Origin of the sequence: Cutibacterium avidum ATCC 25577 (assembly GCF_000227295.1) — a bacterium.
Lineage (GTDB): Bacteria > Actinomycetota > Actinomycetes > Propionibacteriales > Propionibacteriaceae > Cutibacterium > Cutibacterium avidum.
The window spans coordinates 152,231-209,106 of record NZ_JH165054.1 but is presented as its reverse complement, the minus strand read 5'-3'; the positions used below and the strand labels follow the sequence as shown (position 1 = coordinate 209,106).

54 protein-coding genes and 2 pseudogenes (2 of these 56 running past the window's edge) are annotated in these 56,876 nt (G+C 63.8%); 30 read left to right on the top strand and 26 right to left on the bottom strand.

All coding sequences use genetic code 11. The features are described from left to right. Window positions 1–1,822: the 3' portion of a S41 family peptidase gene (locus HMPREF9153_RS00945; RefSeq protein ID WP_004808762.1), read on the top strand. It extends 1,439 nt beyond the left edge of the window; only the last 1,822 of its 3,261 coding nucleotides appear in the window; its start codon lies beyond the left edge, outside the window; it ends in the stop codon at window positions 1,820–1,822. A gap of 468 nt (window positions 1,823–2,290) precedes the next feature. Here HMPREF9153_RS00945 and valS read toward each other — a convergent pair whose 3' ends face one another. The 7 genes from valS to zwf form a co-directional block, all read right to left on the bottom strand. After that, window positions 2,291–4,906 (bottom strand): valine--tRNA ligase, encoded by a 2,616-nt coding sequence (valS, locus tag HMPREF9153_RS00940; protein WP_004808761.1) that lies wholly within the window; start codon window positions 4,904–4,906, stop codon window positions 2,291–2,293. 110 nt (window positions 4,907–5,016) lie between these two features. Then, window positions 5,017–5,811, bottom strand: a complete 795-nt coding sequence (locus tag HMPREF9153_RS00935; RefSeq protein ID WP_004808760.1) for a DsbA family protein — start codon at window positions 5,809–5,811, stop codon at window positions 5,017–5,019. 85 nt (window positions 5,812–5,896) lie between these two features. Next, a complete protein-coding gene (locus tag HMPREF9153_RS00930) occupies window positions 5,897–6,400 on the bottom strand; it encodes a DoxX family protein (RefSeq protein WP_004808759.1) in 504 nt (167 codons plus the stop codon). A 100-nt stretch (window positions 6,401–6,500) separates the two neighbouring features. After that, a complete protein-coding gene (locus tag HMPREF9153_RS00925) occupies window positions 6,501–7,292 on the bottom strand; it encodes a DsbA family protein (protein ID WP_036901346.1) in 792 nt (263 codons plus the stop codon). Between the two features lie 111 nt (window positions 7,293–7,403). Beyond that, window positions 7,404–8,138: a 6-phosphogluconolactonase gene (pgl, locus tag HMPREF9153_RS00920; protein WP_021107629.1), complete on the bottom strand. Its 735-nt coding sequence runs from the start codon at window positions 8,136–8,138 to the stop codon at window positions 7,404–7,406. After that, window positions 8,138–9,067, bottom strand: a complete 930-nt coding sequence (locus HMPREF9153_RS00915; protein ID WP_004808756.1) for a glucose-6-phosphate dehydrogenase assembly protein OpcA — start codon at window positions 9,065–9,067, stop codon at window positions 8,138–8,140. The genes pgl and HMPREF9153_RS00915 overlap by 1 nt, the downstream gene beginning before the upstream one ends. Window positions 9,068–9,076: 9 nt before the next feature. Then, entirely contained in the window at window positions 9,077–10,651 is a 1,575-nt protein-coding gene (gene zwf, locus HMPREF9153_RS00910) for a glucose-6-phosphate dehydrogenase (RefSeq protein WP_004808755.1), read from the bottom strand. Window positions 10,652–10,912: 261 nt separating this feature from the next. Here zwf and HMPREF9153_RS00905 point away from each other — a divergent pair, with 261 nt between their 5' ends. From HMPREF9153_RS00905 to HMPREF9153_RS00895, 3 genes are all read left to right on the top strand, one after another. Beyond that, window positions 10,913–11,899, top strand: a complete 987-nt coding sequence (locus HMPREF9153_RS00905; protein WP_004808754.1) for a heme o synthase — start codon at window positions 10,913–10,915, stop codon at window positions 11,897–11,899. 42 nt (window positions 11,900–11,941) lie between these two features. Then, window positions 11,942–13,213 (top strand): sialidase family protein, encoded by a 1,272-nt coding sequence (locus tag HMPREF9153_RS00900; protein WP_004808753.1) that lies wholly within the window; start codon window positions 11,942–11,944, stop codon window positions 13,211–13,213. Window positions 13,214–13,373: 160 nt separating this feature from the next. Then, window positions 13,374–14,660: a cytochrome P450 gene (locus HMPREF9153_RS00895; RefSeq protein WP_237726199.1), complete on the top strand. Its 1,287-nt coding sequence runs from the start codon at window positions 13,374–13,376 to the stop codon at window positions 14,658–14,660. Between the two features lie 95 nt (window positions 14,661–14,755). On the opposite strand, the gene HMPREF9153_RS00890 is transcribed toward HMPREF9153_RS00895, so the two are convergent. From HMPREF9153_RS00890 to HMPREF9153_RS00855, 8 genes are all read right to left on the bottom strand, one after another. Further along, a complete protein-coding gene (locus tag HMPREF9153_RS00890) occupies window positions 14,756–15,637 on the bottom strand; it encodes a COX15/CtaA family protein (RefSeq protein WP_023033489.1) in 882 nt (293 codons plus the stop codon). Next, window positions 15,634–16,425: an ABC transporter permease gene (locus HMPREF9153_RS00885; protein WP_174266626.1), complete on the bottom strand. Its 792-nt coding sequence runs from the start codon at window positions 16,423–16,425 to the stop codon at window positions 15,634–15,636. The genes HMPREF9153_RS00890 and HMPREF9153_RS00885 overlap by 4 nt, the downstream gene beginning before the upstream one ends. Further along, entirely contained in the window at window positions 16,400–17,155 is a 756-nt protein-coding gene (locus HMPREF9153_RS00880; RefSeq protein ID WP_174266625.1) for an ABC transporter ATP-binding protein, read from the bottom strand. The genes HMPREF9153_RS00885 and HMPREF9153_RS00880 overlap by 26 nt, the downstream gene beginning before the upstream one ends. Window positions 17,156–17,183: 28 nt before the next feature. Beyond that, window positions 17,184–19,667 carry a sodium-translocating pyrophosphatase gene (locus HMPREF9153_RS00875; protein ID WP_036979890.1) on the bottom strand — a complete coding sequence of 828 codons (2,484 nt, stop codon included), beginning with the start codon at window positions 19,665–19,667 and terminating at the stop codon, window positions 17,184–17,186. Window positions 19,668–20,183: 516 nt separating this feature from the next. Beyond that, window positions 20,184–21,206, bottom strand: a complete 1,023-nt coding sequence (locus HMPREF9153_RS00870; protein ID WP_004808746.1) for a LacI family DNA-binding transcriptional regulator — start codon at window positions 21,204–21,206, stop codon at window positions 20,184–20,186. 27 nt (window positions 21,207–21,233) lie between these two features. Further along, a complete protein-coding gene (locus HMPREF9153_RS00865) occupies window positions 21,234–22,139 on the bottom strand; it encodes a sugar ABC transporter permease (protein ID WP_004808745.1) in 906 nt (301 codons plus the stop codon). Then, complete coding sequence (locus HMPREF9153_RS00860; RefSeq protein ID WP_004808744.1) at window positions 22,139–23,743, bottom strand: ABC transporter permease subunit; 1,605 nt, start codon at window positions 23,741–23,743, stop codon at window positions 22,139–22,141. Before HMPREF9153_RS00860 ends, HMPREF9153_RS00865 begins: the two co-directional genes overlap by 1 nt. Before the next feature lie 102 nt (window positions 23,744–23,845). After that, window positions 23,846–24,952, bottom strand: coding sequence for a sugar ABC transporter substrate-binding protein (locus HMPREF9153_RS00855; protein WP_036901927.1), 1,107 nt, complete (start codon window positions 24,950–24,952; stop codon window positions 23,846–23,848). Between HMPREF9153_RS00855 and HMPREF9153_RS12520 the strand changes: the two are divergent. The 9 genes and pseudogenes from HMPREF9153_RS12520 to HMPREF9153_RS00815 all read left to right on the top strand — a co-directional run. Continuing rightward, window positions 24,936–25,237, top strand: a pseudogene (locus HMPREF9153_RS12520) (hypothetical protein); the annotation flags it as partial. The gene HMPREF9153_RS00855 and the pseudogene HMPREF9153_RS12520 overlap by 17 nt on opposite strands. A 137-nt stretch (window positions 25,238–25,374) precedes the next feature. Beyond that, window positions 25,375–26,139: a helix-turn-helix transcriptional regulator gene (locus tag HMPREF9153_RS00850; protein ID WP_004808742.1), complete on the top strand. Its 765-nt coding sequence runs from the start codon at window positions 25,375–25,377 to the stop codon at window positions 26,137–26,139. Further along, on the top strand, window positions 26,136–27,584 hold the full coding sequence (gene sufB, locus HMPREF9153_RS00845) for a Fe-S cluster assembly protein SufB (RefSeq protein WP_004808741.1): 1,449 nt from the start codon (window positions 26,136–26,138) through the stop codon (window positions 27,582–27,584). The genes HMPREF9153_RS00850 and sufB overlap by 4 nt, the downstream gene beginning before the upstream one ends. A 159-nt stretch (window positions 27,585–27,743) precedes the next feature. Then, window positions 27,744–28,844 (top strand): Fe-S cluster assembly protein SufD, encoded by a 1,101-nt coding sequence (gene sufD, locus HMPREF9153_RS00840; RefSeq protein ID WP_036901925.1) that lies wholly within the window; start codon window positions 27,744–27,746, stop codon window positions 28,842–28,844. Further along, window positions 28,844–29,167, top strand: coding sequence for a non-heme iron oxygenase ferredoxin subunit (locus HMPREF9153_RS00835; protein WP_004808739.1), 324 nt, complete (start codon window positions 28,844–28,846; stop codon window positions 29,165–29,167). Before sufD ends, HMPREF9153_RS00835 begins: the two co-directional genes overlap by 1 nt. Before the next feature lie 6 nt (window positions 29,168–29,173). After that, on the top strand, window positions 29,174–29,941 hold the full coding sequence (sufC, locus tag HMPREF9153_RS00830) for a Fe-S cluster assembly ATPase SufC (RefSeq protein ID WP_004808738.1): 768 nt from the start codon (window positions 29,174–29,176) through the stop codon (window positions 29,939–29,941). Between the two features lie 2 nt (window positions 29,942–29,943). Beyond that, entirely contained in the window at window positions 29,944–31,185 is a 1,242-nt protein-coding gene (locus HMPREF9153_RS00825; RefSeq protein WP_004808737.1) for an aminotransferase class V-fold PLP-dependent enzyme, read from the top strand. Beyond that, the gene (sufU, locus tag HMPREF9153_RS00820) at window positions 31,182–31,673 is read left to right on the top strand and encodes a Fe-S cluster assembly sulfur transfer protein SufU (RefSeq protein ID WP_004808736.1); all 492 of its coding nucleotides are present in this window, start codon (window positions 31,182–31,184) and stop codon (window positions 31,671–31,673) included. Before HMPREF9153_RS00825 ends, sufU begins: the two co-directional genes overlap by 4 nt. Then, complete coding sequence (locus HMPREF9153_RS00815) at window positions 31,673–32,029, top strand: metal-sulfur cluster assembly factor (protein ID WP_004808735.1); 357 nt, start codon at window positions 31,673–31,675, stop codon at window positions 32,027–32,029. The genes sufU and HMPREF9153_RS00815 overlap by 1 nt, the downstream gene beginning before the upstream one ends. A gap of 74 nt (window positions 32,030–32,103) precedes the next feature. Here HMPREF9153_RS00815 and HMPREF9153_RS00810 read toward each other — a convergent pair whose 3' ends face one another. The 3 genes from HMPREF9153_RS00810 to HMPREF9153_RS00800 form a co-directional block, all read right to left on the bottom strand. Beyond that, window positions 32,104–34,116, bottom strand: a complete 2,013-nt coding sequence (locus HMPREF9153_RS00810) for an oxidoreductase (RefSeq protein WP_004808734.1) — start codon at window positions 34,114–34,116, stop codon at window positions 32,104–32,106. 155 nt (window positions 34,117–34,271) lie between these two features. After that, window positions 34,272–35,144, bottom strand: a complete 873-nt coding sequence (gene ypfJ / locus HMPREF9153_RS00805) for a KPN_02809 family neutral zinc metallopeptidase (RefSeq protein WP_004808733.1) — start codon at window positions 35,142–35,144, stop codon at window positions 34,272–34,274. A gap of 11 nt (window positions 35,145–35,155) precedes the next feature. Further along, a complete protein-coding gene (locus HMPREF9153_RS00800; RefSeq protein ID WP_036901342.1) occupies window positions 35,156–35,515 on the bottom strand; it encodes a hypothetical protein in 360 nt (119 codons plus the stop codon). An 18-nt stretch (window positions 35,516–35,533) separates the two neighbouring features. Here HMPREF9153_RS00800 and HMPREF9153_RS00795 point away from each other — a divergent pair, with 18 nt between their 5' ends. From HMPREF9153_RS00795 to HMPREF9153_RS00785, 3 genes are all read left to right on the top strand, one after another. Continuing rightward, window positions 35,534–36,034: a GNAT family N-acetyltransferase gene (locus tag HMPREF9153_RS00795; protein WP_174266624.1), complete on the top strand. Its 501-nt coding sequence runs from the start codon at window positions 35,534–35,536 to the stop codon at window positions 36,032–36,034. 54 nt (window positions 36,035–36,088) lie between these two features. Next, window positions 36,089–37,687, top strand: a complete 1,599-nt coding sequence (locus HMPREF9153_RS00790; protein ID WP_015582407.1) for an ABC-F family ATP-binding cassette domain-containing protein — start codon at window positions 36,089–36,091, stop codon at window positions 37,685–37,687. 68 nt (window positions 37,688–37,755) lie between these two features. Further along, on the top strand, window positions 37,756–38,259 hold the full coding sequence (locus HMPREF9153_RS00785) for a helix-turn-helix domain-containing protein (protein ID WP_004808729.1): 504 nt from the start codon (window positions 37,756–37,758) through the stop codon (window positions 38,257–38,259). 22 nt (window positions 38,260–38,281) lie between these two features. Here the strand turns inward: HMPREF9153_RS00785 and HMPREF9153_RS00780 are convergent, their stop codons facing one another. The 3 genes from HMPREF9153_RS00780 to HMPREF9153_RS11670 all read right to left on the bottom strand — a co-directional run bounded on the left by HMPREF9153_RS00780 (window position 38,282) and on the right by HMPREF9153_RS11670 (window position 40,250). Next, complete coding sequence (locus HMPREF9153_RS00780) at window positions 38,282–38,953, bottom strand: methyltransferase domain-containing protein (protein WP_036901922.1); 672 nt, start codon at window positions 38,951–38,953, stop codon at window positions 38,282–38,284. A gap of 146 nt (window positions 38,954–39,099) precedes the next feature. Further along, window positions 39,100–39,891 carry an SURF1 family cytochrome oxidase biogenesis protein gene (locus tag HMPREF9153_RS00775; RefSeq protein WP_023031699.1) on the bottom strand — a complete coding sequence of 264 codons (792 nt, stop codon included), beginning with the start codon at window positions 39,889–39,891 and terminating at the stop codon, window positions 39,100–39,102. A 71-nt stretch (window positions 39,892–39,962) separates the two neighbouring features. Next, window positions 39,963–40,250, bottom strand: coding sequence for a DUF3099 domain-containing protein (locus HMPREF9153_RS11670; protein ID WP_306425498.1), 288 nt, complete (start codon window positions 40,248–40,250; stop codon window positions 39,963–39,965). A 135-nt stretch (window positions 40,251–40,385) separates the two neighbouring features. Here HMPREF9153_RS11670 and fabG point away from each other — a divergent pair, with 135 nt between their 5' ends. Continuing rightward, the gene (gene fabG, locus HMPREF9153_RS00765; RefSeq protein WP_004808725.1) at window positions 40,386–41,105 is read left to right on the top strand and encodes a 3-oxoacyl-ACP reductase FabG; all 720 of its coding nucleotides are present in this window, start codon (window positions 40,386–40,388) and stop codon (window positions 41,103–41,105) included. A 41-nt stretch (window positions 41,106–41,146) separates the two neighbouring features. Next, entirely contained in the window at window positions 41,147–41,920 is a 774-nt protein-coding gene (fabI, locus tag HMPREF9153_RS00760) for an enoyl-ACP reductase FabI (RefSeq protein WP_004808724.1), read from the top strand. Here fabI and HMPREF9153_RS00755 read toward each other — a convergent pair whose 3' ends face one another. Beyond that, complete coding sequence (locus HMPREF9153_RS00755) at window positions 41,921–42,661, bottom strand: Rv1486c family protein (protein WP_004808723.1); 741 nt, start codon at window positions 42,659–42,661, stop codon at window positions 41,921–41,923. Between the two features lie 113 nt (window positions 42,662–42,774). Here HMPREF9153_RS00755 and HMPREF9153_RS00750 point away from each other — a divergent pair, with 113 nt between their 5' ends. The 5 genes from HMPREF9153_RS00750 to HMPREF9153_RS00730 all read left to right on the top strand — a co-directional run bounded on the left by HMPREF9153_RS00750 (window position 42,775) and on the right by HMPREF9153_RS00730 (window position 47,048). Next, on the top strand, window positions 42,775–43,560 hold the full coding sequence (locus tag HMPREF9153_RS00750) for an ABC transporter ATP-binding protein (protein WP_036979508.1): 786 nt from the start codon (window positions 42,775–42,777) through the stop codon (window positions 43,558–43,560). A 25-nt stretch (window positions 43,561–43,585) separates the two neighbouring features. Further along, entirely contained in the window at window positions 43,586–44,050 is a 465-nt protein-coding gene (locus tag HMPREF9153_RS00745) for an NfeD family protein (protein WP_004808721.1), read from the top strand. Window positions 44,051–44,135: 85 nt separating this feature from the next. Beyond that, a complete protein-coding gene (locus tag HMPREF9153_RS00740) occupies window positions 44,136–45,404 on the top strand; it encodes an SPFH domain-containing protein (RefSeq protein WP_004808720.1) in 1,269 nt (422 codons plus the stop codon). Between the two features lie 169 nt (window positions 45,405–45,573). Then, a complete protein-coding gene (locus HMPREF9153_RS00735) occupies window positions 45,574–45,915 on the top strand; it encodes an ArsR/SmtB family transcription factor (protein WP_004808719.1) in 342 nt (113 codons plus the stop codon). Further along, window positions 45,912–47,048 carry an MFS transporter gene (locus HMPREF9153_RS00730; RefSeq protein ID WP_004808718.1) on the top strand — a complete coding sequence of 379 codons (1,137 nt, stop codon included), beginning with the start codon at window positions 45,912–45,914 and terminating at the stop codon, window positions 47,046–47,048. Before HMPREF9153_RS00735 ends, HMPREF9153_RS00730 begins: the two co-directional genes overlap by 4 nt. Before the next feature lie 4 nt (window positions 47,049–47,052). Here the strand turns inward: HMPREF9153_RS00730 and HMPREF9153_RS00725 are convergent, their stop codons facing one another. After that, entirely contained in the window at window positions 47,053–48,039 is a 987-nt protein-coding gene (locus tag HMPREF9153_RS00725; protein WP_004808717.1) for a bile acid:sodium symporter family protein, read from the bottom strand. A gap of 32 nt (window positions 48,040–48,071) precedes the next feature. Here HMPREF9153_RS00725 and HMPREF9153_RS00720 point away from each other — a divergent pair, with 32 nt between their 5' ends. Beyond that, window positions 48,072–48,911 (top strand): TrmH family RNA methyltransferase, encoded by an 840-nt coding sequence (locus HMPREF9153_RS00720; RefSeq protein ID WP_004808716.1) that lies wholly within the window; start codon window positions 48,072–48,074, stop codon window positions 48,909–48,911. Here HMPREF9153_RS00720 and def read toward each other — a convergent pair. Both def and HMPREF9153_RS00710 read right to left on the bottom strand, forming a co-directional pair. Continuing rightward, window positions 48,895–49,497 (bottom strand): peptide deformylase, encoded by a 603-nt coding sequence (gene def / locus HMPREF9153_RS00715; RefSeq protein WP_004808715.1) that lies wholly within the window; start codon window positions 49,495–49,497, stop codon window positions 48,895–48,897. The two genes, HMPREF9153_RS00720 and def, sit on opposite strands and share 17 nt — an antisense overlap. 66 nt (window positions 49,498–49,563) lie before the next feature. Next, window positions 49,564–50,646, bottom strand: a complete 1,083-nt coding sequence (locus tag HMPREF9153_RS00710) for a lactonase family protein (RefSeq protein WP_036979503.1) — start codon at window positions 50,644–50,646, stop codon at window positions 49,564–49,566. A 151-nt stretch (window positions 50,647–50,797) separates the two neighbouring features. Here HMPREF9153_RS00710 and HMPREF9153_RS00705 point away from each other — a divergent pair. After that, window positions 50,798–51,549: pseudogene (locus tag HMPREF9153_RS00705) on the top strand (peptidoglycan DD-metalloendopeptidase family protein). On the opposite strand, the gene HMPREF9153_RS00700 reads toward HMPREF9153_RS00705, so the two are convergent. Continuing rightward, window positions 51,511–52,446 (bottom strand): tyrosine recombinase XerC, encoded by a 936-nt coding sequence (locus HMPREF9153_RS00700; protein ID WP_036979501.1) that lies wholly within the window; start codon window positions 52,444–52,446, stop codon window positions 51,511–51,513. The pseudogene HMPREF9153_RS00705 and the gene HMPREF9153_RS00700 overlap by 39 nt on opposite strands. A 318-nt stretch (window positions 52,447–52,764) precedes the next feature. Between HMPREF9153_RS00700 and rpsB the strand changes: the two genes are divergently transcribed. From rpsB to HMPREF9153_RS00675, 5 genes are all read left to right on the top strand, one after another. Beyond that, window positions 52,765–53,619: a 30S ribosomal protein S2 gene (gene rpsB, locus HMPREF9153_RS00695; RefSeq protein ID WP_036979499.1), complete on the top strand. Its 855-nt coding sequence runs from the start codon at window positions 52,765–52,767 to the stop codon at window positions 53,617–53,619. Window positions 53,620–53,654: 35 nt separating this feature from the next. Beyond that, window positions 53,655–54,467 (top strand): translation elongation factor Ts, encoded by an 813-nt coding sequence (gene tsf / locus HMPREF9153_RS00690; RefSeq protein ID WP_004808710.1) that lies wholly within the window; start codon window positions 53,655–53,657, stop codon window positions 54,465–54,467. Between the two features lie 232 nt (window positions 54,468–54,699). Further along, window positions 54,700–55,416: a UMP kinase gene (pyrH, locus tag HMPREF9153_RS00685; protein ID WP_004808709.1), complete on the top strand. Its 717-nt coding sequence runs from the start codon at window positions 54,700–54,702 to the stop codon at window positions 55,414–55,416. Between the two features lie 33 nt (window positions 55,417–55,449). Further along, complete coding sequence (frr, locus tag HMPREF9153_RS00680; RefSeq protein WP_004808708.1) at window positions 55,450–56,004, top strand: ribosome recycling factor; 555 nt, start codon at window positions 55,450–55,452, stop codon at window positions 56,002–56,004. 11 nt (window positions 56,005–56,015) lie between these two features. Continuing rightward, a protein-coding gene (locus HMPREF9153_RS00675; RefSeq protein WP_004808707.1) for a phosphatidate cytidylyltransferase crosses the window boundary here: on the top strand, window positions 56,016–56,876 show its 5' portion. Its footprint extends 3 nt past the window's final position; 861 of the gene's 864 nt are visible here — the first part of the coding sequence; its start codon is at window positions 56,016–56,018; its stop codon lies beyond the right edge, outside the window.

The window sequence follows — 56,876 nt, the reverse complement described above, 5'->3', positions numbered from 1 at the left end:
CCCGGTCTTCACCGCCGACGGCAAGTACCTCGTCATGCTCTCGGCGCGCACCTTTGACCCGAACTACGACGGCCAGACCTTCGACCTGTCCTTCGGACACACCCAGCGTCCGTGGTTGGTTCCGCTGAGCGCCACCGAGGTGTCCCCCTTCGGTCCGTCCTCCCAGGGATGGCAGATCAGCGAGGTCCAGGACGCCAAGGCCAAGGCCACCGCTGAGGCTGGCAATGACGACGACAAGACTCCCGAGGTCGTCTGCAACCTCACCGCTGATGGCTTCGAGGAGAGGATGGTGCCCTTCCCGGTGCCCTCGGGCTCCTACCGCGGACTGGCGGCGGTCAAGGATGGCCTGGTCTGGATCGAGATCGCCGATCGCGGTGGCGAACTCGGAGCTACTCGTGCCGGTGTCAGCGGGGAAGTCCCCAGCGACGTGTTGTGGCACTACAACCTCGTCAACCGTCACCTCGACAAACTCTGCGAGCACGTCGACTCCTACTCGGTCTCCGGCGACGGGGAGCGTCTGGTGGTGCATTACAAGGATGACGTCATCGTCGTTCCCTCCTCCCACAAGGTGGACGACGACGACCCGGCGTACATTCGCGTCGACCTGTCCCGGCTGCGTCGAACCATTGATCCGCGTGCCGAGTGGCGTCAGATGTTCGACGAGAATGGCCGCCTGATGGCCAGCCACTACTGGCGTGAGGACATGAACGGCGTCGACTGGGCCGGCGTGCTGAATCGGTACCGTCCGCTCGTTGATCTGTGCCATGCCGTCGACGACCTCCACGACATCCTGTGGGAGACCGTCGCGGAGCTCAACACCTCGCACTCCTACGTCTCTGCAGCGGGGGCTTCCGGTGATCCCGACATGCGTGCGGGTCTGCTGGGCGCGGACGTCAGCAGCGAGGGCGATGGGGCCAGGGTCGTCCGCGTCGTTCCCGGCGAGTCCTCGGACCCGCGCGCCTGGTCCCCGTTGCGGGCAGCTGGGGTCGCAGTGGCCGACGGTGACGTCGTCGTCGCGGTGGATGGCCGCAAGGTTGGCGTTGACGGCACCCTTGGCGAGCTCCTGGAGGGATCCGCCGGACGGGTCGTCGAGCTGATGGTACGCCGGGGTGAGGATCAGCGGCAGGTCGCCGTCGTGCCGATGGCCGACGAGGCCCCGCTGCGCTACCACGACTGGGTGGCGTCTCGTCGCCGCTATGTCGAGGAGCGCTCGGGCGGACGACTCGGCTACCTGCACGTGCCGGACATGGTGTCCGACGGCTGGGCCGAGCTGCACCGTCAGATCAACGAGGCGACCAGCCATGAGGGCGTCATCACCGACGTGAGGTTCAACCACGGTGGTCACACCTCCCAGCTGGTCGTCGAGAGGTTGGCTCGCAAGGTCGTCGGATGGGACTTCAGCCGTTGGTGCGAGAGCCCTACCACTTATCCGCAGAACGCGGTGCGCGGACCGATCGTCATGGTCACCAACCAGTGGGCCGGGTCCGACGGTGACATCGTCTCTGCCGCGACCCAGACCATGGGATACGCCAAGGTCATTGGTGAGAGGTCGTGGGGAGGCGTCATTGGAATCGACGGCCGGTTCGATCTGGTCGACGGTACCGGTGTCACTCAGCCCAGGTACGCCGGCTGGTACGGCAACTACGGCTGGGGAGTGGAGAACCACGGCGTCGACCCCGACATCGTCGTGACCGTCTCCCCGGAGGATTGGGAGTCCGAGAAGGACGTCCAACTCGACGCGGCCATTGCCGAGTGTCTGCGGCAACTCGACGAGAAGCCGGCTTCGACGCCGCCCGAGTTCCCCGGACCGGTCTTCGGCTGATCATCTCAACGCACTTCGGCCCCCGCACTTGAGCAGGTGCGGGGGCCGAGTCGTGCTCCAGGCGTGCGAACAGGCGGTGCGTGCGGCCAGTAAGGGAACTCGCGGCAAACCTCCCGTAGTTACCGCGTTCGGATTCCGACACCCGCGATGACCGGAGGAACAGGTCAGGGGAGGCGGTGGCGGACCGCATGCCAGGATCAGGACAGGTTCGGGTCTGCCGGTCGACGCGGCTCTTGCGCACATTCGCGCCCGAGGAGGCCGTCCGGGTGACGATCGGGGCCAGACCATGCGAGAGCACCACGGCCGTGATGAGGTTCGGCATCGGAAGCCGGGGTGCTGTTCCATGGCGTCGCGGCGCAGGCCATGACGGCGCACCGGCAGATTCTGGGGCCGAGGCGCCAGTGTGGCCCTGAGACGCAAAAACGACGATCGCCGGCGCCAAGATGGCACCGGCGATCGTCCATGGGATCACTTCTTGCGCTTGGCCGGGGGCTCACCCAGCTCAGCGTCGAGACTCAACTCTTCGCCGCCCTCGACGAAGGTGAAGGACTCAGTCTTGGACACCTTGGTCAGATCCGATTTGACGGCTTCGAGGTTGGCGATGACCGACGCCGGGGCGCTGATTCGGGCCGAGAGGATCGGGGTGCGCATCGGCACCTTGTGGGTGGACTTCACACCGCGCAGCTCGATCAAGGCGGCCGAGACGTCAGTCATGAGGTCGACGTCACCGTCAGCCGGCACCTCGTCGGCGGTCGGCCAGGACGAAGTGTGCACCGATCCGTCCTTCCACCAGCTCCAGACCTCCTCGGTGACGAAGGGCAGGAACGGGGCGAACAGACGCAGCATGACGTCGAGTGCCAGACGCAGGGCCGTCCGGGCGCTCAGGGCACCGGCCTCGTCGGTCCCTTCGGAGTCGTAGGCGCGCTCCTTGACCAGCTCGAGGTAGTCGTCGCAGAAGGTCCAGAAGAACTGCTCGGACACCTCAAGGGCGGTGGTGTAGTTGAACTTGTCGAAGGCATCAGTGGCCTCCACGACGAGTTGGCGCAGCCCGGCGAGCATCGCCAGGTCGGCCGGGTTGGTGATGTCGGAGACCTGACCGCCCTCACCGAAGCCCAGGACGAACTTCGAGGCGTTGAGGATCTTCATGGCTAGACGGCGACCGACCTTCATCTGGGCCTTGTCGAAGGGGGAGTCCATACCGGGCCGGGCCATGGCAGCACGCCAGCGCACGGCGTCGGCACCGAACTCCTCGATGATCTCGGTCGGGACGACGGTGTTGCCCTTCGACTTCGACATCTTCTTGCGGTCGGGGTCGGTGACGAAGCCAGAGATGGCGGCGCGCTTCCACGGCAGGACGCCGTTCTCCAGATGCGCCCGCACCACCCGCGAGAACACCCAGGTACGAATGATGTCGTGGGCCTCGGGGGCGAAGTCCATGGGGAAGGTCTTGGCGAACAGGTCGGCGTCGCGCTCCCAGCCAGTGACGATCTGGGGGGTCAGGGAGGAGGTGGCCCAGGTGTCCATGACGTCCGGGTCTCCGATGAAGCCGCCAGCAACGCCACGTTGGGACTCCTCGTAGCCGGCCGGTGCCTGGGAGGCCGGGTCGACTGGCAGGGCCGACTCCTCGGGCAACAACGGGTGGTCGTAATCGGGCTCGCCGTCGGCGTCCAGCGGGTACCAGACCGGGAAAGGAACGCCGAAGAAACGCTGACGGCTGATGAGCCAGTCGCCGTTGAGGCCCTCGACCCAGTTCTCGTACCGGTGACGCATGTGCTCGGGCACCCATTCGAGTTCCCGGCCACGCTCCAGCAGCGCCTCGCGCAGGCCGGCGTCACGTCCGCCGTTGCGGATGTACCACTGACGGGTGCCGATGATCTCCAGCGGCTTGTCGCCCTTCTCGTAGAAGTTCGCCTTGCGCTGGGTGGGCTTGGGCTCACCGTCCATCTCGCCAGACTCCACCAGAGCCTCGACGACGAGCTTGCGGGCGGTGAAGGTGGTCTTGCCGGCAATGGCCTCGTACCTGTCGGCGGAGCCGGCGTCGATGATCCACTGCGGGGTCTCACCGAGGACACGTCCGTCGCGACCAATGATGGTACGAGTCGGCAGCTGCAGCTCACGCCACCACTGGACGTCAGTGAGGTCACCGAAGGTACAGCACATGGCGATACCGGCGCCCTTGTCCATCTCGGCGGCGGTGTGAGCCAGGACCGGGACCTCGACCCCGTACAGCGGAGTGGTGACGGTGGTGCCGAAGAGGTGCTGGTAGCGCTCGTCATCGGGGTGGGCGATGAGGGCACAACAGGCGGCGAGCAGCTCGGGTCGGGTGGTCTCGATGAAGACGTCACCGTGACCGTCGGTGCGGTGGAAGGCCAGCCGGTGGTAGGCGCCGGGGTAGTCGCGGGCCTCGAGCTCGGCCTGGGCGACGGCCGTGGAGAAGGTGACGTCCCACAGGGTCGGGGCGTCGTTCATGTACGCCTCGCCGCGCGACAGATTGCGCAGGAAGGCCAGCTGGGCGATCCGCTGGGACTCCGGGGAAATCGTCGTGTAGAGCTGGTTCCAGTCCACCGACAGACCGACCGAACGCCACAGGTCCTGGAAGGTCTTCTCGTCGACGGCAGTCAGCTCGACGCACAGCTCGACGAAGTTCCGACGGCTGATTGCGACCTGATGCTTGGGGTCGGGCTTGGCCGGCGGAGTGAAGTCCGGGTCATAGGGGAGCGAGGGATCGCAGCGCACACCGTAGTAGTTCTGTACGCGTCGCTCGGTCGGAAGACCGTTGTCGTCCCAACCCATCGGGTAGAAGACCTTCTTGCCGCGCATCCGCTGGTAGCGGGCGACGGTGTCGGTGTGGGTGTAGGAGAAGACGTGACCCGGGTGCAGGTGTCCGGAGACGGTGGGAGGCGGGGTGTCGATCGAGAACACCTGGTCACGGGAGTCCACCGCGGTGGCGTCGAAGGCGTAAAGCTGCTGGTCCTCCCAGACCTGACCCCACTTGTTCTCGAGGCCCTCGAGGACCGGCTTGTCAGGTACGACGCCACGCGTCGGGGACGTAGCGGATGAGGGCGCAGAGGTCTGTGAGGTCATGTTCCAAACTCTAATGTTCGACTCGGACAGGTTGCCAGGCGAGCGGCGTTCGCCACCCGCCTGGATTTGGGCTGGTCAACCGGCCGCCGGGAGCCAGCGGCCGGTCACAATCAGTGGGCCTTCTTGATGGCCTTGAGGAGTTCGTCGGCAGAGGGGACGGCCTGGAAATCTCCCCAGCCCTCCCACGGCTTGCCGTCAACGAGGAAGGTCGGGGTACCAGCGCTGCCGAACTTCTGCAGCTCCTGAAGGCCCTGGTCACTGCCATTCTTGACGAATTGCTCGGTCTGCTTGTTGTCGTAGACCCGCTGGAAGGTCGTCAGATCCTTGCCGGTGATTCCGGCCTCGGAGGCGAACTCCTTGCGCAGCTGCTCGTCGGTGTAGCCGGCGCCCTCCTCCTTGGGCTGATGGGAGTAGACGACGTCGTGGTAGGCCTCGTACTTACCGACGACATCGGCCGCAGCCGCCGCCATCGCGGCGCGGGACGAGGAGTCGTTGCGCAGGTTGCGATCCAGGAAGGTCAGGGTGTGGTACTGCAGCTTGATCTCGCCCTTGGAGGACAGATCATTGAGCGGCTTGCCGAGCAGATCCTCGGCTCCCTTGCAGGCCGGGCACTGGTAGTCCTGGAAGACCGTCACCGTCGGAACGCCGTCCTTCGCCTTGTCCTTGTTCAAGGTGTAGACGCCGTCCTTGGTGGCTGAGGGGGGAGTGATCTGGCCGGTGGTCGGCACGTCGTCGGACTTGTGGTTGAGCCCAAGGACGACAGCGACGACGACGGCCGCCACAATGACGACTCCAGCAATGACGCCGATGATCCGACGACGTTTCTTCGCTGATTCCTGGGCCTCTTGCTGGGCGCGCAGGGCATCCCGCTTCGAGGTGCTGGCGGTTGACTTCTTGTCAGCCATCGGTTGAGGTCCCCTCATGCAATCAATGATGTGTCGCACATGATGGTAGCCGGTCGGCCAACCACCGCCGTATCCCGCTCGCGTATCAGCTGTTGATCCAGCGGTCCACGCACAGGGCGGTGCGGGGGCGCACGACCAGCCAGACGCCGCACAGCGCAAGGCCGAGATCACGCAGGATGTCCAGGGCATAGGTGCGCTGGGTGTGGGCCCAGCTGCGTTCGACGGGCCCACCGTTTCCGAAGCAACCGCAGTCCAGGGAGATGTGGCGAGCCCACACCGACGAGATACCGATGATGAAGACGACCATGGCCAGGGTCCCGAGCAGCCCGGACCACCGCGTCGCAATGCCGAACACGAGCATCAGTCCGACGATGATCTCGAGGACCGGCATCGCCCAGCCCACGACGGGGGCGAAGTCCCACGGAACGATCTGGTACGTGCGAACTGACCAGATGGTCGAGTCGATGTCGGTCGCCTTGATGATCCCTGCGACCAGAAGAGTGCCACCGAGGATGATCCGGGCCAGAAAGCCCACCCAGTCACGGACCTTGGCGGATCGCGACGACGGCTGAGAGTCCATGGCTGCCATCCTAGTTGGGTTCCCTGGCCGCGATCTGTGGGTCATCCGCCCTGCGGACGGCGAATTGCCGTCGGCGTGGGCGATCAGATGTCCGCATTGGTACCGAAGGTCACTTGGCCGCGTCGATGGCCTTGAGGAGCTCGTCGGGAGTGGGGTTGTTGCCGAGCTGCTCCCACCCCTCCCACAGCTTGTCGTTAACCGCGAAGGCTGGAGTTCCAGGAACATCGAGGTCTTGCATCTTGTGAAGGCCCTTGTCATTGGCCTCGTTGACGAATTGTTCGGTCTGACGGGTGTCATAGATGTGCTGGAACCGGGTGAGGTTCGCACCGGTGATTCCGGCCTCGGAGGCGAATTCCTTGCGCAACTGGTCGTCTGTGTAGCCGGCGCCCTCCTCCTTGGGCTGATGGGAGTAGACGGCATCGTGGTAGGCCTCGTACTTACCGACGACGTCTGCTGCGGCGGCTGCCATCGCAGCGCGCTGAGAGTTCTCACCCTCGATTCTCTGGTCGAGGAAGGTCATGGTGTGGTATTGGAGCCTGATCTCTCCCCTGGTGGACAGCTCGTTGAGCTGCTTGCCCAACGCGTCCTCAACGGCCTTGCATTTGGGGCACTGGTAATCTTGGTAGACCGTCACGGTGGGAGCGTCCTTCTTCACCTTGTCCGGGTTGAGGGTGTACACGCCGGTCTTGGTGGCCGAGGGTGGGGTGATCTGTGTTGACGAGGCGCTGCCGTCGGACTTGTGGTTGATGCCGAGGATGACGGCGAGAATGATGGCTGCCACGACGACCCCGACGATGACGGCGATGATCCGTCGACGCTTCTGGGCAGCTGCCTGAGCTTCCTGCTGGGCTCGCAGCGCAGCGCGTCTCGAAGTACTTGTCGGGGTCTTCTTGTTCGTCATCGGTCCGGGGATCCTCTCACACATGGCCAGCTGACACCCTTGATGGTAGCCACCGCTCCCAGCGGCTGTCGGGATCGTCCCCGGGCGGGGCCAGCCAGGTGGGCGTCGGCGTCAGAGCGAGCAGTTGTACCGCGGCAACCCGATCGAGGCGTCGTGGTCGACCATCCAACTCGTCTCGATCGTGCCGTTGGCCCAGGTGGCCGGCAGGGAGTCATCCCCGGCGAAGACCTTCTCGACGGCGTCTGCCTTCTCCGACCCGCTGACGAGGAACCACACCCGCTTCGACCGATTGATGACCGGCATCGTCACCGAGAGACGGTCCGGCGGGGGCTTCGGAGCATCCGTGACGCCGACAGCCAGTGCGGTCGTCGTGGGATTGAAGGAAGGATGGCCCGGGAAGAGTGATGCGACGTGGCCGTCCGGGCCCATTCCGAGCAGACAGATGTCGAAGACCACGTCGCTGAGTTCCTGGGCGTAGGAGTAGGCGGCCTCGTCGGGATCGGCCTTGCCATCGGCGGCCGGCATGACGTGGGTCTTCGAGGGGTCCAGCCGGATGGCGGCCGACAGCAGAGGCAGGGCCTGCAGGGAGTTACGGTCGGGGTGGCCGGTGGGGATGAACCGATCGTCACCCCACCACACGTGCAACTGGTCCGGACGGATCTGGGTGCACTCGGGAACGTCACCCATCGCGGCATAGACGGTATTGGCGATCCGCCCCCCAGTCAGACACAGGTCGATGCGTTCCTGGTCGGCCTGCACCTTGACGATGGTCTGGACGAGACGGTGGGCAACGCCTTCAGCCAGTCCTTGGGCGGATCGGTATCGCATGAGTCGTCGGTTCGTCATCATTCATCCCCATCACTCGTCGACGAGACACGGCCAGCTCCGTCGTGAATCTCGGCCATGACAGCGGTGAAGACCTCATCGGAATCCAGGCGGCGAAGCTCCTCGCCGATGAGCATCTGAACCTCACGGCGGTCCAGGGCCACACCACGAGCAGGTTCACCCGGAATCCGGTAGACGGCATACCGACCGCTGCGGCGTCGAATCTCGATGTCGCCGCCGGATGTCGACATGACGATGGCCGAGATTCCGGGGGCATCCGTGGACACCCTCTCCACCGGAACACCGAGCTGGAGCCCCAACCAGGCTGCCAGCAGCATGGCCGGTGCGTTGCCGGCGGCCGATTCCACCCGGGCAGCCCTGACGGTGGCGGGATGCTGATCCAGAGCAGCGGAAGCCAGCGCTCGCCATCCCGTGGTGCGAGGCCAGCAGAGGTCAGAGTCGCCTGGCGACAGATGGGCGGCACGTCGTGCCAACGTCCTGCAGGGATCCTTGTCAGCGGCCGAATCAGTGATGCGGCGGTCAGCCAGGGCTCCGACGGGATCAGCGGCGAGATCGTCGGGACCCGAGAAGGGCCACCAAGCGATGACGGGGGAGTCCGGTAGTAGCAGCGGAAGGATGACCGAGGCCGGTCGCTTGGCCATGGCTCCGGAGAACCGCAGCACGATGACCTCTCCGGGAGTTCCCTCGCCAGCGTGTACCTCGGCGTCGAGCTTGTCCTTGCGGGAACGGGTCGTGACCACCATGAGAAGACGCGACGGGTGCTGACGAGCAGCGTCTCGGGCAGCATCGAAAGCGGCGTCGAAGTCGGAGGAATCGCAGACACAGATGAGGGTGTGAACCAATCCGGAACCGGACCCGACGGTGCGACGGGCCTCCACGATGGCGGCGCCGATCTTCGACGCGGTGGTGTCGTTGAGTGTGACGATCATGTCTCCTCCTCAGGGTCTGCGCCAGGCGAAGCCGCCCCGGGCGATCATCTCGTCAGCCTCGGACGGACCCCAGCTGCCGGACGGATAGTCGCACGGGGGAGTGTCGGACTCTGTCCAGAAGTCGAGCACCGGATCGAGGATCTTCCACGCCAATTCGACCTCCTCGTGCTGGGGGAACAGCGGCGGATCGCCCAGCAGGACGTCGAGGATGAGCCGTTCGTAAGCCTCTGGGCTTGCCTCCGTGAAGGAAGATCCGTAGGCGAAGTCCATCGTGACGTCGCGGATCTCCATCTGGGTGCTCGGCACCTTGGCGCCGAAGCGCAGGGTGACTCCTTCATCGGGCTGAATTCGCAGGACGACGGCGTTGGTGCCCAGGGCCGCAGTGTCGGAGAACGGCAGGTGTGGGGCTCGTTGCAGGTTGAGGGCCACCTCGGTGACCCGTCTCGGCATCCGCTTGGCGGTGCGCAGGTAGAACGGCACTCCTGCCCACCGACGGTTGTCGATGGTCAGCCGGACGGCTGCGTAGGTCTCGGTACGGGAGTGCGGATCGACGCCGTCCTCCTCGAGGTATCCGCGTACCCGTTCTCCTCCCTGACTACCGGCAACGTACTGCCCGCGGCAGGTCTGGGTGGCCATGTCCTCAGGGGGTTGGATGGCGGCCAGAACCTTGGTCTTCTCGGCACACAGCTGCTCGGCGTCGAAGCTCGTCGGCTCCTCCATGGCGGTCAGGGCCATGAGCTGTAGCAGGTGGTTCTGGATGACGTCACGGGCAGCCCCGATGCCGTCGTAGTACCCCGCTCGCCCCGCAATGCCGATGTCCTCAGCCATGGTGATCTGGACATGGGAGACGTAATGGTTGTTCCAGATGGGCTCGAAAATCTGGTTGGCGAACCGGAACGCCATGATGTTCTGGACGGTTTCCTTGCCCAAATAATGGTCGATGCGGAAGATCGACTCCGGGCTGAACGCGCTCCCGACGATCTCGTCGAGATCTCGCGCGCTTTCCAGGTCATGGCCGAAGGGCTTCTCGATGACGACCCTGCTCCAGTGGGAGGAGTCGTAGCCGGTCATGCCGTGGCGCTTGAGCTGGCTCACCACGGACTCGAAGGACTTCGGCGGGATCGACAGGTAGAAGGCATGGTTGCCGCCCGTTCCGCGTTCCTCGTCGAGCTCGCGGATCGTTCCTGCCAGTCGCTCGAAGGCTTGGTTGTCGTCGAATTCGCCGCGAACGAACCGGATTCCCTCGAGCAGTTGTTCCCACACCTCCTCGCGGAAGGGGGTACGAGCGTGCTCGGCCACCGCGTCATGAACGACCTTGGCGAAGTCCTCGTCCTTCCAGTCGCGTCGGGCGAATCCCACCAGCCCGAACCCTGGTGGCAGCAGGCCGCGGTTGGCCAGGTCGTACACGGCCGGCATGAGCTTCTTGCGTGAGAGGTCGCCGGTGACACCGAACATCACCAGGACGCACGGGCCCGCCACGCGGGGCAGCCTGCGGTCGGCTGGATCGCGTAACGGATTGATGCGATCGCCGCGCAGCCTACTGGTCGCCCTGGTGGCGCTTCCTGAAGCGTCTCGACCCGCCACCTCACCCGTCCTTCCGAAACCGGTTGTCATGATGCGGAACTGAGGTTCTACCAGCCCAACGGTAGTCGGTCGAGCTGTTCGGCTGGTTACCGTGTTCAGCGACAGGCGGACGGATATGTCCCGTTGCCGCACTCGACGATGAGGACATCCTGGGCAGGAAAGCCTAAAATCGTGAGGACGACCTTTCGCGGCACACCCTGTCTCACGGGTGTACCACGCCCAGAGGCGGTCTCAGCACATCTTCCGATTTCGAAGGACACCGTGAGCAACCAGACGACGCACGTGGCGACGGCGCCAGCCTCGCAGCGTCCCGACCCTGTCGAGACGAAGGTGGAGCAGACGCAGGAACGTACCCGACTGTCGGCCCGCGACGTCGTGGGTGCTTACATTTCCTTGACCAAGCCGCGCATCATTGAGCTGCTTCTGGTGACGACCCTGCCAGTGATGTTCCTGGCGTCCCACGGGTTGCCCAAGCTCGGGCTGGCTGTCGCGACGATGCTTGGTGGTTTGCTTGCTGCGGCGGGCGCAAACGTCTTCAACTGCGTCATTGACGCCGACATCGACGAGAAGATGCGCCGGACTCGGCGTCGCCCCCTGCCGCGCCATCAGGTGCCGCGTCGGAGTGCCTTGATCTACGGAGTGGTCCTCGGTGTCGTGGCCACCCTCGTGTTGGGATTCGGTACGAACTGGTTGTCGGCCGTCCTGGCTCTGGTTGCCAACCTTTTCTACGTCTTCGTCTACTCGATGCTCCTCAAGCGTCGTACCTGGCAGAACACGATCTGGGGTGGTATCGCTGGATGCTTCCCGCCCCTCATCGGCTGGACAGCCGTCACCGGACGTGTCGGCTGGGAGCCCCTCGTTCTCTTCCTCGTCGTCTTCTTCTGGACCCCGCCGCATACTTGGGCATTGTCCTTCCGCTACCGTGAGGACTACCAGGCCGCCGGTGTGCCGATGCTCCCGGTGGTCAAGGGGGCACCAGCGGTCGCCATCCAGGTTCTCGTCTACACCGTCGCCACCGTTGCGATTTCCCTGGTGTTGTGGCCGGTGGCCCAGATGGGGTGGGTCTACGGCGGCGTCGCAGTACTCGCAGGTGCGGTCTTCATCCTCGAGGCCATCCAGCTACTGCGGCGTGCCAACGCTGGTCTACGTGACGCTCTGTTGAAGCCGATGCGCCTGTTCCACTGGTCGAACACCTATCTGTCCCTGCTCTTCCTGGCCATCGCGATCGATCCGCTCATCCATCTGTGACGGTCAGTGGCGTCGGCTAGCCACGACCCGGCGAGGCCATCGATGAATACAGGAGTTTTCGTGAGGATCGCTCGCAGGGTGTTACCCACCCGGACCGAGCACGTGTGGCCAACGGCCATGCCAACGCTTCCCCCTGACCTGATCGTCGCGGGTCCTGCCGAGATGACCATGGGGCCGACCGTCGACATCGCTGCCAACGGTGGTGGTCTGTTCCACCGGATTCCGGCCCTAGCCTGCGCACCGAACGGTGACTTGCTGATCGCTTTCGACCGTCGTCCTGACAGCGCGGACGACGCGCCCAACCCTAATTCGGTCGTGCAGAGGCGTTCGCGTGACAACGGCCGTTCATGGGAGTCTGAAACCGTCATTCATGGCGGAGTTCCCGGATCTGCCAAGGTGGGATATTCCGATCCGTGTTACCTCGTCGACAACGCCACTGCCGAAATCCACAACTTTCACGTCATCTCGTACGACAGGGGATTCGGCGACTCGCAGGCAGGGGCCGACCCAACCGACCGCAACGTCCTCCACGTCGAGGTGTCGACCTCACGCGACAACGGCCACACGTGGACCCATCGCGACATCACCGACGAGATCACAACCGACTCGACCACGACGAGCCGGTTCGTCGCGTCAGGACAGGGGATCGCCATCCTCCACGGCCGTTACCAGGGACGCCTCGTCGCGCAGATGACAGTGCGCAATGCCGCAGGACAGCAGGCTCAGTCCATTTACTCCGACGATCACGGGGTCACGTGGCAGGCCGGGGAACCCGTGGGCCAGATGATGGATGAGAACAAGGTCGTCGAGCTTTCCGACGGAATTCTCATGCTCAATTCGCGCGACGCCAATCGTTCCGGACACCGCAAGGTGGCTTATTCCCATGATGGTGGGGAAACGTGGGGAGTGGTGTCCCTGGTCGATGACCTCGTGGATCCCACCAACAATGGCCAGATCTTTCGTGCTTTCCCGAACGTCCACGAAGGTTGCGCTCGAGCTCGCGTTCTGCTCTTCACGAATTCGTGTCACGCCACTGACCGGGTGGACGCCACCCTCTCCGTCTCCTGCGATGACGGACGAACCTGGCCCACTCATCAGCTCTACATGCCCGGTGAAGTCGGATACACGACCGTTGTGGTGCAGGCCGACGGACGCCTCGGAGTGGCGTGGGAGCGCAACGGCATCCACTTCGCCACGCTGACGACTGGTTGGCTGGATTCCGTCTGCCCGGAACCCGAAGACGCAGAGGACGCCGACGATCTCGGTGAGCGACCGCACGTGCATCCCACTGCTCTGCCCAACGTCGGAGTGTGACCAGTCACCAGCGTCCGCCCCGGGTCGGACCTTGCCTCTGGCCCTCATCGAGAGGAGCGTATTTCGGCACCCTCGTACCGCTGCGTCCGGTAACGTCGCTGGAAACAAGGTGGCTGTGACACCACGTGAACACGCGACCCGAGGAGTATTTATGCCCACCATGTCAACTATTCGATCGACTCTGGGTACGAAGGTCGACCAGGCGGCCAAGCTGCTTGCCGACGGCTACTTGTTCCAGGAGAGGCTGCGGGCGTCGAAGGGCCGTAAGGCCGGGGACGGATGCCCCATTGATTTCACCTTCATGGGCAAGCCGGCCACCTTGGTCCGTGGCAGCAAGGGGGTTGACCTCTTTTACAACACCAAGCGCATGATGCGCGAGGAGGCCATGCCTCTTCCCGTGCGCGGCCCGCTCTTTGGAGCTGGAGCTGTTCACGGCACCGACGACGACGTGCATCTGGCCCGCAAGGCCAACTTCGTCAAGGTGGTCTACGACGATGCTCAGATCGAGCGATTCAAGCCACTCATCGAGGACGAGATGCGCAAGATGGTTGAGACCTGGGGCCGTCGTGAGGGCAACGTCTACGACGACACCGTGGTGGCCTACGGTCGCGCCGTCCTCAAGTGGGCCGGAGTTCCCGGCAGCGACGTCGACCTCGATCCGTGGGCCAAGCGCCTCGGTCAGATCGTCGAGGGATTCGGTCACATGCCTGTCGGACACACGCTGGCCTGGGTGAACCGTGCTCGTTGTGACAAGTGGGCTGCCGGTCTCATTGAGAAGCAGCGCAGCGGCCAGATCAACGCGCCCGAGGGTTCGGCCTTGTGCGAGTGGGCTCGCTACCGCGGCACGGACGGCAAACTCCTCGACGCCAAGCTGGCCGGAATCGAGCTGCAGAACTCCACCCGTCCCGCGATCGCCGTGAGCCGGTTTGCCGCCTTCGCCGCCCGGTTCCTCGTCCTCTACCCCCAGTACCGCGAGGACATTGCTCGCGAGGTGGAGACCTCGGGAACTCTCGTGGACAACGAGCACGCCATTGCCTTCGCTCAAGAAGTACGCCGTCTCAGCCCCTTCGTGCCGATGCTGCCGGCCTTCGCCCGCGAGGACTTTGAGTGGGAAGGCCACCAGATCAAGGAAGGTCAGCGAGTCATCATCGACATACTCGGCACGAACACCGACCCGAACGAGTGGGAGGAGCCGCTGCGCTTCAAGCCGGAGCGTTTCCTGGGTGTCGAGGACGCCGAGGCCATCAAGGCCTTCATCCCGCAGGGTGGTGGAGACGTCGCCACCGGTCACCGCTGCCCAGGGGAGAAGGTCGCTGTCACGGAGCTGGCTGCCACCGTCTCGGCCCTGTGCCAGCCGGGAATCAACATCGATCCGGGCGACCTGGATTACGATCCCACGCTGATGCCCACGAGGCCGCGCAGTGGTGGCCGCGTGCAGAAGGACTGACGCCGAGCACGCTTGGTCGTTCGACGGGCACAGACGACATGGCGGGCGGGCCAGGGAACGATTCCCTGGCCCGCCCGCCGTCGTGAGGAAGGTCGTCAGGACTTCCGGTTGAGCACCGGTGAAGGAGTGGGACGCACGCTGCACCACAAGGCTCCAACCGCCGCCGCTGAGAGCGCGACGCCCACCATGTGCCAGATCACCAGCCATGGGCTGAGGTGGGTGAAGTACTGGGAGTATCCGACGATGGCCTGGTAGACCTCGACGGCCATCAAGACAATGCTCCAGCGGCGCATCATGGCCAGCCCGCGGGTGGTGGCAATGGCCAGGCATGCGATCGTCAGGGCGACGGTGATCCACACTGAGATGCCATGCAGACGAGCGACGGTCTGAATGTCGAACCCGGTTCGTGCCGAGCCTGAGTCTCCGGCGTTGGGACCAGATCCGGTTACCACTGTTCCCAGCCACATCACGACGCACATCGTCGCCACGGTGGCTCGCACCAGCCCCATCGTCAGCCCGTCGACGGCCTCGCTCGAATGAGGACCGGCCAACCAGATCATCTTGACGTCGACAAGGATGATCGCCACTGACAGCAAGAGGTGCAGGGCTACGACAAACGGGTTGAGCTCGAGCAGCACCGAGATCCCGCCAATGACCGCCTGCAGAGCGATGGACACGAGGTTGATCCACGCCAAAGCCATGAGCTGGGCCGTGACATGGACTCGGTAGCAGCGGACGAGCAGGCCGATCGCCACCGCGACGAGGACGAAGGTCAGCAGGCGGTTGCCGAATTCGACGTAGGAGTGGATCCCCATCTCCTCGTGGGGCGTGAACGTCCCGGCGGTGCAATGCGGCCACGTGTTGCACCCCAGTCCAGAACCGGTCAGGCGCACCACCGCACCGGTGACGATGATGCCCATGTTGGTGATGAGAGCGGCGATGCACCAGCCGTACAAACGGCGATCTCGGGAGGTCATGAGATCCACTTGAACACCTTTCGTGCCAGTAGTCCGAGCAGAAGCGCCCAGATCAGCAGACTTGCCAATGGCCACCAGAGAGTCTGTCCGACGCCCCAGGCTCGCAGGGATTCCCCGAGCGCGGTCGTCGGGAGGACGGCGATGACGGGACGAATGGCCTCCGGGTAGTCAGCGAACGGCCACAGGATGGCACCGGCGACCAGGCCAACGATGTACACCAAATTGGCCAGCCCGAGAGTGACCTCGGCCTTGAGGGAACCAGCCATCGCCAGGGCCAAGAAACTGAATGCCGACATGGCAAGGACGACGCTCACGAGGGCTGGCAGCCAGGCCAAGGCCGAACCGTGGGGACGCCATCCCAGGATCAAGGAGACGATGACGAGGAGGACCACCTGGGCAAGGCTGATGACAGAGTAGGACATCGCCTTGCCGGCCAGCAGGCCCGATCGTCCAAGGGGAGTGGCGGACAGACGTTCCATCACTCCGTATCTGCGTTCGAACCCGGTCATGATGGCTTGGGACGTGAAGCAGGTTGACCAGATGGCCAGTGCCAGGATCGATGGGGCCAGGAGGTCCATCGTCAGTCCGACTCGGTCGCCGAGGAATCGTCCGGCGACGAGGATCCCGATGGGGATGACGAGGGCCAGCAGCAGCTGTTCACCATTGCGCATCACGAGACGAATCTCGGTACGGGCATGATTGCGGATTCGCGCAGCCGCCGGTGCCGCTTGCGGTGCGGGGTGAAGGTCTAGTGTCGTCACGTCAGTTCCTCCCCGCCGCGCGGTCACTGGTGTGTGTCAGGAACACGTCTTCCAGACTCGCCTCGGCGGTGAGTTCCGGCACGGTCCCGTGGACGGCGACCTTTCCTTGGTCGACGATCCAGACGTGGTCGGCCAGTCGCTGGGCCTCGTCCATGGCGTGGGTGGTCAGGACGACGGAGACCCCGTCGTGTCGCATCTGCTCGATGATGTCCCAGGTGTGGTGACGCGCATGGGGATCCATTCCCGACGTCGGTTCATCGAGGAAGACCAGCTGGGGACGTCCTATCAGGGCGGCAGCGAGGTTGACCGCCTGCTGCTGACCACCGGAGAGACGTCGGTATGTGGTGCGTACGAAGGGCGTGATCGCCAGGGCGTCGATGAGGAGATCGGGATCGATCGGGTCGGCATGCAGACCTGCCATGTACTGCAGCAGCTCACCGGCCCGAATACCGCTCCAGGCGCCCGCGCTTTGCGGCATGAGACCAGTGGCGGCGGTGGCCTCGGGGCTGCCCGGGGCATGGCCGAGGACGTCGATACGCCCGGAGTCGGGGGAGACGAGAGAGGTGCAGCAGCGCATCATCGTCGTCTTGCCCGCACCATTGGGGCCCAGCACAGCGGTGATGGCGCCGGTGGCGGCAGACAGACTCAACCCGTCAAGGGCCGTGACACGACCAAAGGTGACCCTCACGTCCTCGAGAATCAGAGCTTCTCTCGGAGCGTGAGGGTCACCACTCGGGGTCAAAGGGGTTCCTGGCACGACGGCCAGTGTAGAACCCTTCCACCAGTCACAGCCCGCTGCCAGCCTCCTTGGCGACGGCGCCGTACTCGTCGTTGCCGCCAGCTGAGTCAATCCGCATGCCGTAGAAGGAGCGGTAGACGAAGAAGCAGGCGACGAGGAAGAACACCGCAGCGAGGATGTAGGTGAGCGGTCCGGCACCGATCGACACTGCCAGCTCGACGGCCAGCAGACCGAAAAGGGTTGTGAACTTGATGACCGGGTTCAGGGCCACCGAGGAGGTGTCCTTGAACGGGTCACCGACGGTGTCACCAACCACGGAGGCATCATGCAACTCGGTGCCCTTGGCGTCCAGGTCAACCTCGACGATCTTCTTCGCGTTGTCCCAAGCACCGCCTGCGTTGGCCATGAAGATGGCTTGGTACAGGCCGAAGATAGCGATCGAGATCAGATACCCGATGAAGAAGTACGGATCGACGAAGGCGAATCCCAAGGCTGCGAAGAATACGCCCAGGAAGATGTTGAGCATGCCCTTCTGGGCGTACTCGGTGCAGATCTGGACGACCTTCTTGGAATCCTCGGTGGAGGCCTTCGTGGCGTTCTCATCGAGTTGCATGTTGTTCTTGATGAATTCAACGGCTCGGTAGGCGCCGGTCGTCACGGCCTGCATCGAGGCTCCGGAGAACCAGTAGATGATGGCACCGCCGGCGATCATGCCGAGCAGGAACGGAGCGTGGGTCAGACCGAGCTTGTTGACCTCAGCAGCATTCGACAGACCGTCGGTCAGCATCATGATGATCGAGAAGATCATCGTGGTGGCGCCAACGACGGCGGTACCGATGAGAACCGGCTTGGCCGTGGCCTTGAAGGTGTTGCCAGCGCCGTCCTGAGCCTCCAAGATGTGCTTGGCGACATCCCACCTGGGGGTGAATCCGTACTGCTTCTCGATGTCCTCGGAGACGTTCGGGATCTCCTCGATGGTCGACAACTCGTAGACGCTCTGGGCGTTGTCAGTGACCGGGCCGTAGGAGTCGACGGCGATCGTCACCGCGCCCATGCCGAGGAAGCCGAAGGCCACCAGGCCGAAGGCGAAGACAGCCCACTTGACCTCGCTCATGGCTCCCATGTCGCCCAGACCGGATCCGGTGCCGGAGACGAGGAAGGAGACACCCATGAGAGCGACGATGATGATGCCCAGCCAGAATCCGGAGAAGTTACCGGCAACCAGACCGGACAGGATGTCCAGAGAGGCGCCGCCTTCGCGCGCACTCGTGACGACCTCACGCACGTGACGGGAATTCGTCGAGGTGAAGGCCTTGACGAGCTCTGGGATGAGGGCGCCGGCCAGGGTGCCGCAGGAAATAATGATGGACAACTTCCACCACATCGTCCCGTCGCCCATCGAGCCGAGCATCCACCAGGTGGTGAGGACGGTCAGCAGGATCGACATGACCGAGGTGATCCAGACCAAGGAGCTCAGCGGCTTCTCGAAGTCCATCTCGGTGACCTTGCCGTAACGCGCCTTGGCGACCGCGTTGTTGATGAGGTACGACACGAAGGAGGCAATCAGCATGACGACGCGAACCACGAAGATCCACACCAGCAACTGAACTTGCTCGGTCTGGTCCGGGACGGCTCCCAGTACGAAGGTGATGAGGGCGACGCCGGTGACGCCGTAGGTCTCGAATCCGTCAGCGGAGGGGCCAACCGAGTCACCCGCGTTGTCACCGGTGCAGTCAGCAATGACGCCGGGGTTACGGGCGTCGTCCTCCTTGATGTGGAAGGCGATCTTCATGAGGTCGGCGCCGACGTCGGCGATCTTGGTGAAAATACCGCCAGCGATACGCAGGCAGGCCGCGCCGAGGGACTCGCCGATGGCGAATCCGATGAAGCACGGACCAGCGAGATCACCGGGCAGCACCAGCATGATGAAGAGCATGAGGGTCAGCTCGACGCTGATGAGGACCATGCCGATGCTCATGCCGGAGCGCATCGGGATGTCGAAGGTCTCCCAGGGCGAGCCACGCAGGGAGGCGTGGGCGGTACGGGAGTTGGCGAAGGTGTTGACGCGAATGCCGTACCAGGCGACTCCGAACGACCCCGCCATGCCGACGAGGCTGAACAGCAGGATGATAAGCACCTTGGCGCCCATGTGCTCCAGGAGGAGGAAGTACACGACGATGACCGCCGCGATGAACGCCCACAGCAGCATGAGGAACTTGGCCTGCTGCTTGAGGTAGGTCTTACAAGTTTCGTAGATGAGCTCGGAAACTTCGTGCATCGCCTCGTGGACGGGCAATTTCTGCAGTTTGGAGTACGTCACCAGACCGAACACCAGACCGAACAGGCAGATCACCAGTCCGATCCACAGCAGTGCCGTTCCGGAGACGTTTCCGACTTGCTCATTGAGAGGGGGCAGTTTCAGATTGGCCTCACCGCCACCTCCTTCCTTGGCCTCCCCGCTGGAGCCGCATCCGGCTAGAGCGAGGGTCGTGAGAAGTACGGGTAGTGTGCAGCCAAATAGCCGCTTCATGGGGGAGGACCCCTTGTCAATCGTGTTCACGATCCTGTCTCTTCCCTGAGAACTCTCGTGCACCTGCGTCAGTGCAGGCCTTGTTTCTAACCGTATGACTTGTTCACGGCATTGTCAGCACTCGGGGTCCCAGATGTGCAGAATGTCACCGCGCCGGGCAAGTATCGCTCACGGGTACAGCGCGGCTCGGCATGCCCGGGCGAGACGGCGCCGAAAACAGCATCCTCGATGGGCGCTCAGGGCATGTCCTCCCGAGGCTCCTCACGACGACAGATCGGACGTCGATGATCTGTGCGGATATCGCGAGATGCGTAATGCGACGACGTCGTCGGGGCAGGAGCACGCCGGTTGTGCGGATGCACCACGCCAAGGCGGAGAAGCACATCGAGGTGAAGGTTGATGGACTGTGCCGGAGGTCGCAGGGTCGCACCGTCGCACCCGGCTGCCACTCCGCAACGGCGGACTTGCGACATCGTCGGTTGGTTCGGCGCCGACTCGTGAGCCCGTCGACGAGTCTCAGGCTGCCGGCGCGAGCCGGATCGGGCCCGTCGTACCGCGCTTCACCAGTTCGGGACGCACCAGTCTCTCTCCGAGGAAAGTGGCATCACCGCGTATCAGACCCATGAGGGACTGCACGGCCATCGTCGAGATGAGCCCGACATCCTGACGCAGGCTGGTCAGTGGAGGATTGGTGTACCGCATCAGCGCCGAGTCATCGCTACCGATCACCGAGACGTCGTGCGGGACCGTCAACCCCTGGGCGCGGGCGGCGCGGATCGCTCCCAGGGCCATGAGGTCGGAGCCGCAGATGATGGCACTGACCCCTTGATCGAGCAGGTTGACCGCGGCGCGAGCCCCGCCATCGACGGAGAAGACGGTGTTGCTGACGGTCACCTTGCCACGCCCCGCGAGACGACGAGCCATGGCTGCGCGTATGCCTTGCTCCTTGCGCTGCACCGGGACGTAACGTCGCGGACCCACCGCGAGGCCGATGTGCTCATGGCCCAGGGCGACGAGGTGGGCGACCGCTTGATCCATGGCTGACATGTCGTCGTCACTGATCTGCGGGGTAGCGATGTCGGGGGCATATCCATTGACAAGCACCAAGGGCAGCCCGACGTCGACCAGTTCCCGGTAGGTCGCCATGTCTGCCGTGGTGTCGGCGTGAGATCCGGAGATGACGACGATTCCGGAGACCTGACGAGACCTCAGCACCCGGATGTAGTCGTCCTCGCGCATGCCGCCGGGGGCCTGGGTACACACCGCAGTTGCATACCCTTCCTTGGCCAGCAGGGTCTCGATTGCCTGGGCGTGGCTGGCGAATATGGGGTTGGTCAGCTCCGGGACGATGAGCCCGACGAGACCGGCCGTCACGGGTTTGAGATGCATGGGCCGCTGGTAACCCAGGACGTCGAGGGCGGTGAGTACGCACTGTCGGGTGGAGTCCGAGACCCCGGGCTTGTCATTGAGGACCCGGGAGACGGTGGCTTGACTGACACCTGCCTGGTCAGCGATCTCCGCAAGGGTTGGTCCGTTCATCTCTCCTCCTCCCGGCAGTGTGTCACGTCACTTCACCGCGCCGCCGGTCAGGCCGGAGACGATGTACTTCTGCAGCCAGAGGAACAGCACCATCGGGGGAAGGGCGGCGAGCACGGCGCCGGCCGCGAAGACTCCCCAGTTGGAGCTGGTCTCGGTGGACACGTACTGGTACAGGCCGATGGCCAAGGTCGAGGTGCGCGGGTCAGCTCCGAGGATGACTGATGCCACCACGTACTCGGTGAAAGAGCCGATGAAACTCAGTAGACCGACGACCGCCAGGATTGGGGCCACTAGCGGCAGGATGAGGGTGAAGAAGATGCGGGCGTGGCCGGCGCCGTCCACCCTGGCAGCCTCGTCGAGGGATTGGGGCACGGTGTTGAAGAAGCCGTACATGAGGTAGGTGTTCGCTCCCAGGGCTCCGCCCAGGTAGACCATGATGAGGGCCAACCGGGATCCGATCCCCAGGGCGGGGTAGACGTCACCGAGCCACGTCAGCAGCAGGAAGATGGCGACCACCGTCAGGAGCTGGGGGAACATCTGCACCAGCATGAGGGCCAGCAGGCCGCCGCGACGTCCCTTGAATCGCATACGGGAGAAGCTGTAGGCAGCCAGCGCTCCCAGGAAGACGGTGAAGATCGCGGTGAGCGCGGCGATGATGATGGTGTTGAGGTACCACTGGCCGTATGGACGCACCGGATCGCTCATCAGCTTGGTGTAGTTCGAAAAGTCCACCTTCGAGAACAGTTGGTTGGATCCCGTCAGGGTGCCAGATGGCGACAGGGATGCCGAGAGGACGTAGACCAGTGGGAAGGCTGCGAAGACGACGGCGATGATGCCCAGGAGGTGACGCCACCACTGAGACTTGAACCGCTTGGAAAACGGGGTGCGACGGTTGGCTTCCTTGATGGCAGAGGACACTGTTTCGGTGCTCATCAGTTGACCTCCTCGAGGGCCTTGGTCTGGCGGAATCCGAGCCAGGAGATCACGCCGACGATGATGAAGATGATGACGGAGAAGGCGCTGGCCAGACCGTAATCACGTCCGGCACCGGAGAAGGCGACCTTGTAGACCATCGAGATGAGGATGTCGGTGGCGCCGACGTCGAGGCTGGTGTCGGTGAAGCGAGGGCCACCGAGGGTCAGCATGTAGATGAGGACGAAGTTGTTGAAGTTGAAGGCGAAGGAGCTGATGAGCAGCGGCGCCAACGGCACCATGAGTAGCGGCAGCTTGATCTTCGTGAAGGTCCGCCAAGCGCTCGCGCCGTCGATTCGAGAGGCCTCCAGGATGTCGCCCGGGATGGACTGCAGAGCGCCCGTCGAGACGATGAACATGTAGGGGAACCCCAGCCACAGGTTGACGATGAGGACGGCCGCCTTGGCGATCCACGGGTCCGTCAACCACGGGATGGACGCCCCGCCCAACAGCACCTGGTTGATGAAGCCGAATTCCTGGTTGAACATGCCCGACCACACCAAGGCGGACAGGAACCCTGGGAAGGCGTAAGGCAGGAGCATGAGGATTCGATAGAGCTTCTGGCCCTTCATGGACGTGTCGTTGAACAACAGGGCAAGGGCCAGACCGAGGGCGAAAGTCGTGAGCACCGACAGCACTGCGAAGGCGAAGGTCCATGCTGTTACTCGTAGGAACGGCCCGCGGACGTCCTGGTCGGTGAGAGCCTTCTTGAAGTTCTCGAATCCGACGGTGACCTTCCATCCGGGCTCCAACGCTTTTCCTGAGGCCGAGACGAAATTGCCGTGACCGTCATCCTTGTAGACGGTGCCCTTCTTGTCGGTCATCGTCCCGGTCTTCTTGTCGTAGGTCATCGTCGAGGTGAACTCGAAAGCCTGGGAGCCGGTGGTGGTGCGAATGAACCCTGCGGACGAATCCTTGGAGACGGGGACTTGCAGCTTGGAAATCTCATCGCTGCGCTGGGAGACCTCGGAGAAGGGAAGGACGCGGTAACCAGGCAGGGATGTGATCTTGCCCAGAGAGTTGAGTTCAGCTCCCTCTACCGGCTCCAGTGCCTGGTCGGAGGTGCCGGCCCGCACCTGCTTGGTCTGCGGATCGATGACGATGAGGGCGAGCGTACCGTCCTGCTCCGCAACGGCGGAGTCGTAGACCGGGGCGTTGGGGACGCGTTCCTGGTTGTTGCGCTGGATGGCTGCGACGGCGTCGTCGCGACTGCCGTTGTGCCCGTCACCGTAGTTTGTGAAACCCACGTAGATCGTGTAAGCCATCACGCCCACCGAGAAGATGAGCATGAAGACGATGCCCGGAGCAAGGTACTTGGCCGGCAGCATCCGGTTGGGCGGCAGGTAGATGAGGGTGATGATGACGGCAATGGCACCGACGCCGATGGCCATCAAGGTCGATCCGTGGGCGATGGCGGTCATGACGCCGTAGATGGCGATCGCGTCGAGGACGCCCAGAAGTGCGATCTTGATGATCCAGGCCCACAGCGACCCGGAGTATTTGCCGCTGGCTGTGGCGACACGCTTTTCTCGTGCCTCGTGATCGGTGGTTGACGATGACGACATGATGTGGGGTTCTCCGGTTCAATGCGGTCAGGGAGGAACGCCATCATTGGCGTTGTGGGGGGTGGGGCGCACGACCTCGTGCGCCCCACCTGAAGGCTGAAATCAGCCCTTCTTGATCTTGTCGTTGATGGATTTGACGGCCTTGTCCCAGGTGGCCTTGGAGTCAGAGGCCTTGCCGCTGATGATCTGAGCCTCGGCGACACCCCAGTCAGCCCACACCGAGCCCATGGCGGGGACGTTCGGCATTGGGACGGCCTTCTGGCCGACGGTACCGAATGCAGCGACGTCCTTGTCGGCGTTGGCCCTCTCGAAGGCTTGCATGTTGGCCGGCGGTCGGTTGCCGACCTTGAACAGCTCGGCCTGCACGTCCGGGTTGCCGACGTACTCGACAAGGAACTTCTGGGTAGCGACGGCGTTCTTGGTCTTGGCGCTCATCCAGAATCCCTGCACACCGACGAACGGGGTGGCGGGCTGGTCACCAGCGGAGGGAACCTCGCTGATGTCGTACTTGATGCCAGCCTTCTTGAAGCCGTCGAGGCTCCACGGCCCGGTGAGAATGAAAGCAGCCTGTCCCTTACCGAACAGGTCCTTGGAGATGTCCTGGGAAATGTTGAGGTTGAGGTTCTTCGCCTTGCCCTGCTCGGCCAACCAGGCAGCGAATTTCTCGCCGTTGGCACCGCCCATGGTGACCTTGCTGGCGTCGAAGCCGTTGTCCTTGAGTTCGAAGACGGGGGCGCCGAAGGAAGCTTGGAACGGGTACAGGTGGTACGGATCGGCCTGCTTGGGATCAAGACCGACGAGGAAGGGGTACTTCGCACCGGACTTCTTGCCCATCTCGATCATCTCGTCGAAGGTCTTCGGGGCGTCCTTGACGAACTTGGTGTTTCGAACCAGGGCAATGTTCTCGGTGGCGTATGGAACGCCGTAGATCTTGCCGTTGACGGTGAAGGCCTGGATGGCGACATCCTGGTAAGCAGAGGTGTCACCGAGCTCCAGCGGGGCGACGACACCGTTCTGGACCATGCGGCCGGTGCCGTCGTGGGCTGCGATGGCGGCGTCCGGACCCTTTCCGGTCGGAACCTGAGTGATGAAGTCGTCGGGAATCTTGGCGAAGTCCTTGACGGCCAGGTTGACGGTGACGCCGGTGTCGTTCTTGAACTGCTCGGCGACCTTCCGAATGACGGGCTCACGGTTGGCGTCGGTCCACACGAGGATGGAGCCGGCGGCAGCGGCAGGAGAGGACTTGCCGGCGGCAGAGGGCGACGACTTCTCGGCGGAGTCATCATTGGCGCCACATGCGGACAGGACGCCGACGGCGGTAACGCCGAGGCTTCCAAGAAGCATTGAGCGACGGCTGATGTTGGACATGGGGTCACACCTTTCGGGGCAGCTCGACGCTCATCGTCGAGCATGGGTTGCGCATCGGGAGGACATCTCGTTGTCATTCCCTTGCAAGCTGCTGCAATTCTTGCAAAGTTTTTCATCGCTGACCAGTGGCGCGGCCGGGTTTGTGACTTTTTCCACAGGATCGTGCGGTTGCCGCGGGCGGGGAGCGGCCCGCTCATGGTGACCCCGGGATAACGTAGGGTGTCCTAAGTTGCGTCGGAGTATCTTTAGGCAACAATGGAGTTGTGAAAAATTCGACCGACACCGAGATGGCCGCCGCAGGTCGCGACGTCGTCGGCGAGCACAAGCAGGGGAACATGGACAGCTCCACGAGGGATCGTGTGATGTCGTCCATCCTGCACAATGGCCCGTCGACGGCCAGCGAGTTGGCTGATCGTCTCGGTCTGACAGCAGCGGCAGTGCGCCGCCATCTCAGTTCCCTCGTCAATGAGGGCCTCGTCGATTCCCGTGAGAAGAGGATCTTCGGGGCCAGGGGGCGAGGCCGTCCCTCGCGCGTCTTCTTCCTCACTGATCATGGGAGGGCTGATTACTACACCGCGTATGACGACCTGGCGATCTCGGCCCTTCGGCAACTTGCCAACGCCGCCGGACCGTCGGCCCTCGACGCGGTGGCCAAGGCTCGGGTCGATGACATTGAGGCGCGGTACCGGGCTCTGCGGGAGGAACGTCCTGACGAAGTCCCGGCCCAGTTGTTGGCCGAGGCCCTGTCAGCAGACGGATACGTCGCCACCATCCAGCCGGCGGGTGCCGGGCAGCAGATCTGCCAGCACAATTGCCCGGTTGTCGAGGTGGCCAAGGTCTTCCCGCAGTTGTGCGAGGTCGAGACCCAGTTGTTCTCAGAACTCCTCGGGTCGCACGTCCAGCGGTTGGCGACGATCGCCCACGGTGACGGGGTGTGCACCACCCATGTCCCCGTCGACGTCGAGATCACCCGTCGGGCCCTCTCCGAGCCGTCCAAGCGTCCATCCATCCGAAAGGATCACTCATGACCCAGGTTGACACCCCCACAAGCCTCCCGGGCACCGGCGCCAGCCAGGACGAACACCTGGCTGCCCTCAGCGGCTACAAATACGGCTGGCACGATTCCGATGCCTACGCAGCGGCCTCCCAGCGCGGGCTGTCTGAGGATGTCGTGCGCGGCATCTCGGCCATGAAGCATGAGCCACAGTGGATGCTCGACATGCGTCTCAAGGCCCTCAAATTGTTCGAGCGTAAGCCGATGCCGACCTGGGGCGTCGACATCAGCACGATCGATTTCGACCAGATCAAGTACTTCGTGCGCGCTCAGGAGCGTCAGGCCCAGTCCTGGGAGGACCTCCCGTCTGACATCAAGAACACCTACGACCGTCTGGGCATCCCGGAGGCCGAGAAGGATCGTCTGGTTGCCGGTGTGGCCGCCCAGTACGAGTCCGAGGTCGTCTATCACAAGATCAACGAGGAGCTCGGCAAGCAGGGAGTGCTGTTCCTCGACACCGACACCGCCCTCAGGGAGGAGCCCGAGCTCTTCCGTGAGCACTTCGCCAGCGCCGTCCCGCTCGGCGACAACAAGTTCTCCGCGCTGAACTCGGCGGTGTGGTCCGGTGGTTCCTTCATCTACGTACCGAAGGGCGTCCACTGCACCATCCCGCTGCAGGCATACTTCCGCATGAACACCGAGAACCTCGGCCAGTTCGAGCGGACCCTGATTATCGTCGACGAGGGTGCCTACGTGCACTACGTCGAGGGCTGCACCGCCCCGATCTACAAGTCGGACTCGCTGCACGCGGCAGTCGTGGAGATCATCGTCAAGAAGAACGCCCGTTGCCGTTACACGACCATCCAGAACTGGTCGAACAACGTGTACAACCTCGTCACTCAGCGTGCCTACGTCGAGGAGGGCGGCACGATGGAGTGGATCGACGGCAACATCGGTTCCAAGGCCAACATGAAGTACCCCGCCTGCTACCTCATGGGCCCGCACGCCAAGGGTGAGGCTCTGTCGGTCGCCTTCGCAGCCGAGGGACAGCACCAGGACACCGGCGCCAAGATGGTCCACAACGCCCCGTACACCTCCTCGACGATCGTCTCCAAGTCGATCTCCCAGGGGGGCGGACGCTCGGCCTACCGCGGCCTCGTCGCCGTCGGCAAGGACGCTCACCACTCCTCCTCGGCAGTGCGCTGTGACGCCCTGCTGGTCGACGACATCTCCCGCTCGGACACCTACCCGTACAACGACATCCGTACCGACGAGGTGTCCATGGCCCACGAGGCCACCGTCTCCAAGGTCAGCGAGGATCAGCTGTTCTACCTCATGCAGCGTGGTCTGACCGAGGAGGAGGCCATGGCCATGATCGTGCGCGGATTCATCGAGCCGATTGCCAAGGAGCTGCCGATGGAGTACGCCCTGGAGCTCAATCGGCTCATCGAGCTGCAGATGGAGGGTGCGGTCGGCTGATTCGACCTCGCCCCGACGAACCCCACTTTTCCCAGAAAGAGAGACACCGCGTTGAGCGCACCAGCCGCCGCGCCCCGAAAGGGCCACAACGTCGCCATCGAGAACGACGTCGAATCCCATCTGCACCCCACCCCGTCGTGGGAGGTTGCCGATCACCCCATGCCCACCGGGCGTGAGGAGATCTGGCGGTTCACTCCGATCAAGACCTTCACCCCGATCCTCTCCGAGCTCGCTCTCGAGTCGAGCCAGGAGGCCGGCGTCATCGACGTCGACGTCAGGGGGGCCGAGGGCATCACCGTCACCGACCTGGCCGCCAGCGAGCTGAATGGCCTGGCCGAGACCCCGCAGGACCGTCTGTCGGCTCTGGCCGCAGCCGACCCGCACGCCGTCAACCATCGTCTGGTCATCCCGGCCGAGGCCGAGCTCAAGGTCCCGGTCGAGATCACCGTCAATGGTCACAACGACGAGATCTCCTGCCACCACAACGTGGTCGTCGAGATCGGCAACCATGCCCAGGCCACCGTCATCGTTCGTCACCGTGGTGTGGCCCGTCTCGGTGAGAACTGGACCTTCCGCGTCGGTGACGGTGCCCAGGTGACCGTCCTCTTCGTCCAGGAGTGGGACGACACCGCCATTCACGGTGCCCAGATCTCCTTCGAGATCGGTCGTGACGCCACCGTCCGCACTGCCCAGGCCAGCTTTGGCGGCAAGGCCGTGCGCATTTCCCAGACCGCCTCCTACAACGGTCCCGGTGGCAACCTGACCCAGCTCGGTGTCTACTTCGCCGATGCCGGCCAGCACATCGAGCACCGCCTGTTCGTCGACCACAATGCCCCCAGCACCGAGTCCCACGTGGACTTCCGTGGTTGTCTGCAGGGCAAGGACGCGCACTCGGTGTGGATCGGTGACGTCCTCATCCGTCCGGTGGCCGAGGACATCGAGACCTACGAGTCCAACAAGAACCTCGTCCTCACCGAGGGCTGCCGTGCCGACGCCGTGCCGAACCTGGAGATCCAGACCGGCAATATCCGTGGCGCCGGACACTCCGCCTCCACCGGACGCTTCGACGCCGAGCAGCTGTTCTACCTGCAGTCGCGTGGCGTCGAGGAGGCCGAGGCCCGTCGTCTCGTCGTGCATGGCTTCTTCACCGACATCGTCCGCAGGATCGGCGTGCCAGAGATCTCCGAAGAGCTCGTCGCCCGCATCGAGGCCGAGCTCGTCGAGAACCTCGGCGCCTCCACCACGGTGGAGGAGGACTGATGCCGGTCGTCACCAGTTTCTCGGCCCTCGAGGAGGATTCCCCGCAGGAGTTCGAGGTCGACGGCACCGAGATCGTCCTGGTACGCACCGAGGGTGAGGTCCACGCCATCGGAGCCATCTGCACCCATGCTCAGGTGCCGATGGCTGACGGTGACGTCGAGGACTGTGGCCTCGAGTGCTACATGCACGGGTCGATCTTCGACCTGCGCACCGGCAAACCCCGCAACCTTCCGGCCACCGAGCCGCTTCCCGTCTATCCCGTGACCATCGACGGCGGCGACGTCCTCGTCGACGTCGCCAACCCCATCACGAAGGAGTCCTGAACCACCATGGCAACCCTGCAGATCAATGACCTTCACGTCGACGTCGAGACCGAGGCCGGTCCCAAGCAGATCCTCAAGGGAGTCGACCTGACTATCAACTCCGGAGAGGTCCACGCCATCATGGGCCCCAACGGTTCCGGCAAGTCGACCCTGGCCTACACCCTGGCCGGTCACCCCAAGTACACCGTCACCGGTGGTTCCGTCACCCTTGACGGTGAGGACCTGCTGGCGATGACCGTCGACGAGCGTGCCCGCGCCGGTCTGTTCCTGTCGATGCAGTACCCGGTCGAGGTGCCCGGCGTCTCCGTCGCCAACTTCCTGCGTACCGCTCGTACCGCCACCGACGGTCAGGCCCCGAAGCTGCGCACCTGGGTCAAGGAGGTCAATGAGGCCCTGACCCGTCAGGAGCTCGACCTCGACTTCGCCGAGCGGTCCGTCAACGAGGGATTCTCCGGTGGTGAGAAGAAGCGTTCCGAGATGGCCCAGCTCGAGCTGCTTCACCCGAGGTTCGCGATCCTCGACGAGACCGACTCCGGCCTGGACATCGATGCCCTCAAGGTCGTCGCCAACACCGTCAACCGGTACATGACCGACCCTGAGCACGGGCTCATGCTCATCACCCACTACACCCGAATCCTGCGTTACGTTAAGCCCACCCAGGTTCACGTCTACGTCGATGGCCGGGTGGCCGCCACCGGTGGTCCGGAGCTGGGCGAGGAGCTCGAGGCCGAGGGCTACGAGAAGTACGTGTCCGCTGTCAAGGCCAACTCCTGATCATGAGCTACGACGTCGAGAAGATCAGGAAGGATTTCCCCATCCTGTCCACCAGGGTGGGGGAGTACCCGCTGACGTACCTCGACTCGGCCAACACCTCCCAGAAACCGCAGGTCGTCATCGACGCCCTGAGTGAGCACTACGCCCGACACAACGCCAACGTTGCTCGGGCCATGCACCAGCTCGGGTTGGAGTCCACCCAGGCATACGAGGGCGGGCGTGAACGCATCGCGCGGTTCCTCGGGGCGTCTCGTCCCGAGGAAGTGGTGGCCCTGTCGAACGCCTCGGAGGCTCTCAACCTGTGTGCCCACACCTTGGGTGAGCGTCTCGGACCCGGCGACGAGGTCGTCATCTCGGTGATGGAGCATCACTCCAACCTGGTGCCATGGCAGCTCGTGTGTCAGCGCACTGGAGCCACCCTGCGGTGGTTCGACATCACCGATGAGGGCCGTCTCGACCTCGAGAAGGCCGAGGCGGAGGGCCTCATCAACGAGCACACCAAGGTCGTCTCCCTGACCTTGGCCTCCAACGTGCTCGGCACGATCAACCCGATCGGGATGATCGCCGAGCAGGCCCATGCCGTCGGTGCCGTCATGGTGGTCGACGCATCCCAGGCCGTCCCACAGATGCCTGTTGATGTGTCGGCCCTGGGAGCTGACCTGGTGGCCTTCACCGGCCACAAGATGTGCGGCCCGACCGGTATTGGCATTCTCTGGGGGCGCTACGACTTGCTCGCCGAGCTCCCGCCCTTCCTCGGCGGTGGCGAGATGATCGAGGTCGTGCGCATGGAGGGATCGACCTACGCCGAGCCCCCGCATCGTTTCGAGGCCGGCACCCCGCCGATCGCTCAGCTCGCCGCCCTCGGCGTGGCCGCTGACTATCTCGATGGCATCGGGATGGAGGCCATTGCCGAGCACGAGCACGAGCTCGCTGCCCGGATGCTCGAGGGTCTGCAGACCGTCAAGGGGGTGCACGTCCTCGGACCAATCGACGCCACCGCCCGTACCGGCACGGTGTCCTTCACCATCGAGGGAGTACATCCGCACGACGCCATGAGCCTCATGGACGGTCACGGGGTCGCGGTGCGCGGTGGCCACCACTGTGCCAGGCCGTTGCACGAGCGGCTGGGAATACAGTCGTCCCTTCGTGCGTCGTCATACCTGTATTCCACCGCGGACGAGGTGGATCGGCTCGTCGAGTCCGTCGAGTACGCTCGGAGCTTCTTTGCCGGAGGTGTCGCATGAACGTCGAGGAGATGTATCAGCAGATCATCCTGGATCACTACCGGGAGAAGCACCACAGTGGTCTGCGCGAGGACTACAACGCCGAGGTGACCCAGGTCAACCCGTCCTGTGGCGACGAGTTGCTGCTGCGGGTTCACCTGGATGGCGACGTCATCTCCGACGTGTCCTATGACGCGCTGGGGTGCTCCATCTCCCAGGCGTCGACCTCGGTCATGACCGATCTCGTCATCGGCAAGACCATCGACGAGGCCCAGGAGCTCTACCGCGGCTTCCAGGAGATGATGCGCTCTCGCGGCACCATCGAGCTCGACGAGGACACCTACGAGGACGCCATTGCCTTCGAGGGAGTCGCCAAGCTCATGGCGCGAGTCAAGTGCGCGATGCTCGGCTGGTCAGCACTGGAGGACGGTCTGCTCAAGGCGACTGAGAAGGCTCCGGCCACTGCCGACGCGATCGCTGAGAAGAACGAGACGAAGGAGGAGGGCTGATGAGCGATGACAACGCCGTGCCCGCCCAGGAAGTGACGCTGACGGCCATGCCGACCGTCGACGACGTCATTGAGGCGATGAAGGACGTCATCGACCCCGAACTCATGGTCAACGTCGTTGACCTCGGCCTCGTCTACGGGGTCAACATCGACGACGAGGGCAATGTCACCATCGACATGACGCTGACCAGCCCCACCTGCCCGCTGACGGATCGGCTGGAGTACGACACCCAGACGGTGCTGGAGGGGATCGTCAAGTCCGCGACGATCAACTGGGTGTGGCTGCCGCCGTGGGGTCTGGAGCGCATCACCGATGATGGCCGGGCGCAGCTCCAGGCGATCGGCTTCAACGTCTGAGTCTGTCGTCACGCCCCTGTGCCCGCGGGGACTGACGGGAGGGGCCGGGGAAGACCCAGCCCCTCCCCGGGCACTCAAATACTGGAGGCCACCTCGTAGGCGTCCCAGATCGCGTACATGATATTGGCAGGCTTGCGGGCGTCCCCGATGATGTTGAACGGCAATCCGGTCGCCTCGACGGCGCCACGCAGGTCCTGCTCGGGCAGGTAGCCGATGGCGGCGACGACCGAGTCGGCGGGCAGTTCCTTCTCGTGGCCGTTGACCTCGACCATGAGCCCCTTCGGCGTGGTGTGCAGGGCCTTGGCATCAGCCATCACCTCGATCCCACGGAAGGGAACCAGGCGACGCAGCATGTCTTCATTGGCAGCGCACAGCGGGGCATTTCGGGTGAGAATGTCGGGTTCGGCCTCGACGATCGTCACTTCGGCCTCAGCTTCCCGCATTGCCAGAGCCAGCTCGCAACCCGTCAGGCCGCCGCCGATGATGACGATCCTCTTACCCAGTGAGTCACGATGGAGCAGGGCGTCGGTGGCGTCGACGACCGTGGTGTCATCACCCAGATCGAGTCGACGTGGTGTCGACCCGGTGGCCAGGATGATGTGATCGGCCCGGAAGGACGCGATGAGGTCGGCGGTTGCCGAGGTGTTGAGACGGATCTCCACGCCCAGCTCCTCCAGGGTCGTTCGGTACCAGTCGAGCAGGGCCAGGTCGTCCTCCTTGAAGGAGGGTTGGCCACCAGCGAGTACGACACCGCCGATGTGGTCGCTGGCCTCGACGATGACGGCCTCATGTCCGCGTTCGCTGAGGACTCGCGCTGCCTCCATGCCCGCCAGACCAGCACCGATGATGAGCACCCTCTTGGCGTGGTGCGGCAACACCGGATGCAGATGGGTGTCGGCCTCGCGTCCGGCCTCCGGGTTCACCGAGCAGTTCAGCACGGTGAACTTGCCGATACGACCGATGCAGCCCTCCTGGCAGGAGATGCAGGGACGTACTCGTTCCGGATGGTCGGTCTGCAACTTGATGACGATGTCCGGGTCCGCCAGGGTTGGTCGGGCCAAGGACACCATGTCGACGATCCCGTCGGAGACCGCATTGGCGGCAAGGTCAGGATCGTCCATCCGCCCTGCGACGATGAGCGGGATGTCCGGCAGAGCCTCCTTGAGTTCAGAGGCATAGGGCAGGTAGAGCCCCTTCTCCTGGTACATCGGCGGATGGTTCCAGAACCAGGCGTCGTAGCAGCCGACGTCGATGTCGAGGGCCTCGTATCCATAGGAGTGCAGCAGGCGAGCGGCCTCGATGCCCTCAGGCATGTCACGACCGACTTCCTCGAACTCCTCGTCGGGAAGGGCACCGACGTTCCAGTCCTTCATCATGGACTTCGGCGAGAAGCGGATCTGGACCGGGAAATCGTCCCCGACCGCCTCGTGGATGGCCTCGACGATCTCGCGCGGGAACCTCAATCGGTTCTCCAGCGAGCCGCCGTATTCGTCGGTGCGGTGGTTGAACCTCTCGATGGCGAACTGGTCAATGAGGTAGCCCTCATGGCAGGCATGCACCTGGATGCCGTCGAAGCCAGCTTCATAGGCAACCTTCGCAGTGATCCGGAACTGGGCGACGATCTGGTGGATCTCGTCCTTGGTGATCTCGCGGCAGGTGATCCTCGGATTCCACATGTAGGGGATTTCCGACGGGGCGGCCGGCTTCTCACCGGGACGCAGCACGACAGGCATGATGACTCGTCCGAACCCGGCGCCGACCTGCAGGACGATGCGGGAGTCATGGGCGTGGACCCGTTCCGTCATCTCCCGTGATGTCCGCAGGAAGCAGGCAGGAGACAGTGTCGGATTGGGCAACGTGCCGCTGGGCAGGTGTTCGATCGGGTTCGTCACCTGGCAGACGCCGGTGATGATGAGGCCGATACCGCCGGCAGCTCGCCGGACGTAGTAGTCGATTCCTCGTTGGTTCCAGCCGCCCTCAGCGGTGGACATGCCCAGTGGGCCCATCGGGCCCATGGCGTAGCGGTTCTTGACGTGGATGGAGCCGATGGTCGTCGGCTCGAACAGAATTCGATGGATCTCGCTCACAACAACCTCCCCCGGCCGGCGTCATCGATGACGCACTGAATTGGATGCCGTGTGCGTCCCTATTGTATTCGCTGGATGCGAACGCGGCGTCTGAATCCATTCAGACGCCGCGTCGGGGGCTGTAGGTCAGGTCGTGTGAGCCGACGGCTCACGCGTCACCCCAGGTCATTGGTGGAGAAGGTGTCGCACTGGGCCGGGTCACCGGTGTCGAAGCCGCGCTGGGCCCAGTGGATTCGCATCCTCGACGAGCCGTGGGTCCACTTGTCGGGCTGCACGCCGCCACCGTACTGACGCTGGATGTGGTCATCACCGACTGCTCGAGCGGCCTCGACGACCTTGGCCAGGTCGTCACGGGTGACATTGTCGATGACGTCGGCCTTGTTCTTCGAGGTCCACTTGAGATAGGTGCCGGCATAGCAGTCGGCCTGCAACTCCAGGCGTACTGACGCCGACTTCGGGCCGGTCTGGTTACCCGATGCGTGAGCCTCGGACAATGTCCCCAGCAGGTCCTGGGCGTGATGACCGTACTCGTGGGCCATGATGTAGGCCTCGGCAGCGGTGGAGGACTGAGTACCAAGCTGCTGCAACAAGGTGCCGAGGAAGTTCGTGTCAAGGTAGACCATCTTGTCCGGCGGGCAGTAGAAGGGCCCAGTCTGGGCGTCGGCGTGACCACACCCGGTGCGCGCCGAACGGCTGAACGGAGTCGTTTTGGCCTTGGTGTAGCCCTCGATCTGGGTTTCCCAGTACTCGTTGATGCTGGTGGCGTAGGCCGCCCAGCGGCAGTTGGGGTCCCTTTTGACGTCGGCTCCGCTGCGGCAGTGCGACACCGCGGCCGTCGAGTTGGCCGGGACGGTTTGTGATTGATCGTTCTGACCGAGCAGATCGCCAGGATTGACGCCCAGCAAAACCGCAATGAGAAGGACGACGACCCCGGCACCTCCTCCGATGGCGACACGTCCACCGCCGCCACCGCCACTGGGGGAGCCGATGGAACCGGGATCAATACCTGCGTCGTCCTTGAAATCCATGACGCCCCGTTTCAGACGGCGAACCAGCAGATGACGCCAGCGACGACCAGCACGGCTGGAATGACGATGGCCAACAGGTGCCACCACCGTTTCTCCAACCAGATCTGCGTCAGGACGCCAATGATGAGGCCAAGAACGCCCAGGGCGACCACCGAGCACCAGTAGGTGACGGGTTCACCACGCTGGCACACGTCGGCGGCCTGGTCGCAGAGGGACCACCACGCGAGATATCCGAATATCCCCAATCCAAGCACGGCGACGACAACACCGCAGATGACGAGAATCAGGTACCGGCGCCATGAACGGACGACGTCCTCAAGGTCGTCGTCATCCTCTGGTGCTGCTCGGCGTGGCGTACTCATGTCTGACATTCTGTCAAGATGTGGGGCATGATGTCTCCTTTCGCGCGGGGAAATGAACCCAACGTCGCCCGGAAAGACCCTGGAAAAGGCGTTGTCACCCTTCATCACGATCACGCCACGCGGATGGACGCCACCACCCTCTACGAATGTCTGTGGCTGCGCAGCGCAGTGTTCAACGGGGAGCAACAGTGCACTGAGCCGGACCTGGACGGACGAGAACTCGAACCCACCACGGTCCTGGTGTGGGCCTCGGTCGATGGGCATCCGGTTGGAACCCTGCGCATCCTTGACGACGACGACCACATCGTCATCGGGCGAGTTGTCGTCGACGACGACCACCGCGGCCTCCATATTGGCCGGCGCATGCTGGATCTGGCCCTTGAACTTGCGTGCGCCGCCGACAAGGAGATCACCTTGCACGCTCAGTCGTACCTGGAGAACTGGTACGGCGATTTCGGTTTCGTCGTCACCGGGCCGCACTTCGACGAGGCAGGTATCGATCACGTCCCCATGACCTTGGGACGCTGATTCCTCCAGACTCTCCATTTGGTCCAAGGCGTCAGGACGGGGGAAGATGGGCCGGTGCTGCAGGTCAAGGATGTGGAGGTGCGAGTCGGAGCCAGACTCCTGCTCAACCCAGTGAGTTTCCAGGTCACCGCTGGGGACAAGATCGGTTTGGTGGGTCGAAATGGTGCCGGCAAGACGACCCTGACCCGCATCCTGGCGGGTGAGGGGCTACCCGCCGCAGGTTCGGTGAGACGTACCGGGGAACTCGGCTACCTGCCTCAGGACCCTCGCGATCCTGACATGGAGACCATCGCCCGAGCACGAATCCTCTCGGCCCGTGGCCTGGACCACATGCTCGAACGGATGCGTACCCTGGAGCACCAGATGGCCAACGGCTCCGACGAGGAGCGGGCGGTCGCGATGGACAAGTACTCCAAGGCGGAGGACCGTCTCATCGCCGCTGGCGGTTACGGAGCCTCTGCCGAGGCTGCTCGGATCGCGTCGAACCTGGGACTTGACGATCGCGTGCTGTCCCAGCCACTCAAGAACCTTTCCGGTGGTCAGCGTCGTCGAGTCGAGCTGGCGCGCATCCTGTTTTCCGGGGCAGACACCCTCCTCCTGGACGAGCCGACCAACCACCTGGACGCCGACTCCATCGTCTGGCTGCGCAGCTTTCTGCAGTCCTACTCGGGCGGGGTTCTCATGATCTCCCACGACACCGGTCTGGTGGAGGCCACCGTCAACAAGGTCTTCCACCTCGACGCCAACCGCGCCACCCTCGACATCTACTCCATGGGGTGGAAGCTCTATCTGGAGCAGCGGGCTGCTGACGAGAAGCGTCGTCACAAGGAGAGGATCAACGCCGAGCGCAAGGCTGCTGCCCTGCAGGTTCAGGCTGACAAGCTGCATGCCAAGGCGACGAAGGCCGTTGCCGCCCAGCAGATGGCCCGGCGCGCCGAGAAGCTGCTTGCCGGGGTAGAGGGAGAGAGAGCTGTCGACAAGGTGGCCGCCATCCGCTTCCCCGACCCGGCCCCCTGTGGCAAGACGCCTCTGATGGCCCGCAACCTCACCAAGACCTACGGTTCCCTGGAGGTCTTCACTGGGGTGGACCTGGCCATTGACCGGGGATCCCAGGTCGTCGTCCTGGGGCTCAATGGTGCCGGAAAGACAACCCTGCTTCGGATCCTGGCCGGCAAGGAGACCCCCGACACCGGCGAGGTCATCGCCGGGCATGGCCTCAAACTGGGCTATTTCGCCCAGGAGCACGACCTGCTGGACATGGATCGCACTGTGCTGGAGAACATGGCCAGCGCAGCGGCTGATCTTGACGAGACCGAGATGCGCAAAGTGCTGGGCTCCTTCCTCTTCACTGGCGACGACGTCCACAAACCGGCTGGGGTGCTCTCCGGCGGCGAGAAGACCCGTCTTGCCCTGGCCACCCTCGTCGTCTCCTCGGCCAATGTGCTGCTGCTCGACGAGCCGACCAACAACCTTGACCCGGCCAGCCGAGAGCAGGTCCTCGACGCCATTGGCCACTTCGGTGGGGCGATCATTCTCGTCACCCACGACGAGGGAGCCGTCCATGCCCTCGACCCTGATCGGGTGCTTGTGTTGCCCGACGGCACTGAGGACATGTGGAGCGCTGACTACGCCGAGCTCATCAGTCTGGCCTGATATTGCAGTCCTGACGACCATGACATGCCGTAGCATGAGGGCGCACAGGACGTTGTCGAGGAGGGTTGATGGTCACACGTGCGCCCAGACTGGTTGGAGAGGCCAGACAGGCGATGGCCGAGGAATTGGCGGGTCGATACAACCAAGGTGCGTCCATCCGGTTGCTGGCACGCGAGTCCGGACGGTCCTACGGACTGGTGCAGAAGCTCTTGCGGGAAGCTGGGGTTGAGTTTCGTCCTCGTGGTGGTGCGGACCCGGCGTCGCCTGAGACCAAGGCCGAGCGTGAGACCGTGCAGCAGGAACAGGCAGATGATCAGCCCGACGTCGAGGCCCTCCGCCTGGCCGTCGAGACCGCAGTGGCCCGTGCGGAGAAGGCCGACCGCAAGGCACGCAAGGCTGAGAAGGCATTGCGCAAACTGCGTCGCAAGGGAGCCGGGAAGTCCCGCCGCAAGGCGGCCAAGGCGACCCTCAACAAGCATCGTGCCAAGGCCGAGAAGGCCGACCGCAAGGTGCGCAAGGCTCGTCGTCGACTCGACGAGGTCGAACACGCAGCAGAGCCTCGTCAGTTCTGAGGGTCGTACGCGTCGACCGTGATCAGCGCGGGATCAGGGTGGTGATCTCCACCGCTGAGGTGACTTCCACCGCATCCACATGAATGTCCTGGACGTGGTGGGCGCTGGGCCCCATCGCGACGACGTCTGAAGCCGTCGGCCCGTCGAGGCCGACGACGGTGCTGATCTCCTCATGTCCGGCAACCTCGAACTGTGATTCCAGACCGGCCACGAGTTCGTCATGCTTGTGGGGCTGGATACCGATCATCCCGGTTGTCTCGCGCAACTGGTGCAGATGCTCGGGCAGGGGAGTGACGACGACGAGGAGGCCGTCGGGACGCAGTATGCGCTTGAACTCGTCGCGGTTGCGCGGCGCGAAAACGCACAACACGGCGTCCATGCACCCGGTGCGGATCGGTAGACCGGCCCAGGTGTCGGCGACGACAGCTGCCATCCGAGGATGGGCTCTCGCTGCCTTGCGAATGGCTGCTGATGAGACATCGGTGGCCAGACCGTGGGCAGTTGCGTGACCTTCGAGGACCTGTGCCAGATGATGTCCCGTTCCAGCCCCGACCTCGACGATGCTCCTGCGTTCGGCGAGGATCTCGGTGAGACGCCCGTCGAGGTCGTGGAAGAGACCGGCGTCAAGTACCCGCTGACGTGACGTGAGCATCGCGGAGGTGTCAGCGTTCGCCCCGGCTGGGGAGGTCGTCATCGTCACATGGCCCTGTTTGGCGATGTCGAGACAATGGCCTTCCTCGCAGCGCAGGGACCTCCCATCGAAATCCATGGGTCTTTCGTGGCCACGGCGTTGACAGGTCGGGCACACCAGCCACGGCAGGGCCAGGGACAAGGTCGGCGTCACTTGGTGGTCGTCCTCGTCTCGGTAGTCTCGGACTCCTTGGGCGCCGAGATCCGGTTGGCCTTGGCCCGGCGCTTCTGACGATCCTTGACATCACCTCGGATGAGCACGAAGAGACCGATCACCGCGATGGCGGTGAAGCAGAACCACTGGATGGCATAGGACAGGTGCGGGCCATCATCGAGTTCTGGAAGTTCCAGGGGAACCAGACCGCTCTGGGCCGGGGCCATCGAGGTGGCCGTGATGTAACCGTTGACGTAGGTAATCCCCTGCGCCTTGCCGATGGCGTCGGAGTTGATGAGCCTGACCTTGCCCCGTACCGGGTCGGTGGCGGTGGGCTTGCCGTGTTCGTTGCCCTTGACCCGCCCGGTGATCGTCACGGTTCCAGAAGGCGCTGGTGGCAAGGCCTGATTGTCACCGGTGGTGGAGGATCGCTTGAGGAAGCCGCGATCGATGAGAACGTGCTGACCATCCTTGGTGACGATGGGGGTGACGACCTCGGACCCTTCGTCATCGCCATTGCTGCGATAACGCACCTGAAGCTCGTGAGCCGTGTCGAAGGTGCCGGTGATGGTGGCCGGGCGCCACTGTTCCTGCGCGGTCACCGGGTGCTGACCCATGAGGGTCGACCACTCGACCGGTCGCTTGTTCTCGTTGGTACGGATGATCTCATTGGCTTCGCGGCGGCCCGACAGTCGGTGCAGTTGCCATTCGCCGAGGCGTACCATGACCAGGCCCAGCACAATGACCAGGAGGGTCAGGGCCACCCATCGAACCCACAGCTTCTTCACGTCCTCGAGCCTAGTTGGTCCTGCCACGTTGGCTGCCAACAGGTCTCAGGCGTCCGATCCATGCCCAGGATTCAGTTCTCGTCGACCTCTCCATGGATCGTCACGGCCGGGTTCAGCTCCCCGCGAGTTTCCTCAGCGTGCTGGGAGGGCAAGGTGTCAGTGGTGCGTCGGTCCGCCGCATTGCCGAGGACGACAGCGATGGCAGGGATGACGGCAGCCCCCAGCAGGAAGGTCCACCGCCAGGGACTGGGGGTGATGACGAGCCCGATGAAGCACAAGGTTCGCACCAGCATTGACCACAGATAGCGACGCTGACGCATCTCCAGGTCCTCGCTGGCAGATCTCTTGGCGGACGTGATGGAGTGCCGGGAGTCATGGTTCCCCCTGTGCCACCGAACACGTGCAGCGTCACTCACCCGTCCAGCCTAGGTCTGTGACGCCAATCAGGTCGAACCGTCCGAGCTCTTGGTGGTGGCCTGCGATAGGTTCATTCCATGAGTCCAGACACCCCGGGCCGCGTTGCCCTCGTCACAGGTGGATCGCGCGGTATCGGTGCTGCGATCGCCGCAGATCTGCACGCACAGGGATACCGAGTGGCTGCCACGAGTCGCTCGGCCACCGCACCTGAGGGGGTGCTGCCGGTCGCCTGCGATGTCACCGACGCGGACTCTGTCGACGCAGCATTCAGCCAGGTGGAGAAGGAGTTCGGCCCGGTTGAGGTGCTCATCGCCAACGCAGGCATCACTCGGGACGGACTCCTCGCCCGTATGAAGGAAGAGGACTTCACCGACGTTCTCGACACCAACCTCACTGGTGCCTACCGCGTCATTCGTCGCGCCGCCAGGGCGATGACTCGCGCCCGGTTCGGGCGCATCGTCCTGACCTCCTCAGTGGTCGGCCTGCTCGGTTCGCCTGGCCAGGTCAACTATGCCGCGTCGAAGGCCGGCATGGTCGGTATCGCCCGGTCCGTAACCCGCGAGCTCGGTTCCCGTGGCATCACCTGCAACCTCGTCGCTCCCGGTTTCATCTCCACCGACATGACTGACGAACTGCCCGAGAAGGTCGTCGACGACTATCTGGAGCGTATCCCGGCCAAGCGGTTGGGAACGGTTGACGATGTCGTCGCCGCTGTCCGGTTCCTCGTCTCCGACCCCGCCGGGTACATCTCCGGTGCCGTGGTCCCCGTCGACGGCGGGCTCGGCATGGGCCACTGACACCACGTACATCCATCCCCATCGACTGGAAGGACATCACCATGGGGCTTCTTGAAGGACGCACCATCCTCGTCACCGGCGTGACGATGCACACCTCGATTGCGTTCAAGGTGGCTCAGATCGCCCAGGAGCAGGGTGCACGGGTCATCGTCTCCAACCTGCCTCGGGCGGTCGGGGTCACTCGTCGCGCAGTGCGCAAGCTCGATCCGGTGCCGGAGGTGCTGGAGCTTGACGTCACCGACGACGACCAGCTCGCCGCCCTGCCCCAGCAACTGCGCGACCTCGGGGTGGAGAAGCTCGACGGCGTCGTCCACGCCATCGCCTTCGCCAACCCGAAGACGGCCCTGGGCGGCAAGTTCCTCGAGACCGAGTGGGAGGACGTCTCGGTGGCGGTGCACACTTCCACCTACTCCTACGTCTCCCTCATCACCGCCCTCGACGGGATGCTCGCCGAGCATGCCTCCGTCGTCGGTCTGACCTTCGACGCCACCGTTTCCTGGCCCTTCTACGACTGGATGGGAGTTGCCAAGGCTGGGCTGGAGTCGGCCAACCGTTATCTGGCCCGCTACATGGGTCCCAGGGGAGTTCGCTGCAACCTCGTCTCGGCCGGCCCGTTGGACACCATGGCCAAGACAGCCATTCCCGGCGCCGACGCCTTCAACGACCTGTGGGGAGAGCGTGCCCCGCTCGGCTGGGACACCAAGGACACCACTCCTGCCGCCAAGGGGATCGTTGCCCTGCTGTCCGACTGGTTCCCCGCCACCACCGGCGAGATGATCCACGTCGACGGAGGCATGGGTTCGACCGGAGCCTGATCAGGTCAGCGGCCACGAGGTGGCTGCTGTGATCGCTTGGGAGGCGGCGTTGCGCAACTGGCGCAGCGCCGCCTCCCGCGTGTGTGCGCTGTGGGCCGTGATCAGCTGGTGGGCAGAGGCGAGTCCGGCGTCACAGGCGGTCAACACGGTCCATGCCGAGTCGAGGAGCCTCTGGTCGGAGGGGCGGTGACCGGTCAGATGAGGGGCAATGGCCTCAGGACGTTCCCCGGCGACCATGCCCAGATCACTGAGCCGGGATGCCGTGGCCGTCATCGCCGAACGAAGCAGGGGAGCCGCATCGGCGGGAGTTGGTGGGGACAGCGGAGCTACTGCTCGGGCGATAGCCCACTGCATGGCAGAACCGACAGGCTGGGGGATCCACGCCGTACCGGCGGGCACGGCAGCCGAGCCTTGATGACAAATGATGACAGCCCCGGCGTCGAGAGCCGCGTGATTGACCCGAGCTGGACCGCGCAGACCGGCGAGCTGGCCGGGGGCGGGCAGTAGGAGGCCCCAGAACACCGGGGAGTCGTGGGGGGCGTGGGAGATCCGGGCCAGGGCCATCCGTATCGGGACCGAGGACAGCGGATCGTGCTCGGACAGGCCGAGGATTTCCTCGGGATCATGAACGTGGTGGGCCGCCGCCATCCCCAACAGCTCCGCCTCGGCATGGGGAGCGGTCGTGCGACCGGTACACAGCTCGTTGAGCAGACAGGTGAGACGGCAGCAGATCTCGAGCACCTGCCCAGATTAGACGCCTGAGATGACATCGAAGGCCACAGTTCCCGGCAACACCACGCCAACCTCGTCGCGCCAGCCAGTGAATGTCGCCGACACAAGGTAAGTTCATACGCATGAGTGCAGTGGCGCAGTTGGCAGGCGTGGGAGTCCGACGCGGGGAGCGATGGATCCTCGACAATGTCGACCTCGACGTCGAAGAAGGCCAGCGTTGGGTGATGGTTGGCCCCAATGGGGCGGGAAAGACGACCCTTCTGCAGGTCTTGGGAGCTGAGCTTCACCCCACTGAGGGATTGGTCGAAATCCTCGATGAGATCCTCGGAGCCGTCGATGTCTTTGAGCTGCGCCCACGTATCGGCATGGCCTCCTCGGCCCTGGCACACCGCATCCCGGCCCAGGAGAAGGTCGGGAACATCGTCGTCTCGGCTGCCTGGGCTGTCGTCGGACGCTGGCGTGAAGCCTATGACGAGCAGGATGTCACCCGCGCCGATGAGTTGCTGGAGCGTATGGGTCTGGTCGGCATGGTTGATCGCACCTGGGGCACCCTCAGCGAGGGGGAGCGCAAGCGGGTCGAAATTGCCCGAGCACTCATGACTGATCCTGAGCTGCTGCTCCTGGACGAGCCCGCGGCGGGCCTCGATCTCGCCGGTCGTGAGCAGTTGGTTGACGTGCTCTCGTCCGTCTTCACCGATCCTGATGCTCCTGCCTCAGTGCTCGTCACCCATCACCTGGAGGAGATCCCGGCTGGCGTCACCCATGCCCTGATCATGGCTGACGGCCGCATCGTGGCTGCTGGGCCAGTTGAGACGACCCTGACCTCCGAGGTTCTCTCGGGTGCCTTCGGAATGCCGCTGACCGTCAGCCATGTCGATGGCCGATGGAACGCTCGCGCCGCTCACTGATATCTGACGACGGGAGAACGCCGTGATGGAGCCCTTCGAGGACTGGCCGTGGCTGGTCTGGCTGGTCGGCTCGGCGGTGCTGGCCTGCACTGAGATGCTCACCGGTGATTTCACCCTGCTCATGTTGGCTGGTGGAGCGGCTGCTGGTGCCCTTACAGCTTTCTTCCTGCCGGGGATGATTCTGGTCCAGGCGATCGTGGCCGTGGCCGTTGCCATCCTCATGCTGGCGGTGCTGCGTCCCACCCTGTTGCGACGGGTGCGAGAGGCTCCTGGATACCGTTCGTCCTTGGACAAGTTGGTTGGCTCCAACGGCGTCGCGACCAGTGAGATCACCGATGGGCACGGACAAGTCAAGGTTGACGGCGAGGAGTGGTCGGCTCGGTCGGTCGAGCCCGGCATGACAATTGCCTCAGGCGAGAAGGTTGAGGTCTTCGAAGTGGACGGGACAACCCTCGTCGTATATCCAGTTTTCAAGAGCCTCGGTCCGTGATCTGGAGATTTGCCCCTGATCTGGGATGATGTATGCGGTGCCGGGTTGTGACCGGCACGGTCCAAGATCCCTTGCAGGAGTTTCCATGCCCCAGTTCATCGTGGTTCTGGTGATCATTGCGCTGCTCGTCGCCTTCCTGGCCTCGAGCATCAAGATCATCCACCAGCAGAAGATTGGCTTGGTCGAGCGGCTCGGAAAGTTCAACCGACGACTCACCCCCGGCCCCCACCTGGTCATCCCCATCATCGATCGCGTGCAGTACAACCTCGACATGCGTGAGCAGGTCGTCCCCTTCCCGCCGCAGGGAGTCATCACCGAGGACAACCTGATGGTGAACATCGACTCGGTCATCTACTTCCAGATCGTTGACCCCGAGCGCGCCGCTTACGAGGCCCAGTCCTACAAGACGGCCATCGAGCAGCTCACCATGACGACGCTGCGAAACATCATCGGTGGCATGGACATGGAGGCCGCTCTCACCAGCCGCGAGGAGATCAACCAGAAGCTTCGGTCGGTCCTCGATGAGGCCACCGGAAAGTGGGGTATCAAGGTCAATCGCGTGGAGTTGCGAGCTATCGAGCCGCCGCCTACCATCCGCGACGCGATGGAGAAGGGTGCGCGGGCCGAGCGTGACAAGCGGGCCGCCATTCTGTTGGCGGAAGGTCAGCGTCAGTCTCAGATCCTGTCGGCCGGTGGTGACCGGGAGTCCGCCATCTTGCGTGCCCAGGGTGATCGCGAGGCTGCCGTGCTGCGAGCCCAGGCCGACCGTCAGGCCCAGATGCTGCGGGCCGAGGGCGAGGCCCAGGCCATCACGACGGTGTTCAATGCCATCCATGCCGGCCAGCCCGACCAAGGTCTGTTGGCCTACCAGTACATGCAGATGCTGCCGACCCTGGCTCGCGGCGACTCCAACAAGGTATGGGTCGTACCGTCCGAGCTCAATGACGCCCTCAAGGGGCTGGGATCGATGGCCGGCGGTGCACCTCAGGGGTCCGATGAGGGTGGATTCTCGGTCGCCGATCCGAGCCGGTTCACCGCGCCGGAGAAGGTTGACGTCTTCGCCGAGATCGAGGCTCAGAAGGCTGAGGAGAAGGAGGCTTCCGAGGCCACCGTCCAACAGGCCATTCAGGAAGCTGCCAAGCTGGAGAATCCGGGGCTGTCAGGCAAACGTCACAAGGAGCCGAGCCAGGTTCCTGGCGCCTCGGCCCTTGCCCAGGTTGAAGCTCAGTCCGAGTCGACTGCTGCTGATCAGGGGCGACAAGGAGTTCCTGGAGACCAGGTTGATCAACCGGCCAACACCCAATACGTCGGTGATCAGCACTTTGGAGGGCAGCGGCCTTCACAGGATCAGTGAGGTAGTTGGGCCGGGGCCATGATGGCCTCGGCCTCTCTGCTATCAACGGACGGGGCGCCGATACGCGGCACGCTACGACGATGGGGGCCATTGACACTGTGCATGTTTTCTTGCATGATTATCGTGCAAGAAAACATGCACAGTTGTCGTATCCGTGTTGAGGAGTCCCATGTCCCCGTCTCGAACATATGTCCATCCTGACGCGTCGGAGATTCTCCTTCCGCGGGTTCTCTATGCGTTGAGTGATCCGATTCGTCTTGAGATGGTGCGCCGCCTGTCGCTGGTCGAGGAGGCAGACAGTCTTGACTTGGCGGATGATCTGCCGCGCTCAACCTTGACGTATCACACCCGTATCCTTCGGGAGAACGGGATCACCTTTACCCGCTCTCAAGGCAGGTCCTGCCTGATTTCTCTGCGCGCCCGAGACCTCAACGACCGTTTTCCGGGTTTACTCGACTCGGTCCTTGCCGGCTCGGCGGCCGACGTCTCCCGTGAGGACTCAGCCTCGTGATCGGCAGGTTGTGGCCTTATTTTGTGGGAACCGTCGCCCTCGGTCTCGATGCTTATGTCATTGCAGGCATGTTGCCCAAGATCGCATCGGATCTCGGCAGCAGTTCGGGCACGGTCGGGCTGGGTGTTGCGGCCTTCACAGCTGCCTACGCGATATCTGGGCCTGTTCTTGCAGGTGTTGCTGGCAGGCGGGCCGCTCGGTCACTCCTTCTAGCGCTGTCCCTCTTCGTAGCATCGAACATCATCTCCGCATTGGCGACGACAGTTGCAGTTTTTATCGCGTCGCGGCTTCTTGCAGGTGCTGCGGCCGGTGTTTACTCTCCACTGTCGTCGGCGGTGGCCGCACACAGCGTTTCGGCTGACCGGAGGGGACGCGCGTTGTCCTTGATCCTTGCGGGTTTGGCATGCGGCACTGTGTTTGGGGTTCCGCTCGGGCTGATGGTGGCTGACTGGGCCTCGTGGAGGTGGACCTTTGGCCTCATCGTCGGGGTCGGGCTATGCGCGATGCTGGGAATAGGTCTGCTTGGTCGTGGCCGGATAGCGAATGTGGAAACCCCCTCTGCGGGTGCACGCTTTGCGACTCTCGGCAAGGCGTCAAACGTGGTTACCATGCTGGTGACTCTATGTACCGGGATCGCTTCACTGGGGCTGTACACCTATTTCATACCTCTGCTTGACGGCCTGGGCCTGAGTTCGGCCCATGTATGGCTGATATGGGTGTGGGGGATAGGTGGTGCCATAGGTGCATTGTTTGTAGGTCGTGTGGTTGACGCGGCACGACGTTCGACTGTCGTGACGGCCTTGATCACCGCATTGCTCTTACTCGCATTCCTGATGCTGGCCTGGAACCCATCGGTCATCGTTGTGGCCATGAGCATTTTGTGCTGGGGGATGCTGGGGTGGGCGTCACTCGCCCCTCAGCAGCACACCCTTATGGCGGACAATCCCCATGATGGCACGACAGCTGTTGCCGCAAACGCGTCGGCAAATTATTTGGGATCGGCGATTGGATCGATGGCTGGCGCGGCCCTGGTTGACCAAGGATTCGTCGGTGAAAGCCTGGCACATGTCGCCGCAATCCCGGTCATTGTTGCGTTCCTGCTTCAGCTTGTGCGAATTCGGATGTCGACATGACGCGTCATTGTGTGGTTTCCCGCTGGCGGGCATAGCGTCCCGCCAGCACTCCGCAAGCGATGAGCTGGGCCAGGTGGAAGATCATGAGGGGCAGCACGATGAGACCGACCGGCTGTCCCGCGAACAGCACCGTCGCCATCGGTAGGCCGGTGGCCAGCGATTTCTTGGTGCCGCAAAACTGTATGGCGATACGGTCGTCACGGTCGAAGCCGAGCCATCCGGCTCCTGCCCAGGTCAACCACAGCATGAAGAACAACAGGACCAGGCATATGAGGGTCAGGACGATCATCGATGCCGGTGACACCAAGGACCACATGTGCTCGCGCATACCTTCTGAAAATGCCGAATAGACGACGAGGATGATTGACCCCTGATCGACAAATTTGAGTGGCTTACGGTGCCTTGTGACGAAATCTGCGGTCCACCGACGTGACAGCTGGCCCAACACAAACGGCAGCAGCAATTGAATGATGACATCAAGAAAGCTTGACGCCTGAATCGTCAGCCCGCCGCTCGTCGACATCATGAGGAGGGCCAGGACGGGGGTGAGGAAGGTCCCCAAGAGATTCGACGTGGTTGCTGCAACGATGGCCCCCGCGACGTTGCCGTGGGCGATCGAGGTGAAGTTGATCGACGACTGCACCGTCGAGGGCACCAGGCAAATCCACAACATGCCGACGTACAGGGTTTTGGGTATCGCCCAAGGCACTAGGCCGTGCATTGCCAGTCCGACGAGCGGAAAGACGACGAAGGTAGAGACCAGGATCGCTCCCTGTAATTTCCAATTCTTGAGACCGTCGAGAGTTTCGCGGGGTTCCAGCCGGGCACCATAGAGGAAGAACAGGATAAAAATAAGGACAGTGACGCCGTGATCGACGACGGGTACAGCCGGCCCCGTGGCAGGAAAGATCGACCCAATGATGGCCGTCATGACGATGGCGATGACGAATCCGTCGATGGGCAGCTTGCGGCGTGGCTTGGCGGAACTCACCTGCCCACGATAGCCACCGGTAGGTTGGAGCGGTGGCAACGTTCATAGACATCGACGATCCGGCCGACTCGCGCCTGGCCGATTACGTCAGCTTGCGCGACGTCAACTTGCGAAAGTCCTTGGAGGCTGAGCATGGGCTCTTCATCGCGGAGGGGGCCAAGGTCATCCGGCGCGCTTGTGAGGCGGGGTACCCGCCCAGATCATTCCTGCTGGCTCCTCGCTGGATCGACGGTCTGCGCGATCTCTTCGACGACCTTGACGTCGAGGTCTACGTCGTCTCCGAAGCCCTGTCCGAGCAGGTGACCGGGTTCCACGTCCACCGTGGTGCTCTGGCGTCGATGTGTCGACAGACCCGCTGGAGCGCCGTCGATCTCACGGATGCTCGCCGACTGGTGGTGTGCGAGGACATCGTGGACCACACCAATGTCGGCGCGATCATCCGGTGTGCCGCAGGCATCGGGTGGGACGGTGTCCTGTTGGCCCCCCGCGCTGCCGATCCGCTCTACCGTCGAGCCATCAAGACGTCGATGGGAACCGTCTTCCAGCTGCCCTGGGCCAGGCTCGAGGACTGGTCAGGTGGTCTCGACGAGCTGCGAAACCATGGCTTCACGGTGGCGGCAATGGCCCTGAGTGACGACTCGGTCACCCTGGACGAGTTCTCCGCGGACCTGCGAGCCAACCCACGGAAGGTTGCCCTGCTCATGGGCACTGAGGGGGCGGGTCTGTCGTCCCACTGGATCAGTCAGGCCGACGTCGTGGTGCGCATCCCGATGGCCGGAGGAGTGGACTCCCTCAACGTCGCAGCAGCCGCAGCGGTGGCCTGCTACGAGTTGCGGGACGTCACGCCCTCACGAATCAGCCCTTCGGGGTGAGCGGCCAGTCGTCGGGGTAGAGATGGGCCACCTTGTCGTGCTGCTCGTCGAGCTTGCGACGTGAACGCTTGGAGAGCCGGTCCCCGAAGACGACTCCGTTGCAGTGGTCGGTCTCGTGCTGCAGACAGCGGGCGAAGAAACCGGTTCCGGTGACGGTGATGTCGTTGCCCCAGGGATCCTGGCCCGTGCAGGTGGCCAGGTCGGGGCGGGCCAGGGACTGGAATCCGCCGGGCCAGGAGAGGCAGCCTTCGTCAGCCGCCTCGAGGCGGCGATCGCGTCCCTCCGGCAGGGTGACGACCGGGTTGCAGAAGGCACCATGGTGGACGATGTTGTCGGCGTCCGGGCAGATGTAGACGAACAGAGACAGGTCAACCCCCACCTGTGTTGCGGCCAGACCCACACCGTCGGCGGCGTCCATGGTGGTGAACATGTCACGAATGAGGTTCGTCAGGTCCTCGTTGAACTCGGTGACGGGGCGGGTCTGGGCGTGGAGAACAGGCTCCCCCCACCGGGTGACCCGGCGCAGGGACCCACCTTTGAACAGATCCTCCCAACGGGGGTCGTCATTGGGGGTGTGCTTGCGCATGGCTGATCTCCTGAGGTTGATGAATGTCCGGGGGTGATTGTCTCACGAGTGGGCAGGTGCCCGTGATCACCCGATGGTTGGGCCGACGAGCACCCGCATGACCCCGGGTTGGTCGATGGTGGTCTCGACCTGCCACTCGCCGGTCTGGTCGTCGCGGCAATGAATCGCGATGTGGCCCTCTTCCGGCAGTGCGGCCCAGACTCGGGTGCCGCCCTGCGTGGTCACGGTGATGTCACGCGGATTGGCCCCGGTGCCGTCGAATTCGTCAACCAGTTCGAGTCGTCCGAACCGGCCTTCCAACACCCCGACACTTCCCACCAGACGGTTGGCGACGAAGTGTTGGCCATCCGGGGAGGACACGATTGCAGACGGCTGGGCAGGTGCTTGGGAGGGATAACCTCCCCGAGAAGGGACCTTTGACCACCGCGATGACGGCGTCTCGGTGACGAATCGCCAATCCCGAGCCCACATGTCGTGTCCGGTGGGCCGTGACCAAGTGCTAACCGTTCCGGACAATTCTCCGGCGACGGTCAGGATCTGCTTGCGGCCGTCCTCGGTGAGGGTGAGGTGACGAGGGCCCATACCGGCAGGGGTCTTGAGAGAACCGATGATCTCAGGACCAGCCTCGCTCCAGCGCAGGAAACAGACACGGTCGGCCCCCAGGTCGGTGACGGCGAGGTGAGCGCGATCCAACCAGGTCACCTGGTGGGCGTGAGGCCCTTCCTGGCGGTCAGGCAGCGGGCCGGGAAAGGCGCGGTCCTGGCCCAGATCCAGGACGTGACGAACCGTCGGCCGGGTCAGGTCCGACAGATCCACGAACTCAACCTGACCGGAGGCGTAGTCGGCGATCGCCATGAGTCGACCGGTGGGATCGACGGTACCGTGACAGGGCGATTGGCCTTCCAGCTCGACGGTTCCGACAACCTGGAACTGGCGTCCGGGGTGGACTAGCCACAGGGTGCTGTCACGTTCGCAGAGCACGGCAACCACGTTGTACAGCGGCGTCACCCAGGACGCATCCCCGAGCTGGCAGCTGCCGACGATCTCGGTGTGGAGCCCGTCGGAATCATCGGTCAGCTGCCATGCGGTGATACCTCCAACTGAGACATCGGTGGTGCGATGGCAGGCAAGAACTGGGGTGAGGGCCATGATTGGCAGCCTACTCACGATGAGCCTTCCATAAGGCCACATGACGCAGGACGTGGGGTTGTCCACAAGCAATGACATCCAATGTCGTGTGGTTGTCCACAGGCCAGAAAGATGATGGCGGATGTCGCGGGCTCGGACGACAACTGAAGATGTGAGGAAATCTGTCTGTATCAGTGTGTTGATCATCGTCATCGGGACATGCCTGTTGGTCTTGCCTGCCCCTACGCGCAGCGTTGCGGCTCCGTCCGCGGAAGCTCTGTCGTGGCGAGCACGACCGACAGGTGATCGTGGCGTGCCGGCCCGGAGGCGTCCTCCCGTGCCCGGTCCCGTCATCAAGGGGTTCGATCCTCCGGCCAAGCCGTGGTTGCCCGGCAGCCGTGGGGTGGAGTTCTCGGCATCGCCGGGGGAGCCGGTGAGGACCGTCACAGCTGGGGTCGTCGTCTTCGCCGGACAAGTCGCCGGCACCGGGGTGGTCAGCATCATGTTGCCCGACGGACGGCGGACCACCCACATGCCGGTGGTTCCTGTCGTGGCGGTCGGTGACGTCGTCATTCCCGGTCAGGTCATTGGGCTAGTGGGCGTGGGACCACCATGTTCCCGGACTTGTCTGCACTGGGGACTCAAGAAAGGAACTGAGTATCAGAATCCGATGACCCTGTTGGACACCGAGGTACGTCTCCTGCCAATGCAGGGGCGAGCTCGGGTGGTGTCGGTCAGACGGGACCTTCGCCATCCCTTGGAGCTTCCCGGCGCGAAACCTCGTATGAGGTCTGCCGGTACGTTGATGCCGCCATGGCTGGGAGCCGGTCGTGATGGGGTGCTCCTCGTCGACGACCAGGTGGCTCGGGCCGTGACCCGAAGGGGTCACGCCCTGGGGTGAGCCTGACGAAAAGCCGTCCGTAGTCTCTCGGTGGATACGTGCGTGTAGATCTGAGTGGTGGCCAGTGATTCATGTCCCAGCATGTCCTGGACGGTTCGTAGATCAGCTCCGCCCTCCAGAAGGTGCGTCGCCATGGCGTGACGCAGTCCGTGGGGCCCCAGGTCGGGGGAATCCGGTTCGGCTCGCAGATGGGTGTGAACGATGCGTCTCACCACTCGTTGATCGATCCGACCACCACGGGTGCCGAGGAAGAGTGCCCTTCCAGAGGTGGAGCAGACCCATTCCTGACGACGCCCGAGCCATTCGTCGACAGCGCGCAGCGCGGGCCCTCCCATCGGCACGGTGCGTTGCTTGTTTCCCTTGCCGGTCACTCGCACCGTCTGGCGAGAGCGGTCGACGTCACCCAGGTCCAGACCACACAGCTCACCGACGCGCAGGCCGCCTCCGTAGAGCACTTCCAGGATGGCGGCATCACGGGCACCCTGCGGTGACTCATCGCTGCGCGCCTCGGCAACCGCATCGTCAAGGATGTGGCGTGCCTGCTCGACGCCGAGGGTGGTCGGCAGACGTTTCGGAGCCTTGGCCGAGGACAGGGCGGTCGTCGGGTCTCCGTCGATGAGCCCCTCGTTGGATGCCCATCGGAAGAAGACCCGCGCCGCTGACCAGCGGCGCTGCATGGTGGCCGCCGTTGCGCCAGCCAGCCGGGTGTCGGCCAGCCAGGCTCGCACGCGGGCCGTATTGATGTGTCCGATCGAGTTGACACCGTGGTCGTGCACGTGCTCCATGAGGTCGGTGAGGTCAGCCCGGTAGCCACGAATGGTGTTGGGGGAGCGATGCAGGGTTGCGAGATGATCGGAGAAGTCCTCGATGGGCACCGAGAGCGCACTCGGAAGGCGCGGGGAGTCAGGGCGGGGATTCATCGATTCCCACTGTGGCCTGTCACTGTCGGGATGGCGAGGTGGACACGCGGAGAGGAATGGTGATCTGAGAGGGAGGAGCACAGCTACGAGGAGGACGCCGGCGATTGGCTTGATCACCACTTCATGTCATAAACTGGCCGGGCAGTCCGGACTCTTTCGGGCTGACTTCGCATGCATCGACGTCATCGACACCGGACGTCCACGGTCCTGCCACGGCAGGCGGGCGAACGGTGATGCATCAGGAGGTGACGCAATCCCGCGTCGCCGCACAACCGTTTGGCACACCCGTGGTGTGCCCTGATGAGGAAGGACACGGTCATGGCCGTCGTCACCACTCGCCAGCTCCTCGAGAGCGGCGTTCACTTCGGACACCAGACCCGTCGCTGGAACCCGAAGATGAAGCGTTTCATCTTCACCGAGCGCAACGGCATCTACATCATCGACCTGCACCAGTCGTTGACCTACATCGACAAGGCTTACGCCTTCGTCAAGGAGACTGTCGCCAAGGGTGGCCAGATTCTCTTCGTCGGCACCAAGAAGCAGGCTCAGGAGTCCATCGTCGAGCAGGCCAGCCGCGTTGGCATGCCCTACGTCAACCAGCGTTGGCTCGGCGGAATGCTCACTAACTTCCAGACCATCTCGAAGCGCATCGCCCGACTCAAGGAGCTCGAGGCCATGGACTTCGACAAGGTCTCCGGCTCCGGTCTCACGAAGAAGGAGCTGCTCATGCTCTCCCGTGAGAAGGACAAGCTGGCCAAGGACCTCGGTGGCATCCGCGACATGCCGAAGACTCCTCAGGCTATCTGGGTTGTCGACACCAAGAAGGAGCACCTCGCCATCGACGAGGCTCGCAAGCTCAAGATCCCGGTTGTCGCCATCCTCGACACGAACTGCGACCCGGACGAGGTCGACTACCCGATCCCGGGCAATGACGACGCCATCCGTTCGGTGTCCCTGCTGACCCGCATCATCGCCGACGCCGCCGCCGAGGGCCTCATGGCTCGCTCCTCCGGCAAGTCCGGTGACCAGGTTGCCGAGGCTGAGCCCATGCCTGACTGGGAGCGTGAGCTCCTCCAGGGGGGCGACGCCAAGGCTGAGAACAAGACCGAGGCCAAGGCCGAGGAGCCGAAGGCCGACGCCCCCAAGGCCGACGAGGCCGAGAAGTCCAACTGAAGTTCGCCCACGTCTAGACAGGACTGAGATTACCCATGGCTATCACTGCTGCTGAGGTCAAGAAGCTGCGCGACGCCACCGGCGCCGGCATGATGGACGCCAAGAAGGCACTCACGGAGGCCGACGGCGACTTCGACAAGGCCGTTGACATCCTGCGCGTTTCCGGCGCCGCCAAGGCTGCCAAGCGTTCCGACCGCGAGGCCAGCAACGGCCTGGTCGTCGCTGCCGGTACTTCTCTGGTGCACATCGGCTCCGAGACCGACTTCGTCGCCAAGAACGAGGAGTTCATCGCCACTGCCAAGGAGATCGCCGAGGCCGTCGAGAAGGCTGGAGCCGACTCCAAGGACGCCGCCAACGCCGCCACCCTGGCCGACGGCACCACCATCGCCGACAAGCTCGGTGAGCTCGCCGCCAAGATCGGCGAGAAGATCGAGCTCGCCAACGCCGCCCACGTCGACGGCAACGCCCACGTCTACCTTCACCGTCGTTCCCAAGACCTGCCCCCGCAGGTCGGCGTGATGGTCGAGTACGAGGGTGACGACAAGGAGGCCGTGCACGGCGTCTGCCTGCAGATCGCCGCCATGAACCCGCGCTGGCTGTCTCGTGACGAGGTCCCCGCCGACGTCGTCGAGCACGAGCGCACCGTCGCCGGTGACATCGCCCGCGAGGAGGGCAAGCCCGAGAAGATCATCGACCGCATCGTCGAAGGTCGTCTCAACGGCTTCTACAAGGAGAACTGCCTGCTCGACCAGCCGGCCATCTCCGACGACAAGAAGTCCGTCGCCCAGACCCTTGAGGCCGCTGACGTCACCATCAAGCGCTTCGTGCGCTTCTCCGCTGGAGAGTGACTCCTTCCCGGTGTGAACCGGGGATGACTGACACGAACGGTCCCACCACGTGGTGGGACCGTTCGTCGTTCTCGGACTCGAGGGTTCGCTGGAGTTCAGAGGTCCCGGGCCATCCATGACGGGATCCCCGGGTAGTGAATGCCGGTCAAGACCACGGTGAACTGCGGCGGTAGCCATCCTCGGGCTAAGCTGAAGTGACGCATCCCGCGTCAATGTCCGCCGACCAGGAGAGATGATGCCAGAGCGCTACAACCGAGTTCTTCTCAAATTGTCCGGAGAGGTTTTCGGAGGGGGAGGAATCGGTGTCGACGCCGATGTCGTGGCCGCCAAGGCCCGCGAGATCGCCGATATCGCTAACAGCGGCGTCCAGGTGGCCGTCGTCGTCGGAGGTGGGAACTTCTTCCGTGGAGCTGAGCTTCAGCAACGCGGCATGCAGCGTGACCGCGCTGATTACATGGGCATGCTCGGCACTGTCATGAACTGCCTCGCCCTGCAGGATTTCTGTGAGAAGGCCGGAGTCGACACCCGCGTCCAGACCGCCATCACCATGGGCCAGGTCGCCGAACCGTACATTCCCCGCAAGGCTGAGCGTCACATGGAGAAGGGACGAGTTGTCATCTTCGGCGCTGGGTCTGGGATGCCGTACTTCTCGACCGACACCGTTGCCGCCCAGCGAGCCCTCGAGATCGGCGCGGATGCCCTGCTCATGGGCAAGCAGGGGGTGGACGGCGTCTATGACAGCGATCCCAAGACCAACCCGAACGCCCACAAGTTCGATGAACTGACCTACGACGAGTTCCTGTCACGTGACCTCAAGGTCGCCGACGCCACCGCCGTCGCCATGGCCAGGGACAACGATCTGACGATGATCTTCTTCAACCTCGAGACCCCGGGCAACATCGCCCGTGTCATCAATGGTGAGGAGATCGGCACCACCGTCCATCGCTGAACCATCGAAGACATACCAAGGAAGGACTACACAGTGAGCGACATCATCAAGGACGCCGAGAAGAAGATGGGGTCAGCGGTCGACCATGCCCGCGAGGAGTTCGCGGCCATTCGCACCGGACGTGCCAATCCCGCCATGTTCAACAAGATCATGGTCGATTACTACGGCGCCCCCACCCCCCTGCAGCAGCTCGCTAGCTTCCAGGTTCCGGAGGCTCGCACCGTCCTCATCGCCCCGTTCGACAAGAGCTGCGTCAACGAGGTCGAGAAGGCCGTCCGCGACTCGGATCTGGGGGTCAACCCCTCCAACGACGGCAACGTCGTGCGTTGTGTCCTGCCGGCCCTCACCGAGGAGCGCCGCAAGGAATACATCAAGATGGCCAAGGCGAAGGCTGAGGAAGGCCGTATCGCCGTCCGCAACGTCCGTCGCGCAAGCAACGACATCGTCAAGAAGCAGGAGAAGGACAAGGAGATCTCCGAGGACGAGATGACTCGTCTGGAGAAGGAGCTCGACCAGGTCACACGCAAGTACGTCGAACAGATCGACGAGCTCCTGAAGTCCAAGGAGAGCGAGCTCCTCGAGATCTGATCGGATTCAGGATGGACAACTCGCAGCAGAAGGCCACGGCCACACGTACCCCACGTGCTGGCCGTGATCTTCCTGCCGCCATCACCACGGGTGTGGTGCTGTGCGGGGCCGTCATCGGCACCGTCGGGTGGTGGCACTGGGGGTTCGTCCTGCTGATGGCCCTTGCTCTGGTGGCCGGAGCCATCGAGCTTCATCGAGCAATGGCTCGGCTGGGCATGGATTCTGCAGTTGTGCCGATCTGTGTCGGCACCGTGATGATGGTCGTCGGGGCCTACGCGGCCTCGACGATGGACCTCCACATCCTGCCCAACACCTTCCTCATTGCCACCCTCGGGGCGACGACGGTCGCGGCGATGGCATGGCGTCTGCCGCGCGGTTCCGACGGATTCGTCGAGGATGTCGCAGCGAGTCTGTTCACCATCGCCTACCTGCCGCTGTTGGGCTGCTTCGTCCCACTCATGATGGGAGACGACGGAGGCAGTCGGCGCATCGCCACCTGGATCCTCAGTGTCGTCGCCTCCGACACTGGCGGCTATGCCATCGGGGTGCTTTTCGGCAAGCATAAGATGGCCCCGATGATCAGCCCCAAGAAGAGCTGGGAGGGATTCGCCGGATCCGTCATCACTGCGGCCCTCGTCGGATGGGCCTGTCTGGGCGGCCTGCTCTCAGCTCCGGCATGGGCCGGTTTGCTCCTCGGCGTGGTTCTCGCGTTCACTGGGACTGCGGGAGATCTCGTCGAGTCGATGATCAAACGCGATGCCGGTATCAAGGACATGTCGAACTTTCTGCCCGGCCACGGTGGAGTGATGGACCGGCTGGACTCGGTGCTGTTCTCAGCACCCTTCGCATGGCTCGTCATGTCCCTGGTGCTG

Excerpts from the sequence above, each read along its gene's own strand:
- valS (WP_004808761.1), bottom strand. The coding sequence starts at position 4,906 with ATGACCTCACAGACCTCTGCGCCCTCATCCGCTACGTCCCCGACGCGT.
- pyrH (WP_004808709.1), top strand. The coding sequence starts at position 54,700 with ATGATGCCAGAGCGCTACAACCGAGTTCTTCTCAAATTGTCCGGAGAG.
- sufC (WP_004808738.1), top strand. The coding sequence starts at position 29,174 with ATGGCAACCCTGCAGATCAATGACCTTCACGTCGACGTCGAGACCGAG.
- HMPREF9153_RS00780 (WP_036901922.1), bottom strand. The coding sequence starts at position 38,953 with ATGACGACCTCCCCAGCCGGGGCGAACGCTGACACCTCCGCGATGCTC.
- HMPREF9153_RS00890 (WP_023033489.1), bottom strand. The coding sequence starts at position 15,637 with ATGACCTCCCGAGATCGCCGTTTGTACGGCTGGTGCATCGCCGCTCTC.
- HMPREF9153_RS00935 (WP_004808760.1), bottom strand. The coding sequence starts at position 5,811 with ATGGCTGACAAGAAGTCAACCGCCAGCACCTCGAAGCGGGATGCCCTG.
- HMPREF9153_RS00785 (WP_004808729.1), top strand. The coding sequence starts at position 37,756 with ATGGTCACACGTGCGCCCAGACTGGTTGGAGAGGCCAGACAGGCGATG.
- HMPREF9153_RS00740 (WP_004808720.1), top strand. The coding sequence starts at position 44,136 with ATGCCCCAGTTCATCGTGGTTCTGGTGATCATTGCGCTGCTCGTCGCC.
- HMPREF9153_RS00870 (WP_004808746.1), bottom strand. The coding sequence starts at position 21,206 with ATGAACGGACCAACCCTTGCGGAGATCGCTGACCAGGCAGGTGTCAGT.
- HMPREF9153_RS00815 (WP_004808735.1), top strand. The coding sequence starts at position 31,673 with ATGAGCGATGACAACGCCGTGCCCGCCCAGGAAGTGACGCTGACGGCC.
- def (WP_004808715.1), bottom strand. The coding sequence starts at position 49,497 with ATGCGCAAGCACACCCCCAATGACGACCCCCGTTGGGAGGATCTGTTC.
- HMPREF9153_RS00700 (WP_036979501.1), bottom strand. The coding sequence starts at position 52,446 with ATGAATCCCCGCCCTGACTCCCCGCGCCTTCCGAGTGCGCTCTCGGTG.
- HMPREF9153_RS00895 (WP_237726199.1), top strand. The coding sequence starts at position 13,374 with ATGTCAACTATTCGATCGACTCTGGGTACGAAGGTCGACCAGGCGGCC.
- HMPREF9153_RS00800 (WP_036901342.1), bottom strand. The coding sequence starts at position 35,515 with ATGTCAGACATGAGTACGCCACGCCGAGCAGCACCAGAGGATGACGAC.
- HMPREF9153_RS00915 (WP_004808756.1), bottom strand. The coding sequence starts at position 9,067 with ATGATCGTCACACTCAACGACACCACCGCGTCGAAGATCGGCGCCGCC.
- tsf (WP_004808710.1), top strand. The coding sequence starts at position 53,655 with ATGGCTATCACTGCTGCTGAGGTCAAGAAGCTGCGCGACGCCACCGGC.
- HMPREF9153_RS00745 (WP_004808721.1), top strand. The coding sequence starts at position 43,586 with ATGGAGCCCTTCGAGGACTGGCCGTGGCTGGTCTGGCTGGTCGGCTCG.
- HMPREF9153_RS00865 (WP_004808745.1), bottom strand. The coding sequence starts at position 22,139 with ATGAGCACCGAAACAGTGTCCTCTGCCATCAAGGAAGCCAACCGTCGC.
- sufU (WP_004808736.1), top strand. The coding sequence starts at position 31,182 with ATGAACGTCGAGGAGATGTATCAGCAGATCATCCTGGATCACTACCGG.
- HMPREF9153_RS00875 (WP_036979890.1), bottom strand. The coding sequence starts at position 19,667 with ATGAAGCGGCTATTTGGCTGCACACTACCCGTACTTCTCACGACCCTC.
- fabI (WP_004808724.1), top strand. The coding sequence starts at position 41,147 with ATGGGGCTTCTTGAAGGACGCACCATCCTCGTCACCGGCGTGACGATG.
- sufD (WP_036901925.1), top strand. The coding sequence starts at position 27,744 with ATGCCCACCGGGCGTGAGGAGATCTGGCGGTTCACTCCGATCAAGACC.
- HMPREF9153_RS00750 (WP_036979508.1), top strand. The coding sequence starts at position 42,775 with ATGAGTGCAGTGGCGCAGTTGGCAGGCGTGGGAGTCCGACGCGGGGAG.
- HMPREF9153_RS00735 (WP_004808719.1), top strand. The coding sequence starts at position 45,574 with ATGTCCCCGTCTCGAACATATGTCCATCCTGACGCGTCGGAGATTCTC.
- fabG (WP_004808725.1), top strand. The coding sequence starts at position 40,386 with ATGAGTCCAGACACCCCGGGCCGCGTTGCCCTCGTCACAGGTGGATCG.
- sufB (WP_004808741.1), top strand. The coding sequence starts at position 26,136 with ATGACCCAGGTTGACACCCCCACAAGCCTCCCGGGCACCGGCGCCAGC.
- HMPREF9153_RS00825 (WP_004808737.1), top strand. The coding sequence starts at position 29,944 with ATGAGCTACGACGTCGAGAAGATCAGGAAGGATTTCCCCATCCTGTCC.
- HMPREF9153_RS00710 (WP_036979503.1), bottom strand. The coding sequence starts at position 50,646 with ATGGCCCTCACCCCAGTTCTTGCCTGCCATCGCACCACCGATGTCTCA.
- HMPREF9153_RS00835 (WP_004808739.1), top strand. The coding sequence starts at position 28,844 with ATGCCGGTCGTCACCAGTTTCTCGGCCCTCGAGGAGGATTCCCCGCAG.
- pgl (WP_021107629.1), bottom strand. The coding sequence starts at position 8,138 with ATGACGAACCGACGACTCATGCGATACCGATCCGCCCAAGGACTGGCT.
- HMPREF9153_RS00860 (WP_004808744.1), bottom strand. The coding sequence starts at position 23,743 with ATGTCGTCATCGTCAACCACCGATCACGAGGCACGAGAAAAGCGTGTC.
- HMPREF9153_RS00795 (WP_174266624.1), top strand. The coding sequence starts at position 35,534 with ATGATGTCTCCTTTCGCGCGGGGAAATGAACCCAACGTCGCCCGGAAA.
- rpsB (WP_036979499.1), top strand. The coding sequence starts at position 52,765 with ATGGCCGTCGTCACCACTCGCCAGCTCCTCGAGAGCGGCGTTCACTTC.
- HMPREF9153_RS00925 (WP_036901346.1), bottom strand. The coding sequence starts at position 7,292 with ATGACGAACAAGAAGACCCCGACAAGTACTTCGAGACGCGCTGCGCTG.
- HMPREF9153_RS00930 (WP_004808759.1), bottom strand. The coding sequence starts at position 6,400 with ATGGCAGCCATGGACTCTCAGCCGTCGTCGCGATCCGCCAAGGTCCGT.
- ypfJ (WP_004808733.1), bottom strand. The coding sequence starts at position 35,144 with ATGGATTTCAAGGACGACGCAGGTATTGATCCCGGTTCCATCGGCTCC.
- HMPREF9153_RS00900 (WP_004808753.1), top strand. The coding sequence starts at position 11,942 with ATGAATACAGGAGTTTTCGTGAGGATCGCTCGCAGGGTGTTACCCACC.